This is a genomic window from Rhizobium sp. BK619 (assembly GCF_014195245.1).
Lineage (GTDB): Bacteria > Pseudomonadota > Alphaproteobacteria > Rhizobiales > Rhizobiaceae > Rhizobium > Rhizobium acidisoli.
Window position 1 is genome coordinate 57,672 of the sequence record NZ_JACIBH010000007.1, and the last position, 55,573, is coordinate 113,244.

Sequence of the window (55,573 nt, forward strand, 5' to 3'; positions counted from 1 at the left end):
GAAGCCCATCGCGCCACGCGAGCCGCCCTGCATCTGCCGCATGAAGAACAGCCAGACGCCGAGGATGAGCAGCATCGGCAGCAGCGTTCCGAGGTAGCTCAGAAAGCCGGAGGAACCGTCGGTCTCCGGACGCGCAGTGACAGCAACGTTTTTGGCCTGCAGGCGATCGAGCAAGCTGTCGTCGATAACGGGCGAATAGGTCTGGAAATTATTGTTATTCTCCAGATATGTTCCGCTCAGCCGGTTGCCGGTGACCACGACATCCTTCACGCGGCCCGCATCGACCTCACGCAGGAACTGCGAATAAGGGATTTCGCGGGAGCCCGTCTGCGCCGGCGCCGTCTGGAACATACTGAAAAGGGCGATCAGCAGAAGCGCTATGATCGCCCACAAGGCGAAATTACGTAAGTTAGGGTTCATTGAACTCCCCAGCACTGGAACAGCCGCCTCATGGCGACCGTCTTATTCGTTTCTAACATAGGGTTGCGCCGTGCGATTGCCAAGGCGACACCCCAGGTCAGATGGTTTTTCCGTCAATACTTCTTAAAGGCGGCCTCGCATAGGGCGCCGTCGCGAAAACCGCCGAAAGCCTGTTGGCAAAGATGAAATCAAATCGTGTCAAAAAGCGGTCGAAGGGTGCGAAATAGGGCGTGAGGTGGATGATGCGGATGTATTCCTGAGATAAGGGCGCTCCTCCGGCCGATAAAACCGGTGCCGAGGCCATGGCGCGTCTCCATGCTGACTTGGGAAGGCCTCTGCCCCCTCCTCCCTCATTCCTGTGCTCGTCACAGGAATCTAGTGCGCCCAAGTCCTTGGGCGCGGAAGACTCGTCGTGTGTTGTAGAGTTAATCACCGCGCCGACGCGCGGTGGCTGGATTCCTGTGACGAGCACAGGAATGAGGGAGGAACGGCCGGATTGCGCTTCTATCCTCACATCAATCGCCGACCTATTGACCGCCACAAACCTCCCATCCCACACGCCCGCCTCCCCGGGCTGCAAGACCAGCGGCAAGATCCCCCGGCTTTCACGCGTGAGGTAAAGCCCGTCCCGTCTGAGATCGAAGACCACCCGGCCGACCGTCATCCGCCCCGGCTCCCCGCCGGCGGCAAATGAGAGAAGGCGCTCAATCTGCGCCCTCCCCGGCGCAAACGGTTGCCCACCGAAAACGGCCGTGAGACGACCGAGCACATAGTCGAGAACGGCGCGATCCTGCCGTAACCCGTTGGGCGTCACCTGCCCGAGCACACCGCCGTGAAGCTTGAAATGACGATCCAGCCATTCCGCTCCCTTGGCCGAAACAGCCAGTCGCTCTTCCCAGACGGTGCGGATATTCCTCTCGGCGCCCGCATCGGCCGAAAGCTCCCGCCGGATTCGCACGCGCTCGTATTTCACATCTTCGTTGCTCGGATCGTCGATCCACGCAGCACCCTGCTCGCTCAGGAAAGCGCGAATATCGGCCCGGCTGGAAAAGAGAAGCGGGCGCAAAATCCAGAAACGCTGGTCGAAAAGCACCGCATCGGCAATACCGGTCGAAACCTCCTCCGTTCGCATTCCGCGCATGGCAAGCGTTTCACGCTGATCGTCGAGCGTATGGGCGGTGACGATGAGATCGGCGCCAAGAGCTTCCGCCGCTTCGGCGAGCAAGCCGTAACGCGCCTCGCGGGCCGCGGCCATGATGCCGGTTTTCGGCTTGTCGCCCTGCCAGGTCATGATGGTATGGGCAATGCCGAGCGACGCGCAGAGGGCTGCGACTTCTCGCGCCTCGTCTGCGGAACCGGCGCGCAACGCATGATCGACGGTCGCAGCGCATAGGGAAATTTTGAGATGCGGCGCGGCCTTCACGGCTTCATCGAGAAGGAGAAGCAGGCCGGTGGAATCGCTGCCGCCTGATATCGCGACGAGAATGCGCGCGGGGCTTTGAAGCGAGGTGAGAAACTGGAGGATCGCCTCTCGCGGCGATCGGGCTTCCGGAGACATGCCGGAAGACCTTAGCAGGCGAGGCGCTTCTGTTCGCTCGCAACCTTGCTTATGACGGCACGCGAAGCCTTCGGGTACCGCTTCGAGACTTCGCGCAACGTCGCGCAGGCCGTCTCGGTATTGTCGAGGGCGGCCAGCGACATGCCGAGCTTCAACAGCATCTCGGGCGCCTTTTCCGATGTGCCGTATTTCTGGTGCGCATTGAGGAAGGTCTTGGCCGCCTCATTGTACTTGCCCTGCGAATAGAGCGCTTCGCCAAGCCAGAAATTGGCGTCCGCCGCCCGCGCGCTGCTCGGGTAGCGGGTGATGTACTGGGTGAACTCTTGTTCGGCCGTGCTGTAATCGCCTGATAAGACGTGACCATAGGCCGACTTGTACTGGTCCGCCTCACCGCCAAGCGAGGCAGTCTGCTGCGGCGCGCCGGGATTGGCATTGGGGATAGGGCCGGAGCCCACTCCCGCATTTGCATCGACGGTTCCGCCGACCGGATTGCCGTTCTGATCGAAATCGATCGAGCCGAGCTCCTTCGGCGGCTGCCCGAGGCCAGTATTGCTGGGCACGTTGGTGGAGGGAGCCGTTTCGGCTCCCTGCGGTGCTTGGATCACCCTGGCAACGTCATCGCCGCCGGACGCTGCCGGAGCGGTATCGGTCTCGCTCTTCTTGACAGGAGCTTTGGCACCGCCGCCGCTGGCACCGGTCTTTTCCAACTGTTGGAAGCGGAATTCATTGTCTTCCTGCTGCTTGCGGATCGTCTCCTGCATCTGCAGCAGCTGGAAGCTCATCTCCTCGATCCGGCCATTCAGCTGCCGAAGCTGCTCTTCGAGCTGTTGCACGCGAACCTCGGCATCGCCGCTCTGCACCTTGACAACAGGCGGCGCCGCTTGGTTTTCCGTGGACCGGCCGCCGAGATGCAGCCCAAAGAACGAGGCGGAATAGGCCGCCCGTTCGCTCCCGGTCACAGCCGCGAGGCACAGCATGCCTGCCACGACAAGTTTCTTCATATGTATCGTCCTGTCCCAGTGATTCTTCGCACCTCGATGGCACGAACAGGAGATTTTTCCAATTGCTGTCAAAAAGCAACGGAGTCTGGCCAAAGTGTGGTCAAAAAGAAAGGCGGCCCCCGAGAGGACCGCCTTGCGAAAGCGAACTAAATCGGCAGATTACATGCCGGCGCCGCCGAGAACCGTGACTGCGCGGCGGTTCTGCGACCAGCAGGAAATATCGTCACAGACGGCAACCGGACGTTCCTTACCGTAGGAAATCGTCTTCAGGCGCTGCGCCGGGACGCCGCGCGAAGCGAGATAATCTTTGGCTGCAGCCGCGCGGCGGGCACCTAGCGCGAGGTTATATTCGCGCGTACCGCGTTCGTCGGCATGGCCTTCGACGGTGATCTGGTAGTTCGGGTAGCGGCCGAGCCACTGAGCCTGACGGTCGAGCGTCTGCGAGGCATCGGCACGGATCGACGAGGAGTCGGTGTCGAAGAAGATACGGTCGCCGACATTGACCGTGAAGTCTTGGGCCGAGCCCGGCGTTGCGGAGCCACCAGCGCCGCCGGCGCCGAGGCCGAGATCACCGGCGCTGTTCGGCGGCTTCTTTGCGCAGCTTGCGAGCGCCAGACCGGCCACCAGCGCGATCATGACGGGGTTGCGGGCAAAATTCTGCATGCGGCTCATTGCCGGGGTATGAATTCGGCTCATGGCCGGTCTCCTTGCGGGTTCATCAGGGTTTCCGGACAGTAACCGCACTCGGTTAACCGCCCCTCAAAAATTATGGTTAACGAATTACTGATTTGTCCCTTGGTCGCTCGATTCCATGACTTTGGGACGAGATGAAGGCAGCAGCGCATCGCCTACTCCATAAGCGGCGACCAGGCTGGGTCGGAGCCGTAGCTCGGCGTCTTCACAAGCTGCTCGTTGTAGCCGGTCAGATCGATCGAATAAAGCTGCGGCCCGCCTGAGCCTGCCGCCTGGCGGAAGAACATCAGCACGCGGCCGTTCGGCGCCCAGGTCGGGCCCTCATTGTGGAAGCCGGTCGTCAGAATGCGCTCGCCGGAACCATCCGGTTTCATCACGCCGATCGAGAACTTGCCGCCGGCCTGCTTGGTGAAGGCGATGAGATCGCCGCGCGGCGACCAGACCGGCGTCGAATAGGAGCCGTCACCGAAGGAAATACGGGTCTGGCCGGAACCATCGGCATTCATCACATAGATCTGCGGTTTTCCGCCGCGGTCGCTTTCGAAGCTGACACGCGCGCCGTCAGGCGAATAGGAGGGCGAGGTGTCGATCGCAGCCGTCGAGGTCAGACGCGTCGTCGTGCGCGAGCGCAGGTCCATCGTATAGATGTTGGAATTGGCGTCCTGCTGCAGGCTCATGATCACCTTCTGGCCATCCGGCGAAAAGCGCGGCGAGAAGGTCATGCCGGGAAAATTGCCGACCACCTCACGCTGCCCGGTTTCGAGCTGCAGCAGATAGACCCGCGGCTGCTGGTTGGCAAAGGACATGTAGGTGACTTCCTGCCGGCTCGGCGAGAAGCGCGGCGTCAGCACGAGGTCGCTGCCATCCGTCAGCATACGCACGTTGAAGCCATCCTGATCCATGATCGCCAGCTGGCGCTTACGCTGCTGCTTGGTGCCGGATTCGGAGACGAAGACGACACGGGTGTCGAAATAACCCTCTTCGCCGGTGATCTGCTTGTAGATCGCATCGGCGATGATGTGAGCCACTCGGCGCCAGTTCTCCGGCTGCGTATAGAACTGCTGACCGGTCATCTGCTGTCCGGCGAACGAGTCCCAGAGGCGGAATTCGGCGCGAAGACGGCCATCCGCTTCCTTGGTAACCCGGCCGGTAACTAGCGCCTGTGCATTGATGACTTTCCAGTCCTCGAAGCGCGGCGCGGCATCCGGATTGGAAATCTTTTCGATAAAGGCCGTCTTGTTGATCGGGGCAAACAGGCCGGAGCGCTGCAAGTCGGCGGCGATGACTTGCGAGACCTGCGCGCCCATGTCGCCCTGGAAGTCTGTCACAGCAATCGGCATCGGCTGAATATTGCCCTTGTTGATGTTGATCTCAACAAGGGCATTGGCCGGCGTCGCGAAGGCGGCAGCGGTCATCAGGCCGGCAGCGACCACGATGGCGCGGAGGAAGGAACACTTTGTCATACCAAACAGCCTTTCAGCATCTATGGAGTCGGATCGCCGGACTCGAAGTGCAAGACTACTTCTTTCCGGGATTCGTAATTTTCTTTCGGAAGCATTGGGAATGGCGACGCACGCACCACCGCGGCGAGAGCTGCAGCGGACAAACCTTCCCGCTGGGCAATATAGCCACCGTTGGCAGCCACCCCAGGCGAACCAACGATCGCGCCGCTCTTGTCGAGCTTGACGTGCACGGTGATGAAAACCTTGCCACCCTCCAGAAAATCCGGAGGAACATTGAAATAGGTCGTGACGGCCCGGCGCATTTCTGCTGCCGGGCTGCGCGAGGTTGCGCTACCGGTTGACTGTGCCGCGGCCGCGCCAGCGCAGCCCAAAATCACGCCATGCGCGAGGGACGCTGCAAATGGTTTGTTGCGGTGAGACAGGTCCGTTAGCATCTAGATTCCCAGATCGCTCGGATCAAAGTTGACGACAACTTCGTTCCAGGCGTCGTACTTGTCTTTTGGAAGGCTCGAAAATGGAGCCGACTTCATGATGGCGCGATAGGCGCCGCCAGCGAGAGCACGACGGGTGGATTCATTATCGCCGCCGGTTGCCTCGACCTCCGGCTCGCCAATAATATTGCCGCCCTGATCAAGTTTCATGTGAACCTTGATGCGCACCTCCGACATGCCTTCCATACCGGGGACGTACGACCAGTTGCCGGCGATCGCGCTCTTCAGCGCATCCATTTCACTAAGCGAAAGCTTCGAAGCACCGTTCGTCGCCTTCTTCGCACCCAGCGATGCCTCCTGCGTCGAGCGTTTGGCGCCGCCGGCGGAAGGATCGGTCTTGTTCAGCAGCGCCGCGACCTCGTCCGCGTTGAAGTCGCTCTTCATCGAAGACGCAGCCTTCGCCACTTCCTGCTTCTTGTCGGCCTTCTTCTTGTCGGTCGGCGTGTCGGCGGTCTTCGGTTGGTCCGGGGTCTTTTCCGGCGGCTTTTCGGCCGGCTTCTGCGGTTCCGGCGGCTTTACCTGTGGTTTGGCGACTGGGGTCGGCACATTGTCCGGCAGTGCCTCGGCATCAGGCTTCGGCGGCTCCTCGGGCTTGGCCTGTTCTTCCGGCGGTTTTTCCTCCGGCTTCGGCGGCGTCACTTCGACGGGCTTCGGCGGCGGAATGGAAGCGACCTCCTTCGGCTGCTCGACTTCCGTCTCCTCCTTGACGATGTCCTTGACGTCGTTCGGCTTGGGATCGGTCTTCGGCAGCGGCTTTTCGCTGGAATTCGCCGCGGCAGCTTCGCTGTTGCTCGGCTTGGCGTTCGGCACCGGCGGCGTCTTCAGGTCGACATTGTTGTCGCCGGCATTCTCGGCCGGCTGTGCGATCGGCGGCCGTGTTGTCGGCACCGGCGCGGACGTCTCCTTCTTCGGAGCCTTCTTGTCGCCCTGCTGCATCTGGGTGATGGATTCCACAGGCACGAGATCGACCGGCATCGCCTCGAAATCCTCCACCTTGAAGGATTCAGGGGCGCTGAGCGACACCATCGCCCAGGTGAGCACCAGGCAGTGCAGAACAGCAGATGTGACGACGCTGGTCTTCATCTTGAACGCTATTGGTCCTTCTTCTGCTGCGTCACGAGGCCGATATTCTTGAAGCCTGCGCCCTGAATACGGGCCATGACGTCGGCGATGACGCCGTAAGGCGCTGTCGCGTCGCCGCGCACGAAGATCCGTTCGTTATAGCCTGTGGTGGCGATCGCCTCGAGCTTGGCGGCGATCTCGGCGGCCGGGATCGGCGTTTCCTGCAGGAACACTTCGCCGTTGTTCTTGACGGAGATGGTGATCGGCTGCGTCTCGGAATTCAGCGCCTTGGCCTGCGTTTCCGGCAGGTCGATAGGCACGCCGACGGTCATCATCGGTGCCGCGACCATGAAGATGATCAAAAGCACGAGCATGACGTCTACGAGCGGCGTCACGTTGATTTCAGAAATCACGGCCCTGTTCCGACCGCCGCGACGGCGGCGTCCGCCGCCCCCGCCGCCATTGCCTCCAACAGCCATACCCATGTCAGTATACTCCGCTGGTTACTGAGCTGCAGCGCGCGGCTGCAGCTTCTCGTCGATCTGGCGCGAAAGTATGGCGGAGAATTCATCCGCGAAACCTTCCATGCGGCCCGAGAGCTTGCCGGCATCGGCAGAGAACTTGTTGTAGGCGATAACCGCCGGAATAGCGGCAACGAGGCCGATGGCGGTGGCAAGCAGCGCTTCGGCGATGCCGGGCGCCACGACCGCAAGATTGGTCGACTTCGAACCGGCAATCGCCTGGAACGAGGTCATGATGCCGACGACCGTGCCGAAGAGGCCGATGAACGGACCGGCCGAACCGATCGTTGCCAGCGATCCGAGGCGGGCACCGAGAAATTCCGATTCGCGTGACAGCGTCACGTCCATCGCCCGGTCGATACGCATCTGCAGCCCGATCGGCGACCGGGCGCCGCGTTCGAAGGATTTCTTCCATTCGCGCATGGCGGCCACGAAGATCGCCGCCAGCCCGGTATTATTGCGTTCCGACAGCGAGCGATAGAGTTCTTCCAGCGACTGGCCCGACCAGAACACCTGCTCGAACTTGTCGAACTGGCGCCGTGCGCGGCCATAGGCCAGGTATTTGTCGATGACGATCGCCCAGGTCCACACCGAGGCGGCGATAAGCCCGAGCATGACGAGCTTGACGACGATACCGGCCTGCATGAAAAGCGACCAGAGGCTGACGTCCGTCGTTGCTGCTGCCAATCCTACTTGTTCCATTGATCCAAAATCCCCGAATCCAAACGCCCGGTGCTGGACCGGGCGGCACAAAGTGATCTCGCAAGAAGTGTCCGGCGGCCGCCGCCCAAAGCCCTGGTCAAACTTCCAAGCTCATCTTCCGCCTTCTTGCCGTCAAATTTGGTCAAAGGAAGGCGTGCACCGCACAAACTCCGACTTTCCCAGTAAGACACTATTATGGTTAATAGATCGTTAGTGCCTGACTGTGACAGTAAGCCTGCGTTTGGAAGATTTCGTTCCATGGTTTACTTGACCGGAGCAAGATCCGGCTGCCGAAAGAGCGCTCATCCTGCGGCGCGGGAATTCCTTCACATAAAGCTCAAGTTTTGACAAGCCTGAATTCCGGGCGATTCGCGCCTATAGCGGCGTGCTGCCTTCCAGGAATTTCGCCGCCAGCGTTTCCGGCAGCCGCCGCGGCCGCCCCTTGGCGTTGATGACGGCGATAATCACCTTGGCCGCTATCAGCAGTGTCTCGCCCGAGCGGATCTGCTGATTGAGCACCATCTTGGCGCCGCCGGCTTTTTCCGTATGGGTCAGGATCGTCAGCACGTCGTCCATGCGCGCCGGGCTCTTGAAGTCGATCTCCATGCGGTGGACGACGAAGACGAGGCCCTCCTCGTCGGCGCAGACGAGCTCGCGCTGCTCGACGCCGAGGCAACGCAGATAATCGGTGCGGCCGCGCTCGAGGAAATGCAGATAGCGGGCGTGGTAGACCAGACCGGAGAAGTCCGTATCTTCATAATAGACCCGTTGCACGAGGCGGTGACCGGCCTCGGTCAGCTCTCCCGAAATGGAAAAAGGGCGCTCCGTCATAATTTTCTCCAAACTGCGGTGCCCTCTTTGGCGCAACGCTTGCCCACAGGCAAGCATTGAATGACCGGCAGGCAGGCATTGAATGCCCAGCCGGTAGGCATTGAATGATTGTCATAATTCCTAACTATTCCCGATATCGAGCGACAGATCAGGAGACGATGTGATGAAGATTGCGGTTATGGGCGGAGACGGTTTCATTGGTTGGCCAACGTCGCTGCACCTCTCCGATGCCGGGCATGATGTTCATATCCTCGACAATCTCTCACGCCGCTGGATCGACACGGAACTTGGCGTTCAGTCGCTGACACCGATGGATTCGATCCAGGAGCGCACCCGCATCTGGCATGCCGAAACCGGACGCCGCATCCACTTCAATCTGATCGATCTCGCCAAGGATTACGAACTGCTGAAGAAATGGCTTTCCGAACACCGCCCGGATGCCGTCATCCATTTCGCCGAGCAGCGCGCCGCACCCTATTCGATGAAAAGCGACCGCCACAAGAATTACACGGTTAACAACAATGTCAGCGCCACGCACAACCTGCTGAATGCGCTGACCGAGCTCAATCTCGACGCCCATCTCATCCACCTCGGCACCATGGGCGTCTACGGCTATTCGACTGTGGGTGCGGCGATCCCCGAAGGCTACCTGCCGGTCGGCATCGAAACCGCGGCCGGCGAGACGGTCAGTCAGGAGATCCTCTATCCCTCCAATCCCGGCTCGATCTACCACATGACCAAGTGCCTGGATCAGCTCCTCTTCCAGTTCTACGCCAAGAACGACGGATTGAGGATCACCGACCTGCACCAGGGCATCGTCTGGGGCACGCATACCGAGCAGACGCGCCGCCATGCGCAGCTGATCAACCGTTTCGATTACGACGGCGATTACGGCACGGTGCTGAACCGCTTCCTAATCCAGGCGGCGATCGGTTATCCGCTGACGGTGCACGGCACCGGCGGCCAGACCCGCGCCTTCATCCATATCCAGGATTCGGTGCGCTGCATCGAACTGGCGCTCAAAAACCCACCCGCCCGCGGCGCCCGCGTCGAAATCTTCAACCAGATGACGGAAACCCACCGGGTGCGCGACCTTGCCCAGATGATCGCGGGGATAAGCGGCGCCGACATCGCCTGGCTGCCCAACCCGCGCAAGGAAGCCGCCGAGAACGAGCTGATCGTTCAGAACGAGAAATTCCGCATTCTCGGCCTCGAGCCGATCACGCTGGAAGCAGGCCTTCTCGGCGAGATCGTCGACGTGGCGAAGAAATTCGCCTATCGCGTCGACCGCTCGCGCGTGCCGGCCGTCTCCGCCTGGACAAAGGATATCGCCGCGACGATCAATCACGATCCGGAAGGCAAGCGGCTGAAGTCGGTATCATGATGGATGGTTTGCTACTGAAGCGCCGCCAGTCCAACAATCTCTCCCTCATTCCTGTGCTTGTCACAGGAATCCAGCGCGCCCAAGTCTTTGGGCGCAGGAGAGTCATTCACGGCGCGGACGCGCCGTGGCTGGATTCCTGTGACAAGCACAGGAATGAGGGCGGCCGAGGAAGCGGCTGGCGCCGATGACTCCTACCTCAAGCTTTGCCTACGTCACCCTCGTCACCAATGCCGACTACGCCATGGGTGCGACCGCCCTCGTCCACTCCCTGAGGCGGACCGGAACCAGCGCCGACATCGTCATCCTCCATACAGGCGGCGTCGATGCAGCCACCCTCGCGCCGCTCGAAGCGCTCGGCTGCCGCCTGATCGAGGTCGAGCACCTGCCGCTGTCTGCCGCCTTCAACGAGCGCCACGCCCGCGGCCAACTCCATTCGGCTGCCCCCTTCACCAAGGGCCGCAAGCCGGATTTTCATTCGCCGCTCGACAATTTCTGCAAGCTCCGGCTCTGGCAACTCGTCGAATACGAGCGCTGCGTCTTCATCGACGCCGATGCCCTCGTGCTGAAAAACGCCGACCGGCTTTTCCTCTATCCGGAATTCTCAGCCGCCCCCAATGTCTATGAAAGCCTTGCCGACTTCCGCCGCATGAATTCCGGCGTCTTCGTCGCTATACCCTCGCAGGATACATTCCGGCACATGCTCGAAAGGCTCGACAGGCCGGAGACCTTCTGGCGGCGCACCGACCAGACCTTTCTTGAGACGTTCTTCCCGGATTGGCACGGCCTGCCGGTTTATTTCAACATGCTGCAATATGTATGGTTCACCATGCCGGAGCTTTGGGACTGGAAGAGCGTTTCGATCCTGCACTACCAGTATGAAAAACCGTGGGAAAAGGATCATCCGAAGGCGGCACGGCTACAACCTTTGATCGATTTGTGGCACCGTTTCCACGACAACAGCGATGTGCCCGAGATTGCGGGGCTGGCCAATCCGGAAGGGGTAGCATGAAGGTATTGGTATCCGGCGGAATGGGTCTCGTCGGCCGCTATGTCGTCGAGGAACTTCTGAGTGCCGGTTATCAGGTGATCGTCGGCGGGCGCCGTGCGCCGCCACCCCGCCTTTTCTCCCGCCCGGTCGAGTTCGCAACGCTTTCGCTCGATCCCGATAAGGATCAGATCGACATTTTCGACGACGCCTATTTCTTCGTCCACGCCGCCTTCAACCATATTCCGGGCAAATATCGCGGCGGCGAAGGCGACGATCCAAAGACCTTCCATAGGTTGAACCTCGACGGCACCGTCCGGCTTTTCGACGCCGCCAAACGCGCCGGCACGCGCCGCTGCATCTTCCTCTCCAGCCGCGCCGCCTATGGCGAACATCCCGAGGGAACCGAGCTCGCGGAAACGATGCTGGCCAAGGCGGAAACGCTTTACGGCCAAGTCAAGCTGGATGCCGAACGCGCGCTTGCCCACCTCTCCGCCCCGGGTTTTGCCGGCGTAAGCCTGAGGGCGACCGGCATCTACGGCGACCTCTCGCCGAACAAATGGGACGGGCTTATCGCCGATTACCTCGCCGGCCGGCCGGTGGTTTCGCGCGCAGGAACGGAAGTTCACGGCCGCGACCTCGGGCGTGCGGTACGGCTGATGCTGGAGACGGAAAGCACCCGCATTTCCGGCGAGGTCTTCAACGTCTCGGACATATCAGTCGACACGCGCGACATCCTTTCAGCCATCCGGCGCGAGACCGGCTGTCGGCACGTGCTGCCGCCCCCCGCGGACAGGGCAGCGCTCAATCCCATGAGCACGGCGAAAATCCGCGCGCTGGGCTGGATGCCGGGCGGAGCTCCGCTGTTCAAGGAAACCATGCAGCGGCTCGCCGCGGCGCTGCCGGCGGCCCCGGAACACAGGTCCACGCAAGTCTGACGTTGCAGGATGCGGCGAATTGCAATCGGGGACCCGGACTGTCGGGGATTGTCCATGCAGGTCGCAACCACCTCTGCCTCCAACATCTTGCGCGGCACGTCTTCAGCAACGGTCATCTCTGCTGCCGGAATTGAGACCGATCAGGGTGTGCTGAAGCTGCAGCGCAGCACCCAGACGCTGCAGCAGATGCGGCAGACTCTGGCGAATTCCGGGGACGAAGCCAAGACGAAGGCAGAACGCAAGCTCGAAGAGGCAAAGCAACAATTGGAGATGCTGCGCAGCTCCAACATGCCGCCCGAGGTGGTCGCCCGTCTGGCCGCCGAACTGGCGCGCAAGCTCGGCACCGCCGCCTCCGAATTCGCATCATCAGTCGCGACCGGCAGCCCGGCAGCAGTCGCTTCGGTGGATGCAACCACGGATACGACGGCCGCCGCGACGAGTGGGATCGAGGCTACGCCGGCGGATGCCTCAGGAAAAACCGCGGACGAAGAGACCGGCTCGCAAGAGCCGGACGCCGCCGCCAACGCCCGCAAGGCCTATCAGAGCGTGGCCGAGGACGCCCCACAATTCTCGGGTATCTCGGCCGATGATCGAGAAACCATGGAGGAATTCAAGGCGGTCGTGCGCGAACTCAAGCAATTGCTCGAAAAGGCGATGCACGATCTGCGGCAGCAGTACGGGGAGGCCGGGGCAAACGCCATTCCTGATACGGCAGCCTTCTCCATCGCCACCACGACAATACCGACAAGCATCGTCATCTGACCTTCGGCCGCATCCCGCGACAGGGCGTGAAACGGCCGCAGCGTTGTCGCATCCGATATTTGCATCGGACACCCAGCCGTCTATGCTCGCTCGAACTTTTCCTTATCAGGCGGATCGAATGACCGTGAAAGACCTGAAAGCGCAGCTGCGCAACGAACGACTGTCGGCACGCGACGCCATGTCTCCTGAGAACCGCGCCTCCAAAAGCCTTGCGATGGCCGATCATGCCGGCGAGGCGGTTGGCTTTGCGCTAGGCACAATTGTCTCCGGCTTCCTGCCGATCCGTTCGGAAGCCGATCTCAGGCCGCTGATGGCGCGCTTTGCCGTGCGCGGTGCGCGGCTCTGCGTGCCGGCGATCCTCGACCGGCAGACCATCGTCTTTCGTGAGCTGGCGGAGGGTGCGCCGCTTGTCGATACCGGTTTCGGCACGGTCGGCCCTGCGGCGGATGCCGCCATTCTCGATCCGGAAATCATGCTGGTGCCGCTTTCAGCCTTCGATGCTCGCGGCCACCGCATCGGCTACGGCGCCGGCCATTACGACCGCGCCATCAGCCGGCTGAGGCAAAAAGGCCTGCATCCGAAGCTGATCGGCATTGCATTCGACTGCCAGGAAGTGGCACATGTGCCCGACGAGCCGCATGACATAAGCCTGGATGCCATCCTGACAGAAAGCGGCCTTCGCTTTTTTGCCTCTTGGATTGGATAGGGAATGCGGCTGCTTTTTCTGGGTGACATGGTCGGCAAGACGGGACGCACGGCGGTCTGGGACCGCCTTCCCGGCCTGATCTCCGACCTCAAGCTCGATTTCGTCATCGTCAACGGCGAGAATGCCGCCGGCGGCTTCGGCATCACCGAGGACATCTTTCTGGAAACGATCAATGCCGGCGCCGACGTGGTGACGACGGGCAATCACGTCTGGGACCAGAAGGAAGCCGTGGCTTTTGCCGGGCGCCACGATCAATTCCTGCGGCCGGCCAACTATCCGCAAGGCACACCCGGCCGCGGCTCCGGCCTTTTCTATGCCAGGAACGGCGCACGCGTGCTCGTCGCCAATGTCATGGGCCGGGTCTTCATGCATCCGGAACTCGACGACCCGTTCAAATCGGCGGAAGTGATCCTCGACGCCTGCCCGCTGAAGGAACAGGCCGATGCGATCATTTTCGATTTCCATGCGGAAGCGACCAGCGAGAAGCAGTGCTTCGGCCATTTCGTCGACGGCCGCGCCAGTTTCGTCGTCGGCACCCACACGCATGTGCCGACGGCCGACGCACAGATTCTGAACGGCGGCACCGCCTATATGTCGGATGCCGGCATGTGCGGCGACTACGACTCCTCCCTCGGCATGGACAAGGAAGAACCGCTCAACCGCTTCATCTCCAAGATGCCGAAGGGCCGCATGGAAGCAGCCAGCGGCCCGGCGACGATCTGCGGCGTCGGCGTCGAGATTTCCGACAGCACGGGCTTAGCCGAGAAGATCGCGCCGCTCCGGCTCGGACCGCGGCTCGCTGAGACAGTGCCGGAATTCTGGCGGTAGGCCCCGGCTTCAACACGCAATTGTGAGCATCCCCAGTCTAGACCGCTGCGACCTCATGCCGCATCCTCCCGCCGCCAATTCCAAGTGGTAGAGCGCCGGAGGGCTGGCATGAAGCCGGAATATCTCGTCCTCGCTATCGCATACCTTACGGCCTTCGCCGCGGCAGGTTCTGCCGGAGCGGAGGAACAGCGAACGCCCGTCAGCCAGTGCCAGGCGATCGCTGAGAATATCCCCAAGGTCACCTTCGCCAGCTTTTCCGGCGCCGCGCCGCTGACGCCTGCCGTCTCCGAAGGCGAGGAGGTCAAATTCACCTTCCTCGGCCATTCCACATTCGAGATCGACACCCCTGGCGGCATCGTCATCGCCACAGACTACAACGGCTGGTACAGGCCGGCGACGATGCCGGATGTCGTGACCATGAACAAAGCGCACCCGACCCATTATACGTTGACGCCCGATCCTGCGATCAAGCACGTGCTGCATGGATGGAGCGATGTTCCAGGTGAAAAGGCCGATGTCGATCTCGTCGTCGGCGATGCCTATATCCGCAACGTTCCGACGGATATCCGCTTCAGCTACGGCCTTGGCGGCTCGCAGGAGAACGGCAATTCGATCTTCATTTTCGAGATTGCCGGTCTCTGCATCGGCCATCTCGGCCACCTGCACTACGAACTGACAGATGCCCACTATACCGAGATCGGCCGCCTCGACGTCGTCATGGTTCCCGTCGATGGCGGCCTGACCATGGGCGCCGACAGCATGAGCCGCGTCATCAAGCGGCTACGTTCGTCGCTGATCCTGCCGATGCACCGGCGCGGCCCGCCGGTGGAAGCCTTCGTCTCGATGTTCGGCAAGGATTTCGACGTCGCCAATGCGCCCGATGACAGCATCACCGTCTCCATGCGCACTCTGCCGAAAAAGCCGCTGATCTATGTGCTGAAGGGCGTACAGTAAAAAGCCCGGCGGTTTTGCCTCCGGGCTTTGGCGCGTCAGGCGAATTGCAGGTGACGTTTGATGCCGACATCGGGCACCTTGTCGTCATCGAGATTGGCCTTGGCGATCTCCCAGCCGAATTTCAGCTTGTTGCCCGTCGAAACCCAGATCTCGGCATCGTCGACATGCAAAGCAAGCATGGTGAGCTTGGGGTCCTTCTTGCCGCCGTCATACCAGGCAGCGACGATCGAACTCCAATATTCCTCGATCTTGGCAGGGTCGGGACGCACGTCGATCACCCCAGCAAGGCAGGCGTGATAGTCGTGATCCTTGCCGATGACGCAGAAATGCGCGCGGCTGCCGGGCTTGATGGCGCGCACGATGTCGGCATCGGTCTTGGTGTAGAACCAGATCGTATTGGTGGTGGGATCGGCATGCGGCGCCATCGGCTGCATGTGCATATCGAGCCCGGAAATTCCGAGCATGCCGGCATGAACATCGTTGACCTGATCCCAGAGCTGACGTGCTGGCTGTTCCTGCGCATCGCTGAGACTTGCCATGACCGTTCCTTTCCGTTGGATGGAGTTCTTGAAACGTCAGCCCCTCCCCTTTGTTCCAAACTGCTTTTTCCTTGAAAGGGTGCGGTTTCGCTCTTATAAGGCGGCCCATTCCGAACAATGAGACGTGAACAGGGGTGCCATGGCTGGCCATTCACAGTTTAAAAACATCATGCACCGCAAGGGCCGTCAGGATGCCGTGCGGTCGAAAATGTTCTCCAAGCTTGCGCGCGAAATTACCGTAGCCGCCAAGGCCGGCCTGCCCGACCCGATGATGAACGCCCGTCTGCGCCTGGCGATCCAGAACGCCAAGGCCCAGTCCATGCCGAAGGACAACATCGACCGCGCCATCAAGAAGGCAGCCGGCGCCGACGGCGAAAACTATGACGAAGTCCGCTATGAGGGTTACGGCCCCGGCGGCACGGCGATCATCGTCGAGGCCCTGACCGACAATCGCAACCGCACCGCTTCCAACGTCCGCTCGATCTTCACCAAGGCCGGCGGCGCTCTCGGCGAAACCGGTTCCGTTTCCTTCTCCTTCGACCATGTCGGCGAAATCACCTACAAGCTTTCCGTCGGCGACGCAGAAAAGGTGATGGAAGCCGCGATCGAAGCCGGCGCTGATGATGTCGAGACCGACGAAGAGGGCCACTACATCACCTGCGCCTTCGAAGCCCTCGGTGAAGTCTCGAAAGCGCTGGAATCCGGCCTCGGCGAAGCCGAAACCGTCAAGGCCGTCTGGCGCGCCCAGAACAATGTGCCGGTGGACGAAGAAAAAGCCCAGTCGCTGATGAAGCTCATCGACAGCCTGGAAGACGATGACGACGTGCAGAACGTCTATTCCAACTTCGAGGTGTCGGAAGAAGTCCTGGCCAAGCTCTCGGCCTGATTCTCCTAAAACGATCTTCCGTGGAAAAAACCCGGCGGTGACGCCGGGTTTTTTGTGCCAAGCAGCGCATTGCCAACCTATGCAGCCACCCGCATGAAGTTTCCGAGCCCCGCGAACAGTTCCACCGATTTCAGCCGCGTCTCGATATCATGGATCGGCATGGAGATGATCACCTCGTCGGCCTGCGTTTCCTTGAGAAACGCCGTCAGTTTCGCCTCTGCCGTCGTCGGCGATCCGACCACGGCGTAACGCAGGGTGTGTTCGACATTGATCTTCTCCATCGGCGACCAGAACCCCTCCATATCGGCCAGGGGACGCGGGAACGGGCCGCGGACATTGCGGCGCAAGTTGACGAATTGCTGCTCGGCGGAGGTGAAATGATAGCGCGCCTCTTCATCTGTCGCCGCCACCGAGCCCATGACGCCGACCATCACATAGGGCTTGTCGAGCGTCGCCGAAGGCTGGAAGCGGTCGCGGTAGATCGCGATCGCGTCGAGCAGCATGTCGGGCGCGAAATGCGAGGCGAAGGCATAGGGTAGCCCAAGCATGGCGGCAAGCTGGGCGCTGTAGAGGCTGGAGCCAAGCAGCCAGATGGGGATATGGGATGAATTGCCGGGAACCGCGAGGATCGCCTGGTTCTCGACCGGCGTGCCGAGCAGTTGCTGCAACTCCACCACATCGTTCGGAAAGCTATTGGCGCCGGCCTCAAGGTTGCGCCGCAGCGCCTGCGCCGTGCGCATATCCGCTCCCGGCGCGCGCCCAAGGCCGAGGTCGACCCGGCCGGGGAAGAGCGCCTCGAGCGTGCCGAACTGCTCGGCGATGACGAGCGGCGAATGATTGGGCAGCATGATGCCGCCGGAGCCGATGCGGATGCGTTTGGTGGCGGCGCCGACATGACCGATGACGACTGATGTGGCCGCACTGGCGATCCCCGGCATGCCGTGATGTTCGGCGAGCCAGAAGCGCTTGTAACCAAATTCCTCGGCCGTGCGAGCCATCCGCGCCGAACTCTCGAGCGACTGGCGCACGCTGCTGCCTTCGGCAACGGGGGAAAGGTCGAGTATGGAGAAGGGAACCATGGGAAACCTGCCGGCCAGTTGAAGGATGCAGCCTATGTAGGTTCGCGCCCGCACCATTCCAAACCGAGCGTGCAAAGAAAAAGGGCCGCGCCAGCGCGACCCTTTTTCAAGACTGCAAGATAGTGGCTACCGGTGACGGCGCAGCACGTGCACCTCGGCGCTGGGCTGGTGGTGGCCAGGGGGCAGCGTGAAATTGCCGAGCCGGCGGTCCATTTCCAGGGCTTCCGTCGCCAGCCTGTGGATCGCCGCCGTCGTCTCCTCGACCATCGAGGCATTCTGCTGCGTCATCGCGTCGAGTTCGGCCACAGCGCTGTTGATCTCTCGCAGCGTATCGGCCTCTTCGCGGGTCGCACCCATGATGTCGTGGATCTGCCCGTTGATTGCCTCGACATGGGCGCCGATGCCGGTCAGCGCCACTCCAGCCCTTTCCACAAGCGCCACGCCGCTTTCGACCTCATGCGTCGATTTCTGCAGCAGGCTGGAGATCTCCTTGGCCGCACTCGACGAGCGCTGGGCGAGTTCGCGCACTTCCATGGCGACGACAGCGAAGCCCTTGCCCGATTCACCGGCGCGCGCCGCCTCGACGCCGGCATTGAGCGCCAGGAGGTTGGTCTGGAAGGCGATGTCGTCGATGACCGAGATGATCGTGTTGATCTGGCGCGAGGAGGTCTGGATCGCCTCCATCGCCGCGATCGTCTCGCGCATGATCTGGCCGGAGCCGGTCGTCTCCTTCTTGGCGTCGCGGGCGATGCGCTCGGCCTGTTCGGCCCGCTCGATCTGCCGCCGGACGGACTGGGTGATGGCGCTGATCGCATTCGCCGTCTCGGTGATCGAGCCAGCCTGGCGCTCGGTGCGGCCAGCAAGCTCGTCGGCGCCTGTGCGCATTTCCTCGGAGCCGGCGCGCACCGCCATCGAGTTTCCACCGATGGCCGTCATGGTTTCGCTGAGCGTCGCGAGCGCCTCGTTGAAATTGATGCGCAGGCTTTCGAGCTCGTTCGGGAAGCGCGTATCGATCTGATAGGCAAGATCGCCGCTGGCCAGATGATGGAGGCCTTCGTCGATCGCCTCGACCACCTGCTGCAAGGTCTTTGCCTCGGCCTCGCGCTCGGCCAAATTCTGCTGGCGATCCTGCTCGGCCTGCAGGCGCGTCTCTTCGCTGGCGGCTTCGAGTTCGCGGCTTTCGATCAGCGACTGCCGGAAGCGGGCGAGCGCATTGGCCATCGTTCCGATCTCGTCCTTGCGGTTCAGGCTGCCGATCTCGCTGTCGAGCTTGCCGTCGGCGACGTCGCGGGTCACACCGGCAAGCCGCGCAAGCGGCGAGAACAGGAAATTGGTGACAAGCCCGGTGGCGACTGCCATCACGACAAGCACGCCGATGCCGATCATCGTCAGCAAAGTGGCGATCTCGATCGAACCGGCATTGAGCTCGCTCAAGAGCACGCTCTCGACCACGAGGAAGCGGTCGCCGCGATAGTCGATACCGCGGACATAGGCGCGGGCCGCCCCATCTGCTCGGCTGAAATCGGCAACCGTCATCGCCGAACTGGCAAGCGCGTCCTTGATGAAAGTGAAGGGTGTCGCATCAAGGGTTGCAAGCCTGCCATTCGCGTCGAGCCCGATGGCCGACCCATCGCTGGAAACTATCGCCGCCCGCGCGGTGCTGCCCTGGACGATGCCTTTGGCAAGGATGCCGGTGACGATGTCGTCGCGCACCTTGAACAGGATGATGCCCTTGGCCGCGCCAAGCTTGACGATCGGCACGGCATAAAAGATCGCCGAGTTGCCGCTGGCGGCATCGACGCGAAGGCCGGAAAAACCTGTTGGTGCGGCATCATCCGTCGCCTTGGCGGTATTCTCGATTGCCTTGGCGAAAGCGATACCGGCGCCGGTTGCCTTCCACGCGTCCGTCTTCAGATTCTCGGCGAAGTCGTCCTGCTTCTTGTAGGAATAGAGGACGGTGCCGTCGAGATCGGCGATCAGCAGATCGCTGAAGGCGGTATCTGCGAGGTCGCGGGCGACTTCGCCCTGCGTCTTCTCGTGGTTCGAATAATAAAAGCCGCTCGGCCCTTCCGGCTTCATCAGTTTCTCGCGCTGGTCTGCCGGGTTGGGATTGCCGGAGATGAAAACTTTCTTCAACTCGGCCCGGGCATCGCCGGAGGTCTTCTCGATCGTCTTCCAACCGCTCTTCAGGCTGGTGATCGACATCTGCAGCGCTTCGATACGCGCAATCGACGTCGCCTGGTTTTCAAGCTGCGTCAGCTGGTCCTGCAGCATGTCGCCGCGAAAGATCAGCACGCTTTGCTTGGCTTTCAGCGCCTGCTCGTCGGAGATCCGGCTGCTGGCGAAATAGGCAAGCACGTCGATCACTGCGATCGACAGCACCGTCAGCAGAATGAATGTGGCAATGACCTTGAAGGACAGGGATTGAAATCTCTGTGCCATGTACGACGAACCCCTTCTGAACACGCCTGCCGGCGTGGGCACGCAGCGCATGCCTGATCGACCGATCTTTTAAACAGAACATCGGGGGGCTTATCTCCTTGCGACACGAGACCCCCTTCGTATTTGACACTAGAATTCAAGCATCTGTTTTAATTCGCGGTAAATGGAGCGGCTTAAATCGGAGAATGTTTTTGTTTTGTTCACATATCGGTGGCAGTTATTTCGCAGTCGCTATAGGTTGAACCATGCAAAATACGATTCGCATCGTCGGCATCGATCCCGGCCTTCGCCGCACCGGCTGGGGAATCATCGACACACTTGGCAATTCCCTGCGCTTTGTCGCCTCCGGAACCGTGACCTCCGACGGTGAGATGGACCTTGCCTCTCGCCTCTGCCAGTTGCATGACGGCCTGGCGGAGGTCGTCCACACTTACAAGCCGGATGAAGCCGCCGTCGAACAGACCTTCGTCAACAAGGATGCGGTGGCGACCCTGAAGCTTGGCCAGGCTCGCGGCATCGCCATGCTGGTGCCGGCGCGCGCCGGACTACGGGTCTCCGAATATGCTCCGAACGCCGTGAAGAAGGCCGTCATCGGCGTCGGCCACGGCGAAAAGCACCAGATCCACATGATGTTGAAGATCCTGATGCCGAAGGTCGAATTCAAGGGCGACGATGCCGCCGACGCTTTGGCGATCGCCATTTGCCATGCCCACAACCGCGGCAGCAACCGAATGCGGGAAGCGCTGGCCGGCTAATCCGTTCTTGACTTGTTCCAACAGTAAGGATAATTCTTACTTCGAAGGAGCGGCAAGATGCGCGTCACGTCCAAAGGCCAGGTCACCATTCCTCGCGATCTCAGAGAGCTTGCGGGCATCGAGGCCAACAGCGAAGTCATCTTCTCGATCGAGAACGGCAAGCTCGTTCTCTCGCCGAAGAACGGCAAGCAGGAGATCGAGGATCGGGGCCGGCTGGACCGTTTCCTACAGACGATCCGTCGGCTCGAAGGAACCGGCGATCAGGCGATCGATGCCGAAGACCTCATGTCGATGACCCGTGATCGCTGATGGCGACGCTTGTCGACACAAACATACTCGTCGATCTGGCTGTGGCCGGGTCGGACTGGCACGGTTGGTCGCGTCGGAAAATGCTCGACGTCTTCAAAGATGGGCCAGTCCTCATAAATCCGATCATCTATTCCGAATTTTCCGTTCGCTACGACGATATGGATGAAGTCGACCAACTGCTTCCGCAGGATGAATTCCGCCGCGAGAACCTGCCTTGGCCGGCGGCCTTCGCCGCGGCTCAAGCCTTCCGGCTTTACCGTCGCGCCGGCGGCGGACGCGAACAGATATTGCCTAACTTCTTCATCGGCGCCCATGCGGCGATAAGGGACTACAAGATTTTGACCCGCGACCCCAGCGGATACCGATCTTATTTCCCCTCCGTTGAACTTATTACGCCCGAAACCCACCCTTGAGAGACCGCGCCCCATGATCGGCAAGCTGAAAGGCATCATAGACGAGATCGGCGAAGACTATGTGCTCGTCGATGTGCACGGCGTCTGCTACGTCGCCCATTGCTCGGCCCGAACCCTGTCCAAGCTTGGCTCGGCCGGCGAGGCCTGCGTGCTGTTCATCGAGACCTATGTGCGCGAGGACCAGCTGAAGCTGTTCGGCTTTATGACCGCCTTGGAGCGGGAATGGTTCAATCTGCTGCAGAGCGTCCAGGGCGTCGGCGCCAAGGTGGCGCTCGCCGTGCTCTCGACGCTGACGCCGGGCGAACTCGCCAATGCGATCGCCCTGCAGGACCGCGCCGCCGTCTCCCGCGCGCCGGGCGTCGGCCCGAAAGTGGCCATGCGTCTCGTCACCGAACTCAAGAACCGGGCGCCGGCCTTTGCCGGGGAAGCGATCAATATCGCCCTCAAGCAAGAGCTCGGCGAAGGTGTCGCGGCCGCACCCGTGGCCGACGCGGTTTCAGCGCTGACCAACCTCGGCTACAGCAGAGACCAGGCCGCCAACGCGGTTGCCGCGGCAATGAAGACGGCCGGCGACGACGCCGATAGCGCCAAGCTGATCAGGCTGGGCTTGAAGGAACTGGCACGGTGAAGGCCGGAAAACCGATGATTGGATGTCGAGGCGGCCGATTTTTGGTGTATTGCTGTGACAGGTTTCAAAACGGAATGAGAGCATGAGCGAACCCGCCCGCCTGATATCGCCGGAAAAGCGGGGCGAAGATCTCGACATCACCCTGCGCCCGCAATCGCTGGACGAATTCACCGGCCAGGCGGAAGCGCGCGCCAATCTCAAGGTCTTCATCGAGGCGGCGAAGAACCGCGGCGAGGCGCTGGACCATGTGCTCTTCGTCGGCCCGCCCGGCCTCGGCAAGACGACGTTGGCGCAGATCATGGCCAAGGAACTCGGCGTCAATTTCCGCTCGACGTCAGGTCCCGTGATCGCCAAGGCCGGCGATCTCGCCGCGCTGCTCACCAATCTCGAGGAGCGCGACGTGCTCTTCATCGACGAGATCCATCGCCTCAACCCGGCTGTCGAGGAAATTCTCTATCCGGCCATGGAGGATTTCCAGCTCGACCTGATCATCGGCGAAGGCCCCGCCGCGCGCTCGGTGAAGATCGATCTGTCGAAATTCACCCTGGTGGCGGCCACCACCCGCCTCGGCCTGCTGACCACACCGTTGCGCGACCGTTTCGGCATCCCGGTGCGCCTGAGCTTTTATACCGTCGAGGAGCTGGAATTGATCGTGCGCCGCGGCGCGCGGCTGATGAACCTGCCGATAACCGAAGAGGGCGCCCGCGAAATCGCAAGACGCGCCCGCGGCACGCCGCGCATCGCCGGCCGGTTGCTGCGGCGCGTGCGCGACTTCGCCGAGGTGGCAAGGGCCGAGGCGGTGACGCGTGAGATTGCCGACGAGGCGCTGACCCGCTTGCTGGTCGACAATGTCGGCTTCGACCAGCTCGACAAACGTTACCTCAACATGATCGCCGTCAATTTCGGCGGCGGCCCGGTCGGCATCGAAACCATCGCCGCCGGCCTTTCCGAGCCACGTGACGCGATCGAGGACATCATCGAGCCCTATATGATCCAACAGGGTTTCATTCAGCGCACGCCGCGCGGCCGTGTTCTGACCGCAATCGCGTGGAAACATCTCGGAATGCAACCGCCCAAGGAAATGGAGGCTGCGCAGTTCCGGCTGTTCCAGGAGGACAACTGAGTGATCACCCGCCGCGGATTTTTCAAGGTTCTTGGCGGCGGCATTGCAGGCGTCATGTCGCTTGGTGGTTACGCCTTCGCTTATGAACCGCTGGCGCGGCTCGGCATCGCCCGCTACCGGCTGACGCCGCCGGGATGGACACCAGGGCTGAAGCTGCGCGTCGTCGCGCTCGCCGATATCCATGCCTGCGAACCCTGGATGCCGGCAAGCCGCATTGCCGCGATCTGCCACAGGGCCAACGAGCTCGAAGGCGATGTCACCGTCCTGCTTGGCGATTACGCCGCCGGCATGAACATGGTAACGCAATATGTGCATTCGAGCCAATGGTCGAAGGCGCTCGCCACCCTCAAGGCCCCTCTCGGCGTCCATGCGATCATGGGCAACCACGATTGGTGGGAGGACAGGACCGCCCAGAAGTACGGCGGAATGGAAACATTCGGGCACCGGGCGCTTGCCGATGTCGGTATCCCGGTCTACGGCAACCGCGCCGTCCGGCTCGAAAAGGATGGCCGCGGTTTCTGGCTCGCAGGCCTCGAAGATCAGCTGGCGTTGCTGCCCGGCAAGAAATGGGGCCGCACCCGCATGCTCGGCCTCGACGATCTCGAGGGAACGTTGGCTCAAGTGACCGACAATGCGCCCGTCATCCTGCTTGCCCATGAGCCCGACATCTTTCCGCGCGTGCCCGAACGGGTGTCGCTGACGCTATCCGGTCACACCCATGGCGGACAGATCCGCTTCCTCGGCCGTTCGCCGATCGTCCCCTCGCGTTACGGCAATCGTTACGCCTATGGCCATATTGTCGAGGAGGGGCGCAATATCATCGTCTCAGGCGGCCTCGGCTGCTCCATCGCACCGGTGCGCTTCGGCGTACCGCCGGAAATTGTCGTGATCGATCTCGGATAGAATGACATGAGCAAGCGCACTCTCATCCGCCTGACCGCAGGCGCTGAGCGTTTCAATTATCGCATCGCGGGCCTCGGCTTTCGCGATGGCCATGTGCTCGTTCATCGCGCCGTGCATGAACCCTTCTGGACCTTTCCGGGCGGCAGGGCGGAAATCGGCGAGACGTCGGAAGAAACGCTGAAACGGGAGATGGTGGAGGAACTGGGCGTCGACGTTGGCGTCTCCCGCCTGCTGTGGATCGTCGAGAACTTTTTCCGCTATGAACAGCGCGACTGGCATGAACTCGGCCTCTATTACCTGATGGACATCCCCCCGGAATTCCCCTTTCAGCCGGGTGAGATCATCCACCGCGTCGAAGATGGCGACAACCATCTCGAATTCAAATGGGTGCTTGCGACGCGCCGGGCCCTGACCGACCTCGACATCCCGCCCTATTTCATCGCTGATGAAATCGAGAACCTGCCCGCAGCGCCCCGTCATCTCGTCTGGCGCGACGGCAATCTCGATGACGAGGACTGACGCAAACATTCCAGCAGTGTGCGAAGAGGAGATGCGCCGATGCCGACCTTCGATCCCATCAGGTCATTCCGCAAGCTCGCCTATAACAACGCTCTTGCCAACCACCGTCTGCTTCAGGCCTGCGCGGCATTGAATCCGGGCGAATTCGAAGCGCCGCGCACCAGCTTCTTCCCCTCGATCAAGGAAACCTTGAACCACATCATCACCGTCGACTGGTTTTATGTCGACGGCCTGGAAGGCGGCACGCTCGGCTACCAGGCCTTCGAGATCGACGAACCGTTCGATGATATTTCATCGCTGGCGCAAGCACAGGCAAAGGTCGATCAGCGCCTGGCCGCACTTTGCGAGGCTCTGACGCCGGAAAAGCTGGTCTCGACCGTCCGCCTGCACCGCGGCGACCGCATCCAGGAAGAGCGGATGGACGACGTGCTCGCCCACCTCTTCCAGCACCAGACCCATCATCGCGGCCAGGTGCACGCGATGCTCTCCGGCACCAGCGTCGCCCCGCCGCAACTCGACGAATTCATCGTCGCCGACGATGCACGCTTTCGCGGCGAGGAACTCACCGGGCTGGGCTGGAGCGAAGAAATGCTGATGCGTTAGTCCTGCAGCCGCTTTTTCAGCCCGTCGATGATCGTCCTGGTGAGAAGATCGTAATTCTCGTCGAAGTGATGGTCGCCGGGCAGTTCGATCACCTCGGCGCCGCTATCCTTCAGCGCCGGGCAGGCGACATCGTCATCGTCGTCCTTGCCGTAGATGCATTGCACGAGCTTCGGATCGATATTCTTCAGATCGGCGACGGGATCGCCTCCAGCCCCTTCCGTCTTCTGGCCGAGCCAGCCGAGAACGGAGATGACGTAGTCGACCTGGTGCGAGAGCGACAGCAACGACAATTGCGCCACCGCCGACTTTTCTGCCGGTTTGAGGAGCTGATAGGTGGCGGGCACGACGTCGGCGCCGAAGGAATAACCGACGAGCAGCACATGCTTCACCTTCCACTGCTTCCGGTAGAAATCGATGATCTTCGAAAGGTCCCCGGCCGTCTCCTCCGGCTTGCGCTCCGACCAGAAATAGTGAAGCGAATCGACGCCGACGACTGGAATGCCTTCCTTCTGCAGCGTGCCGCCGACCTCCTTGTCGATGTCCCGCCAGCCGCCGTCGCCGGAATAGATCACCGCCATCGTATCGAGGGCGGGCGTCGCCTCCAGGATCGCCAGCGGCAGTCCGAGCGGATTGCCGAAGGCGCCGGAGGCGGTGACGAGATCGTCGAGCGTATCGGCAAACACCGTCTGCGCGTCGTCGGTGGAATCGCGAATTTCGATCGCGGCATGGGTCTTCTTCAGTGCCTCGACATGCGCCCGGCCGTCCTTGTCGGCCTTGGGCGTGAAGACGGAGACAACAGGATCCGGCAGAGCCCCCTCGCTGAGGCCATACACCGTGCGTTGCCCGACCACTTTCTTGGAAGCCGGTGTGCAAAGCTCCTTGGCAAGGGGAATTCCGGCCTTCGGATCGACGGCAAGCGTCTGGCCGATCGTCGCATCCGGTGTCTGCGCGGCGATCGCCAGCGCCAAGGCTCCACCCTCGCCGATGCCGGCGACGATCGGCAGGTGATAGGCGTTGTTGCCGGTCGCACGCTGCACCTGCTGGCTCAGCGATTCGATATCCGAAACCATGTAGAGACAGCCGTCATTGAGGCTGACGTCGTAGCGGTCGAGCGCCTGGATATAGGAAGGAAAATCGACGCCGATGACGACGGCGCCTTCGGCGACCAGCCTGTCGGCCTCCCCTTTCTCATAGTCGCCCCAGCCGGCTGCATCCGAGATCAGCATCACCGTGCCCTTCACCTCTCCTTCCGGCAGGAAGATGTGCGGTGACGGGATGAGCCCGGTTTCGAAGCTCTGCGTGGTTTCCTCGGCGGCATCGACCGGTGCGGCCGCGAGCATGCAGGCGCATGCCGTGGCAAGAAGGATTGTCCTGATCATTTTCTCACTACCCCTTTCAATCCGCCCCCGATCAGAAATGTCGCGTCCATCAACGCGATCATCGGATTGCCCCCTCCGGAGACCGCAAGATAGCGCGGTTGCCAGTGCGGATGAAATTTTGATTTGAATGCCCGAAGGCCTTTGAAGTTGTAGAAGCGCTCGCCGTGTTCGAAAACGGTGCTGCCGATGCGGTCCCAGACGGGCGCCGCCTCTCGTTTCGACATGCCAGAGAGAGGCGCCATGCCGAGATTGAAGTGGGTGAAACCCTGGCCGCGCAGATATTCCATGATCTGCACGAAGAGAAAGTCCATCGAGCCCTTCGGTGCGTCCGGCGAGAAGCGCATGAGATCGATCGTGCCCTCCTGCCTGGATTCGGTGACGAGGATATTGGCGAAGGCAACGATCCTGCCGTCCTTTTTCAGGATACCGACCGGCTGGGAAGAGACGTAATCGGGATCGAAGGCGCCGAGTGAAAAGCCCTTTTCCTTGGCATTGTGATGCTCGAGCCAGGCCGTGGAAACGGCGGCGAGATCATCGATGACCGAGGGCACCTCCTCAGGTTCGACAACGGCAAATTCCAGCCCGTCGCGCTGGGCGCGGCTCGCGGTCTGGCGAAGGTTCGCCCATTTGCCGCCCTTCATCTCGAAAGTTCTAAGATCGGTCACTGCCAGTTCGCCGAGCTTGAAGGCGCGAAGACCGGCATCGGCGCAATGGGAAAGCAGCGACGGCGAGATCTGATAGAACACGGCGCGGCAGCCGGCGGCGCGCGCTGCTTCGACGAAACGCCAGACGAGCTCCTGCCCGGCGCGATGTTCGCCGACCGGGTCGAACAGCGCGATCCAGGAGCGGCCCTGCCGGCCGTACATGATGAAGGCGTCACCCTTTTCCGAGAACATGATGCTCTTGTCGCCCATGCGCACCAGATTGGCATCGGCATTGCCCTGCTTGCCGACGATCTCGACGGCACGCGCCAGTGCCTCCTCCGTCGCCGGTTCCGGCCGGAAGGTGGCCGGCCGGAGCAGGCTGAAGATGGCGATCGCCGACGAGATGATGGTGATGCCGAGCACGGCGCGTAAGCCACGCGGCGCTTCGGCGGTAAACTCGAACTGCCACCAGAGCTGGTTGCTGTATTCGACATCGCGATAGACGAAGAGCAGGATGACGACGGCACCGACGACGATGACCGCGATCGCCATCAGCCAGGATGCCGTCAGCGCCTGGTTGAGCAGCGAGGCATGGCGGGTAAAGAGCCGCCGGCTGACGAAGAGCCCGAAGATGAGGAAGGCAAGAAAGGCGGCTTCGACGAGCGCGATCGCTTTCAAGAGCGACAAAGTCAGTGCGGCAAGGGCCGAAAATACCGCCACCCACCAAGCGCCGTCGAGCCGCTGGCCGAGGCCGCGCGCAGCGACGACGAGTGCGAGCCCGAGCAGGCTGGAAAGGAAATGCGCCCCTTCCACCATCGGCAGTGGCAGATAGTTGGAGAGGAATTCGAGGTTCTGGTCCGGTGTCGGTGTGACGCTCGAAAAAATCAGCATGACGCCGAGCAGCAGCGCAAGCGCCGACAATAGCTGCGGCATCAGCCTTCCGCCGATGCGCCGGACGCTGGAGGCGGCCGGATGGTCGACGAAACGGCGCAGCTCCGTCGCCGAGACCGCAAGCACGGCGATCAGCAGCGGCAGCACATGATAGATCAGCCGGTAGAGCACCAGCGATCCGAGCACCGCATCGATGTTTACCGCGCTGCCGAGCGAGGCGATGATCACGGTTTCGAACACGCCGAGCCCGGCCGGAACGTGGCTGAGCACGCCGAGACCGACGGCGATCGCATAGACGGCCAGGAAGACCGGCCAGCCGATGGCCGTCTGCGGCAGCAGCACGTAAAGCACCGACGCCGAGGCGGCGATATCGAAGGCGGTGACGAGGAACTGCCGCGACCAGGTGCGCGAATCCGGCAGGCGGATTGCGACAGGGCCGAGATCGAGCACGCGCCCATCCCGGCCGATGATCATCACGGCGCCCAGAATGGCGACGATCGAGCCGGCGATCAACCGCAGCAGGAAGGGGCTGACGCCGATCAGCGGGCCGATCTCGTCGGCGATGATGATGAGGGCGATCGCTCCCACTCCCGCAAGCCCGAGACCGAAGGAAAGCGTGACGAAGGCGATGATGCGGCCGATATCTTCGGGCGAAAGCCCGAGGCGCGTATAGGCGCGGTAGCGGATAGCGCCACCCGAAAGCGCGCCGAAACCGGCGGTATTGCCGACGGCATAGGCGCTGAACGCCGTCAGCGCCACATGCGGAAAGGGCAGCTTTTTGCCGATATATTCGATGGCGTTGAGATCGTAGAAAACCAGCGAGAGGAAACTGAGTGCGGTAAAGAACAGGGCAAGCAGGATGGCGCTCGGCCTGGTCGCCGCCAGCGCATCGACGACATCGTCATAGCGCACTTCGTTGGTGAGCTGCATGATCGCATAGCCGACGAGGCAGAAGACCACGAGTGTCGCCGCTGCCGTCAGCGGTGTTCTGTAACGTCTGAATAAACCGCGAAAAGAAAATCCCTCCGCGTCTTCGATCTCTTTCAAATTGTCGTGACCCGACATCTCTTATCCTGCTGCAATTGCCAGCTCGGCGGGAATCATTTTTGAAAGACGTAACATGAGAGGCATACAAGCTCTATGAAGACATGCCGCCGCAACCCCAGCCCGCCGCTTTGGCCTCCATCACTCTCAATTGGGGCGAATTTGCGCAGGCGAGCGTAACGGCGCATTGCATTTTCGTAAGCTTCGGACGAGCTTTATCCGCGGCGGCGATGTGAGACGGAGGAGAACGGTTCGATATGCAGGATGGTCCGGCCCTGATGATGATCGTCCTCGGCCGTCTCTTGCTGGGCAGCCTCTATGTCGCTGGCGGCATTCATCATTTTTTCGTCATCGTGCCGCTGACCGATGCGATCGAAGCCCGCGGCATCCCTTTTGCGAAATGGGTGCTGCTCTCCGGCAGCATGTTCCAGATCCTGGCCGGAACGCTGCTGATACTGGGGCTCTTCGTGACGGCAGCGGCATTCGGTCTCATCCTCTTCACCCTTGCCGCCACCGTCATGCTGCTGAATTTCTGGGATATGCAGGGAACGGCCCGCGAAAGCGCGATCAATACCTGGAAAACCAACATGGCGATCATCGGCGGCCTGCTGATTACAGCGGCCGGCCCGATGTGACGCGGCTTATGCCGCCGGTTCGCCATTTGCCCGCGCATGGGCGGCGTAGCGCGCCACGGCAGCATCCACCTCCGCATCGCGATCACCCGCCACCTGCACTGTCGGCACGGCGAATTCGATGCCGTTTTCCTTGAAGGCGTTGCGGATCATCGCCAGCGCATTGCGGCGGATGACGAATTGCTCGCCGGGCTTCGTCATCATCGACAGCCGGATTTCGATCGCGAATTCGCCGAACTGTTCGACACCCTTCATCTTCAGCGTCTCGATGATATGAGGACCGAATTCCGGATTTTCGAGCAGCGTCTGGCCGATCTGCTTGATCACCTTCTTCGCCTTGACGAGATCGGTGTCGTATTTGACGTTGAGGCTGATCTTGTCGATCGTCCAGTCGCGGTTGAGGTTCTTCACCGCGCCGAGTTCGCCGAACGGCACCGTCGTCAGCGGTCCGCGATGATGCCTGAGCTTCACCGAGCGCAGGCTGAAAGCCTCGACCACGCCCTTGTGGCTGCCGCTTTCGATATATTCGCCGATACGGAAAGCATCGTCCCAGAGATAGAACATGCCGCTGATGACGTCCTTCACGATCGTCTGCGCGCCGAAACCGACCGCGACGCCGACGACGCCAGCGCCGGCGATCAGCGGCCCGATCTCGATGCCGAGGCCGGAGAGCACCATCAATGCGGCGATGACAGCAATGACGACGGCCAGGATATTGCGGAAGATCGGTAACAGCGTCTGTATCCGTGCGCGCCTGGCCTTCTCCTCATCCGTTGCTCCTCCATCCACGGAAGAATCAAGCAGCTTGCCGTCGATATAGGCTTTGATGACATGCCAAAGCAGATCGGCCGCCAGCAGGATGACGATGCCGCCGATGACGCCGCGGGCGATCTTGTCCAACATCGTCTCGCCGGCGGCCATCGTATCGGCTCCGACGCCGAGCATCTGCCCGAGCCAGATGGCGGCAACGGCAATGATCAGCGCCCGCACACCCCGGTCGAGAAGCACCGTCGCAATGCGGCGCGTCGCCAGGAAGCTCGCTTCGGTCTGCTGCAGCGATTTCACCGCAATCGTCGAAACGGCAAGCACGCGCGGCAGCAGCAGCATATAGATGCCGAGCCAGAGCAGCCAATTGAAGCCTGCGACCCAAAGGCTCCAGAGCAACAGGAAATAAACGGTGAGCGCCCAGGAGATCCCGTGACCGCGCTTCTCGTCCTTGTGCGGCCGCGACCAGACCGATTCGATCGCAATCAGCAGCAGGCCGATACCGAGGATGTAGCCGACGAGGAGCCGCGCACTCGGGGAATAGCCAAGCGGCTCCATCGACTGGATCGCCGCCCAGCCAAGCATGAAATAGATGACGAAGGTCGCGCAGCGGCGGTACCAGAAGAGCGCAACGACACGGCCCGGCATGGTGGGAGCGGTAATGCCCTGCCGTTCTTCCTCGGCCCGCGCCAGCCCGATGAGATCGACCAGCACGCCGCCGAGGCAGATGGTGAAGCGTTGAACGATGAGCGCGACAACGCAGACAATCGCGATACTCTGGCTGAGCGGCGGCCAGCCGAGGCTCAGAAGCGCAAGCACCGTTGCCGCCGCGAAGATCAGCGCCGGTATGACCCGCGGCGCCAGATGCATGCCGGCCATCGCGGCCAGTCGACGACGGCGGCGGCGGAAGGCATAACGGGCAAGACTCTCGACCATCGCGCCGAGCAGGAAGATGGCCAGGAACTGCGCCACCATGCGCGGCCAGCCGTTCGCGGCGATTTCACCTAGGAACAGCGAGGACGCATTGCCGATCTGAAAGGGCAGCGTCATCGCCGCATCCGAGACCATCGCGACGTGCCGGCGGGCATGCTGCAGCAGGCCAGACAGCACCGACATCTGATCCGCAGCCGCGGAACCGCCCGCAGGTGCCGTCGCCATCTGGGTCGACATCCACTGCTTAACTTCGGGCGTCTGCATGAGCTGCATCATCTCACGCACCTGCGCCGGCGGAGCCGCCGCGGCCGGCGCTTGCGCCGGCGATGTCTGGGCAAAGCTTGGCGAGATCCCCCCAAGAAGCACGATGAGTGCCAATATTCCCGATATGGCGGCCTTCAAGACCCCTGCCGCGTCACGCTCCATCACCGCCCTCCAATGGAGTGTCGGCCGCTTGGACGAAGCACCCCGACATTTCCCTCTGGGCAATGGATACTCGCGACCGCTGCCGCCAGCAAGCGGTAGGAACCCCATACCGATGGCTAGGGAGGTTGAGGCGCCTCCTTGTCCAGAAGGCGCCGAACGCCTTGGCCTTCAGGATTTCGGAGCCGGTTTTTCCACGTGGCCGCCGAAGCCCGCGCGCATCGCCGACAGAACCTTGTTGGCGAATTCGTCGTTGTCGCGCGAAGAGAAACGGCCGTAGAGCGCAGCACTCAACACCGGCGTCGGCACGCTTTCGTCGATTGCCGCCATGATCGTCCAGCGGCCTTCGCCGCTGTCGGAGACGCGGCCGGCATATTTCGCCAGCGCCGGATCGGCATGCAGCGCATCGGCCGTCAGATCGAGCAGCCAGGAAGTGATGACGCTGCCGCGGCGCCAGACTTCGGCGACGTCCTGCAGATTGAAGTCGTATTGAAAATGTTCAGGATGGGCAAGCGGCGCGGTTTCCGCGTCGGCCTCATGCGAGGCAGCGCCGATATTGGCGTGTTTCAGGATGTTGATGCCCTCGGCATAGGCGGCCATGAGACCGTATTCGATGCCGTTATGCACCATCTTGACGAAATGGCCGGCGCCATGCGGGCCGCAATGCAGGTAGCCCTGTTCGGCGGTGCTCGCCGCAGCCGCTTCGGCGGTGCGGTTCGGCGAGGCTTCCGTTGCGCCGGCGCCGGGCGCCAGTGTGGCGAAAATCGGCGAAAGGTGTTGAACGGTGCCCTTCTCGCCGCCGATCATCAGGCAATAACCGCGCTCCAGGCCGAACACGCCGCCGCTTGTGCCGACATCGACATAGTGGATGCCCTTGGTGATGAGGTCGGCGCCGCGGCGGATATCGTCGTGGTAATAGGAATTACCGCCGTCGATGACGATGTCGCCATTCTCAAGCAGCGGCACCAGGTTCGCCAGCACCTTGTCGACGATCGCCGCCGGCAACATCAGCCAGATCGCCCGCGGATGCGAGAGCTTCGAGACGAACTCTTCGAGCGAAGCACTGCCGATCGCACCGAGGCCTGCGAGTTCGGCAACGCTTTCCGGCCTGGCGTCGTAAACGACGCATTCGTGACCACCCCGCATCAGGCGCTGGACCATGTAATTGCCCATGCGGCCCAAACCAACCATGCCAAGCTGCATAATGAAATCTCCTGGAAATCGAGATGAAGTGTCGAATCCGGAAACTAGCACCCGCAGTGTGACAGGCAAGCGAAGTCTCGCCGCTCTTGGGGAATGCGACGATTGCGCCGCCGATCTGCTTGAGGCCGCCTTACCGGTCAGGCATCCGGCGCGCTGGCCGGCTCTCCCTTCATTTCGCTGAGGAACATGCCCTCGCGCAGATTGATGCCGTATTCGACGAAAGCCTTCATGCAGCACAGCATCTGCGTCCAGCCTTCACAGTTGAGATAGGTACCGCGCCGACCGGCATCGTCCTCACGCCAGCCGGTCTCGGCGATGGTCACCAGCGTGCCGCCATCCTCCAGCGGCTTGAAGTTCATCTCCACCGACGTTTTATAGGTCTTCTTGTCGTCGCCGGTGCCGCCATCCCAGCTGAGCACGAGGCGACTTTCCGGCACGAGTTCGACCACCTCCACCTGGGCGTCCTTCCACCAGGTCACCGTGGTGCCCTTGACCAGCGGCGCGCTCGCCCCGCCGATCGTGGTGAAATAGCTGCTGAGCTTCTTCGGGTTGACGACGGCGTCGAATACCTCTGCGACCGGACGGCCGATACGGCCGGAAACGCGGATTCCGAGAGACATGGTCCTTCTCCTCTTCTCCATTGTGTCTGTTTCCATTGTACTCGGCGCCATTATGTTATAAAAATATAACATGTCAAGCGAATCGACCGACGACCCCGTTTTCAAGGCGCTGGCGCATCATCGCCGCCGCGAAATCCTCGACCTGCTCAAGGACGCCCCCCGCACCACAGGGGCGCTTTGCGAGATGTTTCCGCAGATGGATCGCTGCACGGTGATGCAGCATCTGAAGGTGCTGGAGGAAGCCGACCTGGTGATCGCCAGGAAGGAGGGCCGCGAACGCTGGAACCACCTGAACAGCCTGCCGATCAAGCATATCCATGACCGCTGGATCAGCGCCTATGCAGGGCACGCTCTATCGATCCTCGACCGGTTGAAAAGCGACCTCGAAGGCCAGCCGGAATAATGATTGGGCCTCCAGCTTTCCTGCACACCCATGCATAATTTATGCGTTGCCTGGCAATCCCGGCCTTTATAGCCTCCGGCGCCGAGACACTCACGAGGCGGTGCGATGACGATACTGGTGACGGGAAGCGCCGGCCATCTCGGCGAGGCGCTGATGCGTAGCCTGAGAGGGCAAGACCGGCCGGCGCGCGGCATCGATGTCAAGCCGTCGGCTTTCACCGACATGATCGGCTCGATCGGCGATCGCACCTTCGTCAGACAGGCGATGTCGGACATCCGCCACGTTGTCCATGCCGCGACCCTGCACAAGCCGCATGTGGCGACCCATGGCAATCGCGATTTCCTTGACACCAACGTCGGCGGCACGCTGAACCTGCTCGAAGAGGCGGCCACTGCCCGCGTTGCAAGCTTCGTCTTCACCAGCACCACCAGCACCTTCGGTGCGGCATTGACGCCGGCCAACGGCCATCCGGCCGCGTGGATCACCGAAGAGGTGCTGCCGGTTGCCAAAAACATCTACGGCGTGACGAAACTCGCCGCCGAAGGCCTGTGCGAACTCTTCGCCCGCAAATCCGGCCTGCCGGTCGTCATTCTCAGAACCTCGCGTTTCTTCCCCGAACGCGACGACGATCCTGATATTCGCGGCGGCTATTCGGCAGCGAATGCACAAGCCAACGAGCTTCTTCACCGCCGCGTTGACATCGCCGATGTGGTCGGCGCCCATCTGCTGGCGCTCGATAAGGCGCCGGCAATCGGCTTCGGCCGCTACATCATCTCGGCCACGACACCATTTTCGCCGAACGATCTCGCCGAGATCAGGCGCGACGCTCCTGCCGCCGTCGAGCGGTTGTTTCCAGGTGCGGGTGCCCTCTATGCCGAGCGCGGCTGGAAGATGTTCCCGAGCCTCGACCGCGTCTATGTCAACGCCCGCGCAAGGCGGGAACTCGGCTGGCAACCGCGCCATGATTTCCGTTTCGTGCTCGATTGCCTCAGCGACAACAGGGAATGGCGCAGCCCGCTGGCGCTCGATGTCGGCTCCAAGGGCTACCACGACGAGGTCTTCACCGAAGCGTCTTTTCAGACGCGCGGCGCTTTAGGAGCGTCATCCAGATATCACGATCCCATCCTAGACCGTTAGCCGGGGATATGGGGGACGAGATCCAGGACGTGTTCTGTCTGCAGATCGATCCCAAGGCCGAGGGTGTCATTTGAAGTGGTGTCCAGCCTGCGGGCGGAAACCGCTGCAGGAACGCTTTGACCGAGAGGGTATTTCATGAACAACGTCAGATCATACGCATCGCGGCTGTTTGCTGCGATTCTCGCGGCATCCGCCGCCATTCCGGCCGCAGCAAGCGCGGAGAATTCCGCCGCCGTCGGCAGCCTTACCTTCGTCAACAAGGGCCTGGTCGGCGTCGGCCGCATCCCGGCCAACCAGCGCGACAAATTCGGCGAAACCTTCGGCTCCGGCTCCGGCATGGCGATCGATTCCGCCGCCTGGAGCCGCGATGGCGCCGGCTACAAGGGCACGCTCTACCTGTTGCCCGACCGCGGCTATAACGCCGTCGGCACCGTCGACTATCGGCCGCGCCTGAACACCATTGCGATCGGCCTGACGCCGACCGCTCCGGGTGCGGCACCCGAGGCCGGCAAGGAGCAATCCGGGGTCGATGCGAAACTTGTCGGTTCCACCCTGTTTGTCGATGACAAGGGCGGCGACATGACCGGCCTCGACCCGGAATCCGGCGTCCGCGCCGCTGCCGGCGACTTTCCGCCGCTGCCGCAGGCGGTGAACGGCAAGATCGCCCTCGACAATGAAGCCATCATCCGCATGGCCGACGGTAGCATGTTCGTCAGCGACGAATACGGCCCCTATATCTATCGCTTCGCAGCCGACGGTCACCTGCTCTCGGCCACCCAGCCGCCGAAGGCGCTGTTGCCGATGCGCAAGGGCGCGCTGAGCTTCGCCTCCAACAATCCCGGCCCCGGCGCATCCGCTCCGGATCCGAAGGACCCGGAAACCGGGCGTCAGAACAACCAAGGCCTTGAAGGCATGGCGATGACGCCGGACGGCAGGTTCATCATAGCAGTACTGCAGTCGGCGGCTCGCCAGGATGGCGGCGATTCCGGCTCGACCCGCCAGAACACCCGCGCCATGATCTATGACGCCGCCGATCCCGATCACCTGAAGCTGGTGCACGAATATGTCGTGCCGCTGCCGGTCTTCAAAGATGCCAAGGACAAGACGGTGATCGCGGCAGAGAGCGAAATCGTCGCGCTTTCCGACAAGAGCTTCCTGATGCTTGCCCGCGACAGCGGCAACGGCCAGGGCCTGAAAGGCGACACCTCGCTCTACCGCAAGATCAACATCGTCGATCTCTCTACTGCGACCGATATTGCCGACAGCGATTTCGATGCCGGCAAGCCGATCGCGCCGAAGGGCGTCGTCGATCCTTCGCTGACGCCGGCGACGCTGACGCCGTTCATCGACATCAACGACAATGCCGAGCTTGCCCGCTTCGGGCTGCACAATGGCGCACCGAACGACAAAAACAATCTGTCGGAAAAATGGGAAGCCATGGTGCTTGCGAGCGTTCTCGATCCGAACCTGCCGGACGACTATTTCCTGTTTGTCGCCAATGACAACGACTTCCTGACGCAGGATGGTTTCCAGGTAGGCGCAGCTTACAAAGCAGACGGCGGCGCCGACGTCGACACCATGTTCCAGGTCTTCCAGGTCACCCTCCCCGGCTTGAGGAAGTAGCCGCACTCGACGAAGGGCGGACAGCCATCCAAAGTGCTACAGCGTCCTTTGCGCGTCTAAAAAGACGCGCGGCGCTGTAGCCGCCTTCGCCCGCTCGGTCCGGCGTCTTCGCTGAAGATGGAAGGGAAGGTGCGATCCACGGCAACCGATGGATGTTTACGATCCTGGGTGCCTACAAACGTAGGTGGGCGCCGTGTGTCCAGGCCCACGGGCCTGGCCAGGGACAGCTCCCTTTGGATCGAGTATGGCCCCAGGGATTGTGGTTCCTGTCGAGAGGCGCAGACCGCATCGCGATATATAAGGTCGTTTGCGCCGACGCGCCAGTGGCGGCGGCAAGTCGTCCTTATTTAATTGAAGATCAATTGAGTTCGGGGGCTGGCCGGCCGTTCAGCTTGTCGGTGATGCCGCGAATGCGGGATGAAACCTCGCTGAGCGCCGCCGCCAGATTCTCCTCGGTGCGGGCGGTAGCGGCAAGCACCGTGTCGCGGTTGCCGCGCAAGGATTCGAGTTCGGATTCCAGCCCGGTGACGCGGCGCGTCAGCTCGGCAATCTCGTCCATGATCATGATACCGGCCATGACCGTAATCCTGAGGTCGCCGATTTCCCCGAACTGCCCCTTGAGATGGCCGACATAGCGGTCGAAACGGGTGGCGAGATCGGTCAGGTGATCTTCCTGCCCTTCCTCGCAGGCCATGCGATAGGCTTTGCCGTCGATCGTTACCGTCACTTGCGCCATGCTAAACTCTTTCTAAAAGAGCATGATGCCGAAAAGTGTGAGCGGCTTTCGGACGACATCATGCTCTAACTCTTTAATGTAGAACAGGATTCAGATTTTGGGCCAGCCTGGCCTGCAATCATCCTGTTCTAGCGATCCAGAACCGCGCGGATCGTTTCCATGGCCGTCACCAGCCGTCGCGATACCTCGCGGTTGACTTCCTCAAGCCGGTTGGCGCGGAATTCGGCCTGATCGAGCTCCTGCGCCAACCGGGAGCGATCGGCGTGCACGCGCCGCACTTCACCCTCGATCTCGCCCTGCTCGCGCTCGCGCTCGACGCGCATGTCGACGGCGTTTTCGAGGCTTGAAATCGCCTGTCTCAATTCGTTGAGCGCTGCTTCCATGGTTTTGCCTGTGGGCATCATGCTTTCCCGATTCCCGCGCAGGATCCGCGAATCGGCACGCCGCGCCGGTCCTGCGATTTCAAAAAGGATATGCAGCTCGCCGACGGCCCGTCAATAAATCCTGTCACTTGCCCACCGGCCTATCTTGTGGATGAGCGTTTTGGAGATCCTCGCCACACAAGATTTGTCTTTTGTACAATCGCACGATCAAATGTCAAAAATCGCGGCGACACGCCCGGATTTGGCGTCCCATTTATTGACTTGCCAGCGCCAACTGCTATGTGTCTGCCGCTTTCACTCGATGGTCTTGGAGGCTCGAGGCCATCCCCCGACACCCGGAACTTGCGGAAAAGCCATGACCTCTCCCGAACAACATGACCGGATGGCGAATGCGATCCGTTTCCTCGCCATGGACGCCGTCGAAAAGGCGAACTCCGGCCACCCGGGCATGCCGATGGGCATGGCCGATGTAGCAACGGTCCTGTTCACCAAATATCTGAAGTTCGATCCGAAGAAGCCGCATTGGCCGAACCGCGATCGCTTCGTGCTCTCGGCCGGCCACGGCTCGATGCTGCTTTATTCGCTGCTGTATCTGACCGGCTATCCCGACATGACGGTCGAAGATCTGAAGCAGTTCCGCCAGCTCGGCTCGAAGACCGCCGGCCATCCGGAATATGGTCACGCCACCGGCATCGAAACGACCACCGGCCCGCTCGGCCAGGGCATTGCCAATTCCGTCGGCATGGCGATTGCCGAACGCAAGCTGCGCGAAGAGTTCGGCGCCGATCTTCAGGATCACTATACCTATGCGATCTGCGGCGACGGCTGCCTGATGGAGGGTATCAGCCACGAAGCCATCGCGCTCGCCGGCCACCTGAAGCTCAACAAGCTCGTTCTGTTCTGGGATAACAACTCGATCACTATCGACGGCGCCGTATCTCTCTCGGACTCCACCGATCAGATCGCCCGGTTCAAGGCCGTTCACTGGAACACGATCGAGATCGACGGTCACGACCAGGCTGCCATCGCCGCCGCGATCGAGGCCGCCCACAAGTCCGACCGGCCGACCTTCATTGCCTGCAAGACGATCATCGGCTTCGGCGCCCCCAACAAGCAGGGCACCCATAAGGTCCACGGCAACCCGCTCGGCGCCGAAGAAATCGCCGCCACCCGCAAGGCGTTGAACTGGGAATCCGAACCCTTCGTCATCCCGTCGGACGTCCTGGACAGCTGGCGTGCAGCCGGCGCCCGCTCCGTCGATCTCGTCAACGCCTGGGAACAGGGTCTGGCCAACGCTCCGGCCAAGGCCGAATTCACCCGCCGTATGGCAGGCGAGCTGCCGGAAGGCTTCGATGCCGCGATCAGCGCTTACAAGAAGAAGCTCGCCGAGACCAAGCCGACGGTTGCCACCCGCAAGGCTTCGGAAGACGCACTCGAGGTCATCAACGGCTTCCTGCCGGAAACGCTTGGCGGTTCCGCCGACCTGACGCCGTCGAACAACACCAAGACCAGCCAGATGCATTCGATCACGCCGACGGATTTCGCCGGCCGCTACATGCATTGGGGCATCCGCGAGCACGGCATGGCTTCTGCCATGAACGGCATTGCGCTACATGGCGGCCTCATTCCCTATAGCGGCGGCTTCCTGATCTTCTCGGATTATTGCCGCCCGCCGATCCGCCTCGCTGCGCTGATGGGCATCCGCGTCATTCACGTCCTGACGCATGACTCGATCGGCGTCGGCGAAGACGGCCCGACGCACCAGCCGGTCGAACAGCTCGCCGGCCTGCGCGCCATCCCGAACCTGATGGTCTTCCGTCCGGCCGACGCCACGGAAACGGCGGAATGCTGGCAGATCGCCATCAAGACCCACAATCGTCCTTCGGGCCTCGCGCTGACACGCCAGAACCTCACCGCGTCCCGCACCGAATACAGCGAAAAGAACCTCTGCGAACAGGGCGCTTATACGCTGGCCGGCAATGCCGACGCCAAGGTGACGATCTTCGCCTCCGGCTCGGAAGTCGAAATCGCCGTTGCCGCCCGCGCAGCCCTTGAAGCCAAGGGTGTCACGGTGCGCGTCGTATCGGTTCCCTGCACGGAACTGTTCTTCGAGCAGCCGGACGCCTACCGCAAGGAAATCCTTGGCAACTCGCCGGTCAAGATCGCCGTCGAAGCCGCCGTCCGGGAAGGCTGGGATGCTTTCATCGGACCGGAAGGCACTTTCGTCGGCATGAAGGGCTTCGGCGCTTCCGGCCCGGTGAAGGACGTCTACAAGCATTTCGGCATCACTACCGACGCCGTCGTTGCGGCCGCGGAAGCAAAGCTTTAATGAGGGCGCCTTGAGGCGCTCTCCATCTCCTCAATTCCAGGCCCTTTCTATCGGGCTCTATTCTATCGGGAGTGAATGAACATGACAGTCAAGGTTGCCATCAACGGTTTCGGCCGCATCGGCCGCAACGTTCTCCGCGCTATCGTTGAATCCGGCCGCACCGACATTGAAGTCGTCGCCATCAACGATCTCGGTCCGGTCGAGACCAACGCCCATCTGCTGCGCTACGACTCGATCCACGGCCGTTTCCCTGCAACCGTAAAGGTCGAGGGTGACACGATCATCGTCGGCAACGGCAAGCCGATCAAGGTCACCGCGATCAAGGATCCGGCAACGCTTCCGCACCGCGAACTCGGCGTCGACATCGCGATGGAATGCACCGGCATCTTCACGGCGCGCGACAAGGCCGCCGCTCACCTGACGGCCGGCGCCAAGCGCGTCATCGTTTCGGCGCCTGCAGACGGTGCCGACCTGACCGTCGTTTTCGGCGTCAACCATGACCAGCTCACCAAGGAGCACATGGTCATCTCCAACGCCTCCTGCACCACCAACTGCCTGGTGCCGGTCGTGAAGGTTCTCGACGACGCCGTCGGCATCGACCACGGCTTCATGACGACCATCCACTCCTACACCGGCGACCAGCCGACGCTCGACACGATGCACAAGGACCTGTATCGCGCCCGCGCCGCCGCCCTCTCGATGATCCCGACCTCGACCGGCGCTGCCAAGGCCGTCGGCCTTGTTCTGCCGCATCTGAAGGGCAAGCTCGACGGCACGTCGATCCGCGTTCCGACCCCGAACGTTTCGGTCGTCGACTTCAAGTTCGTCGCCAAGAAGGCGACCAGCGTCGGCGAAATCAACGAAGCCATCCAGGCTGCTGCAAACGGCAAGCTGAAGGGCATCCTCGGCTACACCGACGAGCCGCTCGTCTCGCGTGACTTCAACCACGACAGCCACTCCTCGATCTTCGCAAGCGATCAGACTAAGGTCATGGAAGGTAACTTCGTCCGCGTCCTGTCCTGGTACGATAACGAGTGGGGCTTCTCCAGCCGCATGTCCGACACGGCCGTCGCTTTCGCCAAGCTCATCTGAGCGCTGTTAAAGCATCGACATACAGGCGGCCCGGGAAACCGGGCCGTTTTTTGTTGCATGCCGCAAACGAAACCAGTCTTCCCCCGGACTGGTATCTTTTCGTCCATGGCCGGGATGAGATCTGTTAGGATAGTTCACCTGGACATTCCACAATGCCCAGTTCCTCGCGCCGCATCGGCCACCGGTCAGGCGCGGAACGCCAATACCGTGCGGCAGCGCTGTCGCCAATATGAGAGAGATGGATGGATTATTTTACCGTAGAAATCGCCGGCCGCGCCGTTGCCAGCTTTCGCTCCGAAAACAGCGAGGATGCGACGCATTTCTTCGAGGCGGAAGACTTTCGCGACGACCTGACCATCCTGGAGTCCGAGGGCAAGCCCCTGTGGGACCGCAAGGCCGCGCTCAGCCTGCGCAAGGCGACCGCCGAAGAGGCAAGCGAAGTCGAGCATGCCTATGAATTCGACGACGACCCCGAAAGAACCATCGAGGACGAGTTCGTCGTTTTCCTCGTGCCGGTCGCGGATCTGACCGACGAGGGCGAGGATACCGACGACTGATACCGGCTTCGACCGCCACACCGAAGTGATGGCTTCGGTGTGGCGTTGCCGCCCGCAGCCATCGCTGGATGACGGATTGGCAATCCGCCGACCAAGCGTGATAGATTGAGAATATGCACAGCGCTGCACAATGGCTGAGATGATCCAAGTGGAGGCGATAAATGGCAGAGGCACAAAAACGCTCGTCCCCCACCACCCTCAAGCGGCGGCAGCGGTTTCACCCCAAGCGGGACGTCAGACCTGCCGTGCTGGCAAAGGCTAACCGTCTGGTCCTCTGGGTTGCCGCGTTGATCGGCCTGACGTTTCTCGCCATCATCATCCTTCCGGCAGTGTTGTGACAGCAGAGCAGCGGTCGACCGGCAGGAAAAATCCGTGCCTGTCTCTTTTGCCCTGCTCTCGCCTGATTTTCTTATACATTCTCTGTAGAGAATTTCTCCCGTAGCATTCCGTGGCGGTTGGCCGTCCGGCAGCCGTTCAGCAGCATGATGCAGCATCGCGACGAGGTTAAGCCGCAAGGCCTACCCTTCTCTGACGTTTTGCCGTTTACTGATGGACCGCCGCGCGTGAGGAGGGGTTGGATGAGGGCGGATCGGCCGGGTGGCCGTATTCGTGAAGCAGTCGATGGAAAGGGGTGGGCATGGAAGCGTTCTATATCGTGGTGCTGGTCTCGACGGCGCTCGTGCTTCTTGCCGCTTTTTCAAGCCTGCTCGCCTTCCGGTTCGGCGCGCCCCTCCTGCTGCTTTTCCTGATGATCGGCCTTGCCGCCGGTGTCGACGGCCTCGGCATCGAGTTCAGCAACAATTACCTCGCCTATATTCTCGGCTCCATTGCGCTCGCCGTCATCCTGTTCGATTCCGGTTTCGGCACGCCGATGCATGCCTTCCGGCTCGCGGCCGTGCCCTCGCTGGCGCTTGCCTCGATCGGCGTGCTGATTACCGCCTCGCTCTTTGCGTTCGCCGCCATGTGGCTCTTGAATTTCACCTGGCTGGAAGGTCTGCTGCTCGGCTCGATCGTCGCCTCGACGGACGCCGCCGCCGTCTTCTTCCTGCTGCGCATCGGCGGCATCAACATCCGCGACAAGGTGCGCTCGACGCTGGAGGTCGAATCCGGCACCAACGACCCGATGGCGATCTTCCTAACCATCGCCCTTGTCGAGGTGCTGGCGAGCGGCGAGCGTTACGCCGGCATCAATATCGGCATGCTCGCCATGTTCGTCCAGCAGATGGGCCTCGGCGTCATTCTCGGCCTGCTCGGCGGCATGATGATCGTGCTGATCGTCAGCAAGCTCGACACCGATCGCGGCCTGACGCCGATCTTTGTGCTGGCGCTCGCTCTCCTCGTCTTCTCCTTCACCGGCGCGGTCGGCGGCAGCGGCTTCCTCGCCGTCTATGTCGCCGGCATCTATGCCGGAAACCGCAAGATGCAGGCGATCGGCACCATCAAGCGCTTCCAGGACGGTATGACCTGGCTGGCGCAGATCATCATGTTCCTGGTGCTCGGCCTCCTCGCCACGCCGTCGCAATTCCCGGCGATCATCGTGCCGGCCATTCTGCTTGCCCTCTTCCTGATCTTCGTCGCCCGTCCCTTAGCGATCTGGCTGTCGCTGCTCCCTTTCGATTACACGCAGCAGGAAATCGGCTTCGTTGCCTGGGTCGGCCTGCGCGGCGCCGTCTCCATTCTGCTCGCCATCATGCCGATCCTCGGTGGCCTGGAAAACGGCCAGATCTATTTCAACACGGCCTTCATCATCGTGCTGGTCTCCCTGCTCGTCCAGGGCTGGACGATCAAACCCGTCGCCAAGAAGCTCGGCCTGATCATTCCGCCCCGCATCGGCGCGGTCGACAAGGTCGAGGTCGACCTGCCGGGTGCTGCCAACCACGAACTGCTCTCCTACCGCGTCATCAAGGATAGCCCGGTGCTGCGCGGCGAGCGCATTCCGCGCTGGGCCACACCTTCGCTCGTCATCCGCGACGGCAAATCGATGCGTTACCAATATGCCGGGCGACTGCGCGAGAACGATCTCGTCTATCTCTTCATCGTGCCGAGCTACTCCCGTCTGCTCGACCGGCTCTTCGCCAGCCGTGCGCCTGTCGATGAAGACGATGCCGAATTCTTCGGCGCCTTCGCGCTCTCGCCTGCCCGCCCCGCCGCCGATCTCGATGCCGCCTACGGTCCCGGCCTGCTCAACGAATCTGAAAAAGGCCTGACCATCGCCGAATTGATGCGGCAGCGCCTCGGCGGCAAGGCCGATTATGCCGACCGCGTCCGTCTCGGTTCGATCATCCTGATCGTCCGCGACCTCGACGAGCACGACCACGTCACCTCCGTCGGCATGTCGCTCGAAGCCGTCGAACCGGCGATCACGCTGCCGATCTTCATCAATCTCAAGGACATTATCGAGCGGATCCGCGACCGGCTGAAGGGGCGCCGGAGACGGGAAGCAGCAGCCTCCGAAGCCGCTCCGAAAACAGCGGCCGGACGCGACGAAGGCACACACGAAAACGGTCGCTGAACGCCTTGCGTCTCGAATGATCCTTGCTATGGTCGGCGCAATTTCCGCCAACCAAGACTGGATCTCCCCATGCCTTCCTTCAAGACCCTCGACGATCTTTCCGACATCCGCGGCAAGCGCGTTCTCGTCCGCGTCGATCTCAACGTCCCGGTCAAGGACGGCAAGGTCACCGATACGACGCGCATCGAGCGTGTGGCGCCGACGATCCTCGAACTGTCCGAAAAGGGCGCCAAGGTCATCCTGCTGGCCCATTTCGGCCGGCCGAAGGACGGCCCTTCGCCTGAACTGTCGCTGTCGCTGATCGCCCCTTCCGTCGAGGAAGTACTGGATCATGCCGTGTCGACCGCCTCCGACTGCATCGGCGAGGCCGCCGCCTCCGCCGTCGCCGCGATGAATGACGGCGATATCCTGCTTCTGGAAAACACCCGCTTCCACAAAGGCGAGGAAAAGAACGATCCCGACTTCACCAAGGCGCTTGCCGCCAACGGCGACATCTATGTCAATGACGCCTTCTCTGCCGCCCACCGCGCCCATGCCTCGACCGAGGGGCTTGCCCACCATCTGCCGGCCTATGCCGGCCGCACCATGCAGGCCGAGCTGGAAGCACTGGAAAAGGGTCTGGGTGATCCTGCCCGCCCGGTCGTCGCGATCGTCGGCGGCGCCAAGGTCTCGACCAAGATCGACCTGCTGATGAACCTGGTGAAAAAAGTCGATGCACTGGTCATCGGCGGCGGCATGGCCAATACCTTCATTGCCGCCCGCGGCACCAATGTCGGCAAGTCGCTCTGCGAGCATGATCTTGCCGAAACCGCCAGGCAGATCATGATCGAGGCCGCGACATCGGGCTGCGCCATCATCCTGCCGGAAGACGGCGTGATTGCCCGCGAGTTCAAGGCGGGTGCAGCCAATGAGACGGTCGATATCGACGCCATTCCCGCCGATGCCATGGTGCTCGATGTCGGCCCGAAATCCGTCCAGGCCATCAGCGCCTGGATCGAGCGCGCTTCGACCCTCGTCTGGAACGGCCCGCTCGGCGCCTTCGAGATCGAGCCCTTCGATGCCGCAACCGTCGGTGCCGCGAAATACGCAGCAGAGCGCACCATAGCCGGCAAGCTCACCTCCGTTGCCGGCGGCGGCGACACGGTTTCTGCGCTTAACCATGCCGGTGTTGCCGACGATTTCACCTATGTCTCCACGGCCGGCGGCGCTTTCCTGGAATGGATGGAAGGCAAGGAGCTTCCCGGCGTCGCCGTCCTCAACGCCGCTCGGTAACTGCCTCATGCATCGGCCTGACAATCGGGCCGATGCATCCGTTTAAAATGTTGCAGCGTCCGTTGCGCATGCAAAAGGCGCGCGGCGCTGCAAGCCCGATTTGACAGGTTTTACATGTGGATAGACCGCGGCGGCGAAGAGCTTTTCGCGGTCTTTTGCTCACGCGCTGGAAAAAATCCCATTTTTTCAAACGATTGAATTGATTTCAATCGTTTCAGTGACTTAGCCTTCCATTTTCCTCTCTATAAACTTCTGTTATCGCCGTCCTATATTCTAAACCGCCGATGTTTCATGCTGTGGAGAGAACGAGAATGAGCGAACGACTGGAAGACATTGCAGTGCAGATGGTTGCAGGCGGCCGGGGACTGCTTGCGGCAGATGAATCGACCTCCACCATCAAGAAGCGTTTCGACACGATCAACCTGGAATCGACCGAAAGCAGCCGCCGCGATTACCGCGAGATGCTCTTCCGCTCCGACGAGGCGATGAAGAAATATATCTCCGGCGTCATCCTGTTCGAAGAGACACTGTTCCAGAAGGCCGCCGACGGCACGCCTTTCGTCGATATCATCCGCGCTGCCGGTTCCATTCCCGGCATCAAGGTCGACACCGGCGCCAAGCCGATGGCCAAATATCCGGGCGAAACCATCACCGAGGGCCTCGATGGTCTCGGCGAGCGCCTTGCCAAGTATTATGACGCCGGCGCCCGCTTCGCCAAATGGCGCGGCGTCATCGCCATCTCCTCGTCGCTGCCGACCCGCGGCTCGGTCCGCGCCAACGCTCAGGCGCTTGCCCGCTATGCCGCCCTCTGCCAGGAGGCCAAGATCGTGCCGATCGTCGAGCCGGAATGCCTGATGGACGGCAAGCCGGGCGACCACAACATCGACCGCTGCGCCGAAGTGACCGAAGCCACGCTGCGCATCGTTTTTGAAGAACTGGCCGATGCCCGCGTCAGCCTCGAAGGCATGATCCTGAAGCCGAACATGGTCATCGACGGCAAGAATGCCCGCAAGGCCTCGGTCGCGGAAGTCGCCGAACGCACCGTCAAGGTGCTGAAGGCGACCGTTCCGTCCGCCGTTCCCGGCATCGCCTTCCTCTCCGGCGGCCAGACCACCGAAGAAGCAACCGCGCATCTGTCCGCCATCAATTCCACCGCCGACCTGCCCTGGCTCGTCACCTTCTCCTACGGCCGCGCCCTGCAGGACAGCGCACTCAAGGCCTGGAACGGCAAGCCTGAGAACGTCGCCGCCGGCCAGCGCGAATTCACCCACCGCGCCGAGATGAACAGCCTCGCCGCCAAGGGCAACTGGAAGAAGGACCTGGAAAAAGCCGCCTGATTTTTCAGGCAGCCTTCACTCAGATGAAAAAGGGGCGGCAACCCATCGTTGCCGCCCCTTCTTGCATTGTCACGGCGACAAGAAACCGGCTCGCCTCGCCGGAAGATCGTGATTATCCATAGCCGCACCCGCAACAGGAGCCGCCATGGACACCCTCTCCTACGTCACCGTCGATGTCTTCACCTCCACCCGCTTCGAGGGCAATCCGCTTGCCGTCATCGCCGATGCGCGGGGCCTGAGCGATGCGGCGATGCAGAGGATCGCCACCGAGTTCAACTATTCCGAAGTCACCTTCGTCCTGCCGCCGGAAAATCCTGAAAATTCCGCCCGCGTCCGCATCTTCACCCCGACGATGGAAGTGCCCTTCGCCGGCCATCCAAATGTCGGCACCGCCTATGTGCTCGGCCAGCAGGCGGAGATCTTCGGCAAGCCGGTCGGCGAGAAATTACGCTTCGAGGAAAAGGCCGGCATCGTCGAAGTCAGCCTGAAACGCAACGGCGCAAGGGTCGCGGCAACAGCCATCCGCGCACCGCAGCCGCTGACGGTCGGCGATACCATCGCCGAGGAAACCATCGCCCGCTGCATCTCGCTCGAACCTGGCGCCATCGTCACAACCAACCACGCCCCGGTCTTTGCCTCGGTCGGCCTGAATTTCGCCGTTGCCGAAGTGAGCGGGCTTGAAGCGCTCGCCGCCGCCCGCCCCAACCTTGCCGGCTTCCAGGCGGCTGCCGGCCGCCAGACGACGAGCGGCCATGACTTCTCGCTCTTCGTCTATGCCAGAACATCCGAAAACCCGTGGCATATTCGCGCCCGCATGTTCGCACCGCTCGACAACGTGCCCGAGGATCCGGCAACCGGCAGCGCTTCAGCGGCGCTTGGCGCCTATCTCGTCTCGCTTGCGCCTGATGCGGATATGAACGTCCGCATCACCGTTGAACAGGGCGTCGAAATGGGCCGGCGCAGCATCATCGCCCTCGATGTCGTGAAGTCCAATGGCATCGTTACAGATGTCATCATCTCTGGAAGCTGCGTTGCCGTCATGCGCGGGGAAATCATCCTCCAGGACTGACGATCGCAGGTCGACGACAGGCCTACATCAGGAAATCGCGCAACAGCAGATCCAGCGCCCAGATCCCGAAAGCGATCAGCGCGATCTTCCAGAAATCCGTCCGCCGCCTGAGGCCGGGGAGCCCGAGCGGCTTGATCAGCTGTATCGCCATGGCAAGGATGAGCAGCAAGGCTATCAGCTTTGTCATGCTTTATTTTTTCCATTTTTCGGAATGTCACAGGACGGACATTTTTCCGCGCCAACACAGGTGCTTCGCACGCCGTAAAGACATTCCGGGGCACAATCAATCATCTTGAGGCTGGGCTGACGCAGGTCATGCCTTATGTCCATTCCAAAATCACTGAGACCGAGTCTGGGGAAATGAAGAGAAACCTTCTGTCCGTCGCCGCGCTGCTGTTTGGCACGCTCTTCCTTTTCATGGGCAACGGCCTGCAGGGCATCCTGCTTCCCGTGCGCGGCAATCTCGAAGGCTACGCCACGACGACGCTCGGCCTGCTCGGCACCTCATGGGCCGGGGGCTTCGTTATCGGCTGCCTGGTGGCGCCGAAACTGGTGCGCCGCGTCGGCCATGTCAGAGCCTTCTCCGGCTTCATCTCGATCATCGCCATCATCGCCCTGGTGAGCGGCATCATCATCCATCCGGTCTGGTGGGTGGTTCTGCGCGCCGTTACCGGCTTCTCCACGGCCGGCACCTCGATGATCATCGAAAGCTGGCTGAACGAGCGCGCCAGCAACGAGAGCCGCGGCGCGATCTTCTCGCTCTATATCGGCATCACGCTGCTCGGCGTCGTCGGCGGCCAGATGATGATCCCGCTCGAGGACGTGCGCACGCCGGTGCTGTTCATGATCTGCGGCATTTTCTACTGCATCGCCATGCTGCCGACGACGCTTTCGACCGCCGCTTCGCCGCAACCGCTGAAGGCTGTCCGCCTCGACCTGCCGGCGCTCTATCGCAATTCGCCGGTCTCCTGCCTCGGCATCCTGCTCGTCGGCATCGCCAACGGCGCCTATGGCACGCTCGGCGCCGTCTTCGGCGCCGGCGCCGGCCTCTCCGACACCAGCATCGCCATCATGATGAGCGCCACCATCTTCGCCGGCGCCATGATGCAGCTGCCGGCCGGCCGGCTTTCCGATCGTATCGACCGGCGCTATGTGCTCGCCGCCATGTCCAGCGTCGCCGCCCTTGCCGGCTTGCTGATCTTCATACTCCACCCGACGTCACCAGCCTTGCTGATCGGGCTCGTTGTCCTTTACGGCGCGGTCGCCAATACGCTCTATCCGATCGCCGTCGCCCACGCGAACGACTTCGCGGCATCGGAGGATTTCGTCAAGGTCTCCGGTGGCCTGCTGCTGCTCTACGGCATCGGCACGGTGATCGGCCCGACGATCGGCGGCCCCGTGATGTCGGTGATCACCCCGCATGCACTTTTCCTCGTCACCGCCATCGCCCACGTGCTGATCACCGTTTACGCTATCATCCGGAGCCGCATCCGTGCGGCCGTCCCGGCCAGCGACCGCGACGCCTATACGACGATCCCGACCGGCACCTCGCCGATGCTGACACCGCAAAGCATGTCGCTTGCCGATCGCGGCGCCGGCAAACCGGCGGAAGCCGGCAAGTCTCCCGAAAGCGGCGATCCTGCTGTAAAGTTCGGCTAATGCATGTCGCCCGGAACTGCGCAGCGGTTCCGGGATAACGACCTGCATAAAAGCAAAGGACTAAAGGATGAATTTAGCCCGGATCGGCCTAAATTCCGATTCCGTAACTTTCGGCATGATGCTCCAGGCAGCAATGGAGGAGAACCCATGAGCTTCATCGATGACGACCGGCCGCAGAAGAAGACCGCCCACGAGATCGGCGCCGATCTCTCCATGCTTTCGGTGGACGAGTTGAAGGCGCGGGTGGATTTGCTGAAGGCGGAGATCGCCCGCCTCGAAGCCGAGGCCACCCGCAAGGCCTCCGGCCGGCAGGCGGCGGAAAGTTTCTTCCGCTCGTGATCCGATAATTCCCAAAAAACAAGGCTATAGGCGGATAAATGAGCCCGCCTCAAGTCTTAGTTCGGCACAATGTTAATAAAATATTAAGCTTTATAAGATATTACTGTACTCATCCGGATTTTCTCTGGATCTCAGACAGTTTTCCAAGCGGTGAATTGGTCTGATTTTTCTCCCTGTTTTACCTTGAGAGCCGCTTTTGCGGCTCTTCTTTTTCCTTGTGCCCGGCGCTTCTCCACGAAACTGTGGAGATTAACCCTTTCTTAAGAAACGGCTTGCGCATTTGGGCTAATGATACCATCTTAAAGTCATAAAGACCGGGCTTGGAAACTTTTCCGTCGGTGCCCGCGTTACCTGAACATATGTAGCTGCGTGCAACAGGGACTATTGCGATGTCGGAAGTTGGATTGAACACGATCAGTTTTGCAGGTCGCGCCGCTGCATCCTCGCAGTTCAAGGCACTTTATGCGGAAGGCATGTCGCTGGTCGAAGAGACCGCCGCCTATCTCGACGGCCAGGGCCGCGCCGCTTCCAAGGTTCTGCCGCGGATGGCCTCGGTTCTCTACGCCGCGGAATCGATGCGTCTCACCACTCGTCTCATGCAGATGGCCTCCTGGCTGCTGCTGCAGCGCGCGGTCAACAATGGCGAAATGTCCCGTGACCAGGTGCTGGCCGAGAAGAACAAGGTTCGCCTCGACGGCTTCAACGTCGACCGCGCCGCGCCCGGCTGGGGCGACCTGCCGGAATCCTTCCGCGACCTCGTCGAGCGCTCGCTGCGTCTGCAGAACCGCATCGCCTTGCTCGACCGCGAGATCTACCGCCCGTCCGAAGCCGTGATCGTTCACGACAACCAGAACAGCGTCCAGGCCCAGCTTTCCCTGCTGCAGACCGCCTTCGGCAACAACTGACCAGATCTGCGGGAATTCCATACAAACCGGCCGCGTCCGACGCGGCCGGTTTTTCTTTGCCTGAAAACGCCCCTTCCCGACCACGCAAAAAAGCCCGGCAAAACCGGGCTCTTTTCGAATTCCGTCGAGCAGAAGGGATTAGAGGCCGAGGCCGCCAAAACGCTTGTTGAACTTGGAAACGCGGCCGCCGCGGTCCATGAGCTGCTGGTTGCCGCCGGTCCAGGCCGGGTGCGACTTGGAATCGATTTCGAGGTTCATGACAGCGCCTTCCGAACCCCAGGTCGAGCGGGTTTCGTATTCGGTGCCATCGGTCATGACCACCTTGATCATGTGATAGTCGGGATGGATGCCTGCCTTCATAACAATCTTCCTGCGATACCGGAGTTCAATTTGCCGCATGCAGTTGCGGCCACCGAACCGATTGAATAAATGAAGCCGCAGTCGTGATGGCTACGGCTTCCCATTAGGATGGCGTGCCTATACATGAAGGGCGCCTAGATAACAAGAGCCAACAGGCCGCATTGCGCGGGTCCTGAGGGTGATCGGAGACGATTTGGCAGAGCAGGCACGGGCAGAGGAAAACAAAAGGCGGTCGCTACGGCCGCTCGGCAGGCTGACGCCCTACGTCATGCGTTATCGCGGCCTGGTGGCCGGTGCGCTGACGTCGCTGGCGCTTGCCGCCATCACCTCGCTGGCGCTGCCGCTCGCCGTGCGTCGCATGATCGACCACGGCTTCACCCAGTCCGACGGCCGCTTCATCAACAGCTACTTCGCCATGCTGATGATCATGGCCGTCGTGCTCGCGGTCGCAAGCGCACTGCGCTATTATTTCGTCATCACCATCGGCGAGCGCATTGTCGCCGATCTTCGCCGCGATGTCTTTGCTCATGTGACGCGGCTGTCGCCCTCCTTCTTCGACGTCAACCAGTCCGGCGAGATCGTCTCGCGCCTGACCGCCGATACGACGCAGATCAAATCCGCCGTCGGCGCCACGGCCTCGGTGGCGCTCAGAAACCTCATCCTCTGTATCGGCGCGATGGGTATGATGATCGTCACCTCGCCGAAGCTTTCGAGTCTCGTCATCGGGGCGATCCCGTTGATCGTCTTCCCGCTCGTCGCCTTCGGCCGCTCGGTGCGCAAGCGCTCCCGCGCCGCCCAGGATACGCTCGCCAATGCCTCAGCCTTCGCCAACGAGACGATCGCCGCAACCCGCACCGTCCAGGCCTTCAACGGCGAGGACGCCGCAGCGACACGTTACGGCAGCGCCGTCGAATCTGCCTATGAAGCGGCCCGCGCCGCCATCCGTTCGCGCGCGCTGCTGACCGGTATCGCCATCACGCTGATCTTCGGAAGCGTCGTCGCCGTGCTCTGGGTCGGCGCCCACAGCGTGCTTGCCGGCACGCTTTCGGCCGGCACGCTCGGCCAGTTCCTGCTCTATGCGGTCATCTCCGCCGGTTCGCTGGGCGCGCTGTCGGAGGTCTGGGGCGAACTCTCGCAGGCCGCCGGTGCCGCCGACCGGCTGACCGAGCTTCTCGATGAAGTCTCGCCGATCGCAGCCCCCGCCCATCCGCAGGCTCTTCCTTCGCCCAGCCTTGGCCGTGTCGAATTTTCCGACGTGCATTTCGCCTATCCGTCGCGCCCCGGCAAATCGGCGCTGCATGGCTTGAGCTTCACCATTGCGCCTGGCGAGACCGTTGCCATCGTCGGCCCTTCCGGCGCCGGCAAGAGCACCGTCTTTTCGCTGCTGCTGCGCTTCTACGATCCGCAGCAGGGCAGCGTGACGATCGATGGTGTCGACGCGCAGCTGACAACCCCCGACGAACTTCGCCGGCGCATTGCCATCGTGCCGCAGGATGTCACCATCTTTGCCGCCTCGATCCATGACAACATCGCCTTCGGCCGTCCCGGAGCCTCGCGTGACGAAATCCGCGCCGCAGCCCTTGCCGCCCAGGCCGACGAATTCATCACCCGGCTGGATCAGGGTTATGAGACCGAGGTCGGCGAACGCGGCATTACGCTCTCCGGCGGCCAGCGCCAACGCATCGCCATCGCTCGTGCCATCCTGAAGAACGCGCCCGTGCTGCTGCTCGACGAGGCGACGTCGGCGCTCGACGCCGAAAGCGAGACGCTGGTGCAAAAGGCGCTCGACGGCCTTGTCGACGGCCGCACCACGCTCGTCATCGCCCATCGCCTGGCAACCGTGTTGAAGGCCGACCGCATCCTGGTGATGGATCAGGGCCGCGTCGTCGAAGAAGGCACCCATCAGAGCCTGATCCGCCACGGCGGCATCTATGCACGATTGGCGCGGCTGCAATTCGACGCCGCCAACGAGGATGTGCTCGCCGCAGCGAAATAGGCGGCCATCCGCTTCTCCGCGACTAAAGTCTGACCTCTCACGCGCCAGCCCAAGGTTGTCATTCGCCTCTCCTGCCCTACCCTCTTCATGCCCCGGGGTGGGGATATCGCTGTTGAAATTTTTGGGAGGAGATTAGGAATGGCGCCTTTCGATATGACGCGACGTGCGGGTCTTGCGCTCGGCTTCGGTGTGCTTGCGGCCTTTGCATCAGGCGCATCAGCCGCTGCTGCCGATTTTCCGGATCGCGCGGTCACCATGGTCGTGCCCTTCGCGGCCGGTGGCTCGACCGATGTCGTTGCGCGCATCGTCGCCCAGAAGATGTCGGAGGATCTCGGCCAGCAGGTGATCGTCCAGAACGTCGCCGGCGCCGGCGGCAATCTCGGCGCCGATAATGTCGCCCGCGCCGAACCCGATGGCTACACCATTCTGATGGGCACGGTTGCGACCCACGCGCTCAATCCGCTGATCCTCAAATCGATCCCCTATGATCCCGAGAAGGATTTCGCGCCGGTCTCGCTGCTTGTCGTCGTCCCGAACGTGCTGGTCGTCAATCCGGAATTGCCGGCAAAGACCGTGCAGGAACTGATCGCGCTGCTGAAGGCCGAGCCCGACAAATACAGCTATGCCTCGTCTGGCAACGGCACGCCACTGCACCTGTCCGGCGAACTGTTCAAGTCCATGGCAGGCGTCAGCATGCAGCATATTCCCTTCAAGGGCGCCGGCCCGGCCTTGAACGACGTCATCGGCAATCAGGTGCCGATCATGTTCGACAACCTGCCCTCGTCATCGAGCCATATCAAGGCCGGCACTTTGCGGGCGCTGGCGGTGACCACGGCCGCGCGCGCGCCCTCCTTCCCCGATGTGCCGACGGTCGCCGAGTCAGGCATACCGGGTTACGAGACCTATACCTGGAATGCGCTTTTCGCCCCGGCCAAGACGCCGAACGAAGTGGTGATGCGTCTCAACGCCTCGGCCAACAAAGCGCTTAAAGACCCGGCCGTTGCCGAACGGATGAAAGAATTCAGCGCCACCATCGTCGGCTCGACGCCGGATGAACTCGCCGCCCATGTCAAGGCCGAGCTCGCCAAATGGGGACCGGTGGTCAAGGGTGCGAACATCCAGATGGAATGACGTCGGCGCAGCAGGCGCCTTCGCTCGCCTTCCGATGGAAACAGTGACAATTGGACGCCGATCGGCCAATTCTAATTAAGGTAGTGGAAAAGCTCGCCATTTTGATCTAGCCTCCCTGATGCTGATGGTTGCAATTCAGCGTTTCGGGAGACATCCATGTATAAATTCGAAGTTTATAAGGATAAATCAGGCGAGTTCCGCTTCCGCTTCAAGGCATCGAACGGGGAAGCCATGTTCTCGTCCGAGGGCTACAAGGCGAAGGCGTCCGCCATGAGTGCGATCGAATCGATCAAGAAGAACACGCCCGGTGCCGACGTCGTCGATCAGACGAAGGCCGAATCCTGATCAGATAGGCAGCGGCGGCTTGAATGCCGCCCCTGCCTTTTCGCGCGCCCTGAGCAGCGCCGGTACCCTTGAGCCCGCCCGGCATGGTTGCTTGGCATTTTCGGCGACATTTTTCTTTTTCGCATTTTTTTGAAAGCCATGTCGAAACGACCCGTTGCCGCGCCTCATTGTATCGGAACGGCGGAACCGTTCTGCCGGGCCTGACAGCTTTCGGGAGATCAGCCCCCGATATCGGATGCCCGGATCAACGCCACAACGCGATCAGGAGTTTTCCATGCAATATGCTCTTATCATTCGTGAAGCCGCCGAGGATTTCGCCAACCGCAGCGATCCCGCCTATCGCGACGGCTGGGTCG

General features: G+C 61.7%; 57 protein-coding genes and 1 other RNA gene (2 of these 58 only partly in view). 35 read left to right on the forward strand and 23 right to left on the reverse strand.

Translation table 11 applies throughout. From position 1 onward, the window contains the following. From ftsH to ybgC, 10 genes are all read right to left on the reverse strand, one after another. A protein-coding gene (gene ftsH, locus FHX14_RS14560; RefSeq protein ID WP_003590353.1) for an ATP-dependent zinc metalloprotease FtsH crosses the window boundary here: on the reverse strand, positions 1–420 show its 5' portion. It extends 1,512 nt beyond the left edge of the window; the window shows 420 of its 1,932 coding nt (coding positions 1–420); its start codon is at positions 418–420; its stop codon lies off the left edge, out of view. Between the two features lie 97 nt (positions 421–517). Continuing rightward, positions 518–1,978 (reverse strand): tRNA lysidine(34) synthetase TilS, encoded by a 1,461-nt coding sequence (tilS, locus tag FHX14_RS14565; protein ID WP_184377615.1) that lies wholly within the window; start codon positions 1,976–1,978, stop codon positions 518–520. A gap of 11 nt (positions 1,979–1,989) precedes the next feature. Continuing rightward, positions 1,990–2,979 carry a tol-pal system protein YbgF gene (gene ybgF, locus FHX14_RS14570; RefSeq protein WP_003590350.1) on the reverse strand — a complete coding sequence of 330 codons (990 nt, stop codon included), beginning with the start codon at positions 2,977–2,979 and terminating at the stop codon, positions 1,990–1,992. 159 nt (positions 2,980–3,138) lie between these two features. Then, positions 3,139–3,675 carry a peptidoglycan-associated lipoprotein Pal gene (gene pal, locus FHX14_RS14575; protein WP_003590347.1) on the reverse strand — a complete coding sequence of 179 codons (537 nt, stop codon included), beginning with the start codon at positions 3,673–3,675 and terminating at the stop codon, positions 3,139–3,141. A gap of 152 nt (positions 3,676–3,827) precedes the next feature. Beyond that, positions 3,828–5,135: a Tol-Pal system beta propeller repeat protein TolB gene (gene tolB / locus FHX14_RS14580; RefSeq protein ID WP_003590346.1), complete on the reverse strand. Its 1,308-nt coding sequence runs from the start codon at positions 5,133–5,135 to the stop codon at positions 3,828–3,830. 20 nt (positions 5,136–5,155) lie between these two features. Continuing rightward, a complete protein-coding gene (locus FHX14_RS14585; RefSeq protein WP_003590344.1) occupies positions 5,156–5,569 on the reverse strand; it encodes a hypothetical protein in 414 nt (137 codons plus the stop codon). Next, positions 5,570–6,709 carry a hypothetical protein gene (locus FHX14_RS14590; protein WP_003590343.1) on the reverse strand — a complete coding sequence of 380 codons (1,140 nt, stop codon included), beginning with the start codon at positions 6,707–6,709 and terminating at the stop codon, positions 5,570–5,572. Positions 6,710–6,717: 8 nt separating this feature from the next. Next, the gene (gene tolR, locus FHX14_RS14595; RefSeq protein ID WP_003590341.1) at positions 6,718–7,173 is read right to left on the reverse strand and encodes a protein TolR; all 456 of its coding nucleotides are present in this window, start codon (positions 7,171–7,173) and stop codon (positions 6,718–6,720) included. A gap of 18 nt (positions 7,174–7,191) precedes the next feature. Further along, a complete protein-coding gene (gene tolQ, locus FHX14_RS14600; protein ID WP_003582115.1) occupies positions 7,192–7,911 on the reverse strand; it encodes a protein TolQ in 720 nt (239 codons plus the stop codon). 375 nt (positions 7,912–8,286) lie between these two features. Further along, the gene (gene ybgC / locus FHX14_RS14605; protein ID WP_184377616.1) at positions 8,287–8,742 is read right to left on the reverse strand and encodes a tol-pal system-associated acyl-CoA thioesterase; all 456 of its coding nucleotides are present in this window, start codon (positions 8,740–8,742) and stop codon (positions 8,287–8,289) included. Between the two features lie 163 nt (positions 8,743–8,905). Here ybgC and FHX14_RS14610 point away from each other — a divergent pair, with 163 nt between their 5' ends. The 7 genes from FHX14_RS14610 (at position 8,906) to FHX14_RS14640 (ending at position 15,299) form a co-directional block, all read left to right on the forward strand. Continuing rightward, entirely contained in the window at positions 8,906–10,126 is a 1,221-nt protein-coding gene (locus FHX14_RS14610) for an NAD-dependent epimerase/dehydratase family protein (protein ID WP_003590338.1), read from the forward strand. Between the two features lie 184 nt (positions 10,127–10,310). After that, positions 10,311–11,135, forward strand: coding sequence for a glycosyltransferase (locus tag FHX14_RS14615; RefSeq protein ID WP_184377617.1), 825 nt, complete (start codon positions 10,311–10,313; stop codon positions 11,133–11,135). Then, a complete protein-coding gene (locus tag FHX14_RS14620) occupies positions 11,132–12,049 on the forward strand; it encodes an NAD(P)-dependent oxidoreductase (protein WP_184377618.1) in 918 nt (305 codons plus the stop codon). The genes FHX14_RS14615 and FHX14_RS14620 overlap by 4 nt, the downstream gene beginning before the upstream one ends. Positions 12,050–12,103: 54 nt before the next feature. Further along, positions 12,104–12,811 (forward strand): hypothetical protein, encoded by a 708-nt coding sequence (locus FHX14_RS14625; RefSeq protein ID WP_184377619.1) that lies wholly within the window; start codon positions 12,104–12,106, stop codon positions 12,809–12,811. A gap of 118 nt (positions 12,812–12,929) precedes the next feature. Beyond that, positions 12,930–13,517 (forward strand): 5-formyltetrahydrofolate cyclo-ligase, encoded by a 588-nt coding sequence (locus FHX14_RS14630; protein ID WP_012558846.1) that lies wholly within the window; start codon positions 12,930–12,932, stop codon positions 13,515–13,517. Between the two features lie 3 nt (positions 13,518–13,520). Further along, on the forward strand, positions 13,521–14,345 hold the full coding sequence (locus FHX14_RS14635; RefSeq protein WP_003590331.1) for a TIGR00282 family metallophosphoesterase: 825 nt from the start codon (positions 13,521–13,523) through the stop codon (positions 14,343–14,345). Positions 14,346–14,453: 108 nt separating this feature from the next. Then, positions 14,454–15,299, forward strand: coding sequence for an MBL fold metallo-hydrolase (locus FHX14_RS14640; RefSeq protein ID WP_184377620.1), 846 nt, complete (start codon positions 14,454–14,456; stop codon positions 15,297–15,299). A gap of 35 nt (positions 15,300–15,334) precedes the next feature. Here the strand turns inward: FHX14_RS14640 and FHX14_RS14645 are convergent, their stop codons facing one another. Further along, a complete protein-coding gene (locus tag FHX14_RS14645; RefSeq protein WP_012558848.1) occupies positions 15,335–15,838 on the reverse strand; it encodes a pyridoxamine 5'-phosphate oxidase family protein in 504 nt (167 codons plus the stop codon). 139 nt (positions 15,839–15,977) lie between these two features. Here FHX14_RS14645 and FHX14_RS14650 point away from each other — a divergent pair, with 139 nt between their 5' ends. Next, entirely contained in the window at positions 15,978–16,724 is a 747-nt protein-coding gene (locus tag FHX14_RS14650) for a YebC/PmpR family DNA-binding transcriptional regulator (RefSeq protein ID WP_184377621.1), read from the forward strand. A 77-nt stretch (positions 16,725–16,801) separates the two neighbouring features. On the opposite strand, the gene FHX14_RS14655 is transcribed toward FHX14_RS14650, so the two are convergent. Both FHX14_RS14655 and FHX14_RS14660 read right to left on the reverse strand, forming a co-directional pair. After that, positions 16,802–17,803: an LLM class flavin-dependent oxidoreductase gene (locus FHX14_RS14655; RefSeq protein WP_184377622.1), complete on the reverse strand. Its 1,002-nt coding sequence runs from the start codon at positions 17,801–17,803 to the stop codon at positions 16,802–16,804. A gap of 126 nt (positions 17,804–17,929) precedes the next feature. After that, complete coding sequence (locus FHX14_RS14660; protein ID WP_184377623.1) at positions 17,930–20,245, reverse strand: methyl-accepting chemotaxis protein; 2,316 nt, start codon at positions 20,243–20,245, stop codon at positions 17,930–17,932. A gap of 245 nt (positions 20,246–20,490) precedes the next feature. Here FHX14_RS14660 and ruvC point away from each other — a divergent pair, with 245 nt between their 5' ends. From ruvC to FHX14_RS14700, 8 genes are all read left to right on the forward strand, one after another. Beyond that, positions 20,491–21,000, forward strand: coding sequence for a crossover junction endodeoxyribonuclease RuvC (gene ruvC / locus FHX14_RS14665; RefSeq protein WP_184377624.1), 510 nt, complete (start codon positions 20,491–20,493; stop codon positions 20,998–21,000). A gap of 57 nt (positions 21,001–21,057) precedes the next feature. Then, complete coding sequence (locus FHX14_RS14670) at positions 21,058–21,309, forward strand: AbrB/MazE/SpoVT family DNA-binding domain-containing protein (RefSeq protein ID WP_003566365.1); 252 nt, start codon at positions 21,058–21,060, stop codon at positions 21,307–21,309. Then, positions 21,309–21,722: a type II toxin-antitoxin system VapC family toxin gene (locus tag FHX14_RS14675; protein WP_184377625.1), complete on the forward strand. Its 414-nt coding sequence runs from the start codon at positions 21,309–21,311 to the stop codon at positions 21,720–21,722. The genes FHX14_RS14670 and FHX14_RS14675 overlap by 1 nt, the downstream gene beginning before the upstream one ends. 13 nt (positions 21,723–21,735) lie before the next feature. Next, entirely contained in the window at positions 21,736–22,350 is a 615-nt protein-coding gene (gene ruvA, locus FHX14_RS14680; protein WP_184377626.1) for a Holliday junction branch migration protein RuvA, read from the forward strand. Positions 22,351–22,432: 82 nt separating this feature from the next. After that, positions 22,433–23,473, forward strand: a complete 1,041-nt coding sequence (ruvB, locus tag FHX14_RS14685; RefSeq protein ID WP_003590318.1) for a Holliday junction branch migration DNA helicase RuvB — start codon at positions 22,433–22,435, stop codon at positions 23,471–23,473. Next, on the forward strand, positions 23,474–24,376 hold the full coding sequence (locus FHX14_RS14690) for a metallophosphoesterase (RefSeq protein ID WP_184377627.1): 903 nt from the start codon (positions 23,474–23,476) through the stop codon (positions 24,374–24,376). A gap of 6 nt (positions 24,377–24,382) precedes the next feature. Further along, the gene (locus tag FHX14_RS14695) at positions 24,383–24,895 is read left to right on the forward strand and encodes an NUDIX hydrolase (RefSeq protein WP_054184904.1); all 513 of its coding nucleotides are present in this window, start codon (positions 24,383–24,385) and stop codon (positions 24,893–24,895) included. Between the two features lie 39 nt (positions 24,896–24,934). Further along, entirely contained in the window at positions 24,935–25,498 is a 564-nt protein-coding gene (locus FHX14_RS14700; protein WP_054184905.1) for a DinB family protein, read from the forward strand. On the opposite strand, the gene FHX14_RS14705 is transcribed toward FHX14_RS14700, so the two are convergent. Both FHX14_RS14705 and mprF read right to left on the reverse strand, forming a co-directional pair. Continuing rightward, on the reverse strand, positions 25,495–26,877 hold the full coding sequence (locus tag FHX14_RS14705; protein WP_184377628.1) for a virulence factor family protein: 1,383 nt from the start codon (positions 26,875–26,877) through the stop codon (positions 25,495–25,497). The two genes, FHX14_RS14700 and FHX14_RS14705, sit on opposite strands and share 4 nt — an antisense overlap. After that, positions 26,874–29,477, reverse strand: a complete 2,604-nt coding sequence (gene mprF / locus FHX14_RS14710; RefSeq protein WP_054184907.1) for a bifunctional lysylphosphatidylglycerol flippase/synthetase MprF — start codon at positions 29,475–29,477, stop codon at positions 26,874–26,876. The genes FHX14_RS14705 and mprF overlap by 4 nt, the downstream gene beginning before the upstream one ends. Positions 29,478–29,713: 236 nt before the next feature. On the opposite strand from mprF, the gene FHX14_RS14715 reads away from it, so the two are divergent. Further along, positions 29,714–30,091 (forward strand): DoxX family protein, encoded by a 378-nt coding sequence (locus FHX14_RS14715; RefSeq protein WP_184377629.1) that lies wholly within the window; start codon positions 29,714–29,716, stop codon positions 30,089–30,091. A 6-nt stretch (positions 30,092–30,097) separates the two neighbouring features. On the opposite strand, the gene FHX14_RS14720 is transcribed toward FHX14_RS14715, so the two are convergent. The 3 genes from FHX14_RS14720 to FHX14_RS14730 form a co-directional block, all read right to left on the reverse strand. Continuing rightward, positions 30,098–32,212, reverse strand: coding sequence for a mechanosensitive ion channel family protein (locus FHX14_RS14720; protein ID WP_184377630.1), 2,115 nt, complete (start codon positions 32,210–32,212; stop codon positions 30,098–30,100). A gap of 168 nt (positions 32,213–32,380) precedes the next feature. Next, complete coding sequence (gene gnd / locus FHX14_RS14725; protein WP_003590307.1) at positions 32,381–33,412, reverse strand: phosphogluconate dehydrogenase (NAD(+)-dependent, decarboxylating); 1,032 nt, start codon at positions 33,410–33,412, stop codon at positions 32,381–32,383. A 137-nt stretch (positions 33,413–33,549) separates the two neighbouring features. After that, positions 33,550–34,032 carry an SRPBCC domain-containing protein gene (locus FHX14_RS14730; RefSeq protein WP_003590306.1) on the reverse strand — a complete coding sequence of 161 codons (483 nt, stop codon included), beginning with the start codon at positions 34,030–34,032 and terminating at the stop codon, positions 33,550–33,552. A 70-nt stretch (positions 34,033–34,102) separates the two neighbouring features. On the opposite strand from FHX14_RS14730, the gene FHX14_RS14735 reads away from it, so the two are divergent. From FHX14_RS14735 to FHX14_RS14745, 3 genes are all read left to right on the forward strand, one after another. Then, positions 34,103–34,435, forward strand: coding sequence for a metalloregulator ArsR/SmtB family transcription factor (locus FHX14_RS14735; protein ID WP_003590304.1), 333 nt, complete (start codon positions 34,103–34,105; stop codon positions 34,433–34,435). A 105-nt stretch (positions 34,436–34,540) separates the two neighbouring features. Next, a complete protein-coding gene (locus FHX14_RS14740; RefSeq protein ID WP_184377631.1) occupies positions 34,541–35,572 on the forward strand; it encodes an NAD(P)-dependent oxidoreductase in 1,032 nt (343 codons plus the stop codon). A gap of 135 nt (positions 35,573–35,707) precedes the next feature. Then, positions 35,708–37,195 carry an esterase-like activity of phytase family protein gene (locus FHX14_RS14745; protein ID WP_184377632.1) on the forward strand — a complete coding sequence of 496 codons (1,488 nt, stop codon included), beginning with the start codon at positions 35,708–35,710 and terminating at the stop codon, positions 37,193–37,195. A 129-nt stretch (positions 37,196–37,324) separates the two neighbouring features. On the opposite strand, the gene ssrS is transcribed toward FHX14_RS14745, so the two are convergent. The 3 genes from ssrS to FHX14_RS14760 all read right to left on the reverse strand — a co-directional run bounded on the left by ssrS (position 37,325) and on the right by FHX14_RS14760 (position 38,335). After that, a non-coding RNA gene (gene ssrS / locus FHX14_RS14750) (6S RNA) lies at positions 37,325–37,483 on the reverse strand. 70 nt (positions 37,484–37,553) lie between these two features. Continuing rightward, complete coding sequence (locus FHX14_RS14755; protein ID WP_003590299.1) at positions 37,554–37,931, reverse strand: cell division protein ZapA; 378 nt, start codon at positions 37,929–37,931, stop codon at positions 37,554–37,556. A 128-nt stretch (positions 37,932–38,059) separates the two neighbouring features. Then, the gene (locus tag FHX14_RS14760) at positions 38,060–38,335 is read right to left on the reverse strand and encodes a DUF4164 domain-containing protein (RefSeq protein WP_037094330.1); all 276 of its coding nucleotides are present in this window, start codon (positions 38,333–38,335) and stop codon (positions 38,060–38,062) included. 334 nt (positions 38,336–38,669) lie between these two features. Between FHX14_RS14760 and tkt the strand changes: the two genes are divergently transcribed. The 8 genes from tkt (at position 38,670) to FHX14_RS14800 (ending at position 48,482) form a co-directional block, all read left to right on the forward strand. After that, positions 38,670–40,643, forward strand: a complete 1,974-nt coding sequence (gene tkt / locus FHX14_RS14765) for a transketolase (protein WP_184377633.1) — start codon at positions 38,670–38,672, stop codon at positions 40,641–40,643. 81 nt (positions 40,644–40,724) lie between these two features. Continuing rightward, positions 40,725–41,735: a type I glyceraldehyde-3-phosphate dehydrogenase gene (gene gap, locus FHX14_RS14770; protein WP_003590295.1), complete on the forward strand. Its 1,011-nt coding sequence runs from the start codon at positions 40,725–40,727 to the stop codon at positions 41,733–41,735. Positions 41,736–41,977: 242 nt separating this feature from the next. Next, positions 41,978–42,292, forward strand: a complete 315-nt coding sequence (locus tag FHX14_RS14775; protein ID WP_003590293.1) for a hypothetical protein — start codon at positions 41,978–41,980, stop codon at positions 42,290–42,292. A 161-nt stretch (positions 42,293–42,453) separates the two neighbouring features. Continuing rightward, positions 42,454–42,630 carry a hypothetical protein gene (locus tag FHX14_RS14780; protein ID WP_184377634.1) on the forward strand — a complete coding sequence of 59 codons (177 nt, stop codon included), beginning with the start codon at positions 42,454–42,456 and terminating at the stop codon, positions 42,628–42,630. A 299-nt stretch (positions 42,631–42,929) separates the two neighbouring features. Beyond that, entirely contained in the window at positions 42,930–44,804 is a 1,875-nt protein-coding gene (locus FHX14_RS14785) for a potassium/proton antiporter (protein WP_054184915.1), read from the forward strand. 69 nt (positions 44,805–44,873) lie between these two features. Further along, complete coding sequence (locus FHX14_RS14790) at positions 44,874–46,076, forward strand: phosphoglycerate kinase (RefSeq protein ID WP_184377635.1); 1,203 nt, start codon at positions 44,874–44,876, stop codon at positions 46,074–46,076. Between the two features lie 311 nt (positions 46,077–46,387). After that, positions 46,388–47,413: a class I fructose-bisphosphate aldolase gene (locus FHX14_RS14795; RefSeq protein WP_184377636.1), complete on the forward strand. Its 1,026-nt coding sequence runs from the start codon at positions 46,388–46,390 to the stop codon at positions 47,411–47,413. Positions 47,414–47,558: 145 nt separating this feature from the next. Beyond that, positions 47,559–48,482, forward strand: a complete 924-nt coding sequence (locus FHX14_RS14800; RefSeq protein WP_184377637.1) for a PhzF family phenazine biosynthesis protein — start codon at positions 47,559–47,561, stop codon at positions 48,480–48,482. Positions 48,483–48,504: 22 nt separating this feature from the next. On the opposite strand, the gene FHX14_RS14805 is transcribed toward FHX14_RS14800, so the two are convergent. Beyond that, entirely contained in the window at positions 48,505–48,669 is a 165-nt protein-coding gene (locus FHX14_RS14805; protein WP_012558870.1) for a hypothetical protein, read from the reverse strand. 173 nt (positions 48,670–48,842) lie between these two features. On the opposite strand from FHX14_RS14805, the gene FHX14_RS14810 reads away from it, so the two are divergent. From FHX14_RS14810 to FHX14_RS14820, 3 genes are all read left to right on the forward strand, one after another. After that, the gene (locus FHX14_RS14810) at positions 48,843–50,141 is read left to right on the forward strand and encodes an MFS transporter (protein WP_184377638.1); all 1,299 of its coding nucleotides are present in this window, start codon (positions 48,843–48,845) and stop codon (positions 50,139–50,141) included. Positions 50,142–50,288: 147 nt separating this feature from the next. Continuing rightward, positions 50,289–50,480, forward strand: coding sequence for a DUF1192 domain-containing protein (locus tag FHX14_RS14815; RefSeq protein ID WP_003590285.1), 192 nt, complete (start codon positions 50,289–50,291; stop codon positions 50,478–50,480). A 389-nt stretch (positions 50,481–50,869) separates the two neighbouring features. After that, entirely contained in the window at positions 50,870–51,385 is a 516-nt protein-coding gene (locus tag FHX14_RS14820; protein WP_003542804.1) for a DUF1465 family protein, read from the forward strand. A 138-nt stretch (positions 51,386–51,523) separates the two neighbouring features. Here the strand turns inward: FHX14_RS14820 and rpmE are convergent, their stop codons facing one another. Then, positions 51,524–51,745: a 50S ribosomal protein L31 gene (gene rpmE / locus FHX14_RS14825; protein WP_003566413.1), complete on the reverse strand. Its 222-nt coding sequence runs from the start codon at positions 51,743–51,745 to the stop codon at positions 51,524–51,526. Between the two features lie 193 nt (positions 51,746–51,938). On the opposite strand from rpmE, the gene FHX14_RS14830 reads away from it, so the two are divergent. The 4 genes from FHX14_RS14830 to FHX14_RS14845 all read left to right on the forward strand — a co-directional run. Beyond that, complete coding sequence (locus FHX14_RS14830; protein ID WP_184377639.1) at positions 51,939–53,741, forward strand: ABC transporter transmembrane domain-containing protein; 1,803 nt, start codon at positions 51,939–51,941, stop codon at positions 53,739–53,741. Positions 53,742–53,879: 138 nt separating this feature from the next. Beyond that, a complete protein-coding gene (locus FHX14_RS14835) occupies positions 53,880–54,872 on the forward strand; it encodes a tripartite tricarboxylate transporter substrate binding protein (RefSeq protein WP_184377640.1) in 993 nt (330 codons plus the stop codon). 156 nt (positions 54,873–55,028) lie between these two features. Beyond that, positions 55,029–55,217, forward strand: coding sequence for a YegP family protein (locus tag FHX14_RS14840; protein ID WP_012558873.1), 189 nt, complete (start codon positions 55,029–55,031; stop codon positions 55,215–55,217). Between the two features lie 274 nt (positions 55,218–55,491). Beyond that, positions 55,492–55,573: the beginning of a YciI family protein gene (locus FHX14_RS14845; protein WP_003590281.1), read on the forward strand. The gene runs 257 nt beyond the window's last position; the window shows 82 of its 339 coding nt (coding positions 1–82); its start codon is at positions 55,492–55,494; its stop codon lies off the right edge, out of view.

Bases quoted from the DNA above. Each gene is read 5' to 3' on its own strand.
- tilS (WP_184377615.1), bottom strand. From the start codon at position 1,978: ATGTCTCCGGAAGCCCGATCGCCGCGAGAGGCGATCCTCCAGTTTCTC.
- ybgF (WP_003590350.1), bottom strand. From the start codon at position 2,979: ATGAAGAAACTTGTCGTGGCAGGCATGCTGTGCCTCGCGGCTGTGACC.
- pal (WP_003590347.1), bottom strand. From the start codon at position 3,675: ATGAGCCGAATTCATACCCCGGCAATGAGCCGCATGCAGAATTTTGCC.
- tolB (WP_003590346.1), bottom strand. From the start codon at position 5,135: ATGACAAAGTGTTCCTTCCTCCGCGCCATCGTGGTCGCTGCCGGCCTG.
- FHX14_RS14585 (WP_003590344.1), bottom strand. From the start codon at position 5,569: ATGCTAACGGACCTGTCTCACCGCAACAAACCATTTGCAGCGTCCCTC.
- FHX14_RS14590 (WP_003590343.1), bottom strand. From the start codon at position 6,709: ATGAAGACCAGCGTCGTCACATCTGCTGTTCTGCACTGCCTGGTGCTC.
- tolR (WP_003590341.1), bottom strand. From the start codon at position 7,173: ATGGGTATGGCTGTTGGAGGCAATGGCGGCGGGGGCGGCGGACGCCGC.
- tolQ (WP_003582115.1), bottom strand. From the start codon at position 7,911: ATGGAACAAGTAGGATTGGCAGCAGCAACGACGGACGTCAGCCTCTGG.
- ybgC (WP_184377616.1), bottom strand. From the start codon at position 8,742: ATGACGGAGCGCCCTTTTTCCATTTCGGGAGAGCTGACCGAGGCCGGT.
- FHX14_RS14610 (WP_003590338.1), top strand. From the start codon at position 8,906: ATGAAGATTGCGGTTATGGGCGGAGACGGTTTCATTGGTTGGCCAACG.
- FHX14_RS14615 (WP_184377617.1), top strand. From the start codon at position 10,311: ATGACTCCTACCTCAAGCTTTGCCTACGTCACCCTCGTCACCAATGCC.
- FHX14_RS14620 (WP_184377618.1), top strand. From the start codon at position 11,132: ATGAAGGTATTGGTATCCGGCGGAATGGGTCTCGTCGGCCGCTATGTC.
- FHX14_RS14625 (WP_184377619.1), top strand. From the start codon at position 12,104: ATGCAGGTCGCAACCACCTCTGCCTCCAACATCTTGCGCGGCACGTCT.
- FHX14_RS14630 (WP_012558846.1), top strand. From the start codon at position 12,930: ATGACCGTGAAAGACCTGAAAGCGCAGCTGCGCAACGAACGACTGTCG.
- FHX14_RS14635 (WP_003590331.1), top strand. From the start codon at position 13,521: ATGCGGCTGCTTTTTCTGGGTGACATGGTCGGCAAGACGGGACGCACG.
- FHX14_RS14640 (WP_184377620.1), top strand. From the start codon at position 14,454: ATGAAGCCGGAATATCTCGTCCTCGCTATCGCATACCTTACGGCCTTC.
- FHX14_RS14645 (WP_012558848.1), bottom strand. From the start codon at position 15,838: ATGGCAAGTCTCAGCGATGCGCAGGAACAGCCAGCACGTCAGCTCTGG.
- FHX14_RS14650 (WP_184377621.1), top strand. From the start codon at position 15,978: ATGGCTGGCCATTCACAGTTTAAAAACATCATGCACCGCAAGGGCCGT.
- FHX14_RS14655 (WP_184377622.1), bottom strand. From the start codon at position 17,803: ATGGTTCCCTTCTCCATACTCGACCTTTCCCCCGTTGCCGAAGGCAGC.
- FHX14_RS14660 (WP_184377623.1), bottom strand. From the start codon at position 20,245: ATGGCACAGAGATTTCAATCCCTGTCCTTCAAGGTCATTGCCACATTC.
- ruvC (WP_184377624.1), top strand. From the start codon at position 20,491: ATGCAAAATACGATTCGCATCGTCGGCATCGATCCCGGCCTTCGCCGC.
- FHX14_RS14670 (WP_003566365.1), top strand. From the start codon at position 21,058: ATGCGCGTCACGTCCAAAGGCCAGGTCACCATTCCTCGCGATCTCAGA.
- FHX14_RS14675 (WP_184377625.1), top strand. From the start codon at position 21,309: ATGGCGACGCTTGTCGACACAAACATACTCGTCGATCTGGCTGTGGCC.
- ruvA (WP_184377626.1), top strand. From the start codon at position 21,736: ATGATCGGCAAGCTGAAAGGCATCATAGACGAGATCGGCGAAGACTAT.
- ruvB (WP_003590318.1), top strand. From the start codon at position 22,433: ATGAGCGAACCCGCCCGCCTGATATCGCCGGAAAAGCGGGGCGAAGAT.
- FHX14_RS14695 (WP_054184904.1), top strand. From the start codon at position 24,383: ATGAGCAAGCGCACTCTCATCCGCCTGACCGCAGGCGCTGAGCGTTTC.
- FHX14_RS14700 (WP_054184905.1), top strand. From the start codon at position 24,935: ATGCCGACCTTCGATCCCATCAGGTCATTCCGCAAGCTCGCCTATAAC.
- FHX14_RS14705 (WP_184377628.1), bottom strand. From the start codon at position 26,877: ATGATCAGGACAATCCTTCTTGCCACGGCATGCGCCTGCATGCTCGCG.
- mprF (WP_054184907.1), bottom strand. From the start codon at position 29,477: ATGTCGGGTCACGACAATTTGAAAGAGATCGAAGACGCGGAGGGATTT.
- FHX14_RS14715 (WP_184377629.1), top strand. From the start codon at position 29,714: ATGCAGGATGGTCCGGCCCTGATGATGATCGTCCTCGGCCGTCTCTTG.
- FHX14_RS14720 (WP_184377630.1), bottom strand. From the start codon at position 32,212: ATGGAGCGTGACGCGGCAGGGGTCTTGAAGGCCGCCATATCGGGAATA.
- gnd (WP_003590307.1), bottom strand. From the start codon at position 33,412: ATGCAGCTTGGCATGGTTGGTTTGGGCCGCATGGGCAATTACATGGTC.
- FHX14_RS14730 (WP_003590306.1), bottom strand. From the start codon at position 34,032: ATGTCTCTCGGAATCCGCGTTTCCGGCCGTATCGGCCGTCCGGTCGCA.
- FHX14_RS14735 (WP_003590304.1), top strand. From the start codon at position 34,103: ATGTCAAGCGAATCGACCGACGACCCCGTTTTCAAGGCGCTGGCGCAT.
- FHX14_RS14740 (WP_184377631.1), top strand. From the start codon at position 34,541: ATGACGATACTGGTGACGGGAAGCGCCGGCCATCTCGGCGAGGCGCTG.
- FHX14_RS14745 (WP_184377632.1), top strand. From the start codon at position 35,708: ATGAACAACGTCAGATCATACGCATCGCGGCTGTTTGCTGCGATTCTC.
- FHX14_RS14755 (WP_003590299.1), bottom strand. From the start codon at position 37,931: ATGGCGCAAGTGACGGTAACGATCGACGGCAAAGCCTATCGCATGGCC.
- FHX14_RS14760 (WP_037094330.1), bottom strand. From the start codon at position 38,335: ATGATGCCCACAGGCAAAACCATGGAAGCAGCGCTCAACGAATTGAGA.
- tkt (WP_184377633.1), top strand. From the start codon at position 38,670: ATGACCTCTCCCGAACAACATGACCGGATGGCGAATGCGATCCGTTTC.
- gap (WP_003590295.1), top strand. From the start codon at position 40,725: ATGACAGTCAAGGTTGCCATCAACGGTTTCGGCCGCATCGGCCGCAAC.
- FHX14_RS14775 (WP_003590293.1), top strand. From the start codon at position 41,978: ATGGATTATTTTACCGTAGAAATCGCCGGCCGCGCCGTTGCCAGCTTT.
- FHX14_RS14780 (WP_184377634.1), top strand. From the start codon at position 42,454: ATGGCAGAGGCACAAAAACGCTCGTCCCCCACCACCCTCAAGCGGCGG.
- FHX14_RS14785 (WP_054184915.1), top strand. From the start codon at position 42,930: ATGGAAGCGTTCTATATCGTGGTGCTGGTCTCGACGGCGCTCGTGCTT.
- FHX14_RS14790 (WP_184377635.1), top strand. From the start codon at position 44,874: ATGCCTTCCTTCAAGACCCTCGACGATCTTTCCGACATCCGCGGCAAG.
- FHX14_RS14795 (WP_184377636.1), top strand. From the start codon at position 46,388: ATGAGCGAACGACTGGAAGACATTGCAGTGCAGATGGTTGCAGGCGGC.
- FHX14_RS14800 (WP_184377637.1), top strand. From the start codon at position 47,559: ATGGACACCCTCTCCTACGTCACCGTCGATGTCTTCACCTCCACCCGC.
- FHX14_RS14805 (WP_012558870.1), bottom strand. From the start codon at position 48,669: ATGACAAAGCTGATAGCCTTGCTGCTCATCCTTGCCATGGCGATACAG.
- FHX14_RS14810 (WP_184377638.1), top strand. From the start codon at position 48,843: ATGAAGAGAAACCTTCTGTCCGTCGCCGCGCTGCTGTTTGGCACGCTC.
- FHX14_RS14815 (WP_003590285.1), top strand. From the start codon at position 50,289: ATGAGCTTCATCGATGACGACCGGCCGCAGAAGAAGACCGCCCACGAG.
- FHX14_RS14820 (WP_003542804.1), top strand. From the start codon at position 50,870: ATGTCGGAAGTTGGATTGAACACGATCAGTTTTGCAGGTCGCGCCGCT.
- rpmE (WP_003566413.1), bottom strand. From the start codon at position 51,745: ATGAAGGCAGGCATCCATCCCGACTATCACATGATCAAGGTGGTCATG.
- FHX14_RS14835 (WP_184377640.1), top strand. From the start codon at position 53,880: ATGGCGCCTTTCGATATGACGCGACGTGCGGGTCTTGCGCTCGGCTTC.
- FHX14_RS14840 (WP_012558873.1), top strand. From the start codon at position 55,029: ATGTATAAATTCGAAGTTTATAAGGATAAATCAGGCGAGTTCCGCTTC.